The organism is Pseudovibrio sp. Ad26 (assembly GCF_001623285.1).
In the GTDB taxonomy this organism is placed as follows: domain Bacteria; phylum Pseudomonadota; class Alphaproteobacteria; order Rhizobiales; family Stappiaceae; genus Pseudovibrio; species Pseudovibrio ascidiaceicola.
In genome coordinates this window covers 1-44,104 of record NZ_LMCE01000007.1, presented here as the reverse complement: position 1 = coordinate 44,104, position 44,104 = coordinate 1, and the positions used below count along the sequence as shown (strand labels likewise).

At 51.4% G+C, this 44,104-nt stretch carries 41 protein-coding genes; 37 read left to right on the top strand and 4 right to left on the bottom strand.

Going from position 1 to position 44,104, the window contains the following annotated elements:
* The 8 genes from PsAD26_RS01590 to PsAD26_RS01545 all read left to right on the top strand — a co-directional run.
* On the top strand, positions 1–633 hold a 633-nt coding region (locus tag PsAD26_RS01590), incomplete at its 5' end, for a hypothetical protein (RefSeq protein WP_206599981.1).
* A 15-nt stretch (positions 634–648) separates the two neighbouring features.
* Positions 649–1,113: a hypothetical protein gene (locus PsAD26_RS01585; RefSeq protein WP_063309016.1), complete on the top strand. Its 465-nt coding sequence runs from the start codon at positions 649–651 to the stop codon at positions 1,111–1,113.
* 77 nt (positions 1,114–1,190) lie between these two features.
* Entirely contained in the window at positions 1,191–1,706 is a 516-nt protein-coding gene (locus tag PsAD26_RS01580) for a hypothetical protein (RefSeq protein WP_063309015.1), read from the top strand.
* A 256-nt stretch (positions 1,707–1,962) separates the two neighbouring features.
* Complete coding sequence (locus PsAD26_RS01570) at positions 1,963–2,463, top strand: DnaJ domain-containing protein (RefSeq protein WP_063287064.1); 501 nt, start codon at positions 1,963–1,965, stop codon at positions 2,461–2,463.
* Positions 2,460–3,050, top strand: a complete 591-nt coding sequence (locus tag PsAD26_RS01565; protein WP_063309013.1) for a hypothetical protein — start codon at positions 2,460–2,462, stop codon at positions 3,048–3,050. Before PsAD26_RS01570 ends, PsAD26_RS01565 begins: the two co-directional genes overlap by 4 nt.
* A 544-nt stretch (positions 3,051–3,594) precedes the next feature.
* Positions 3,595–3,984, top strand: coding sequence for a hypothetical protein (locus PsAD26_RS01560; RefSeq protein ID WP_153041437.1), 390 nt, complete (start codon positions 3,595–3,597; stop codon positions 3,982–3,984).
* Between the two features lie 584 nt (positions 3,985–4,568).
* Positions 4,569–5,804, top strand: a complete 1,236-nt coding sequence (locus PsAD26_RS01550; protein WP_063309010.1) for a YcaO-like family protein — start codon at positions 4,569–4,571, stop codon at positions 5,802–5,804.
* Entirely contained in the window at positions 5,801–7,363 is a 1,563-nt protein-coding gene (locus PsAD26_RS01545; RefSeq protein WP_063309009.1) for a TfuA-like protein, read from the top strand. The genes PsAD26_RS01550 and PsAD26_RS01545 overlap by 4 nt, the downstream gene beginning before the upstream one ends.
* A 910-nt stretch (positions 7,364–8,273) precedes the next feature.
* Here PsAD26_RS01545 and PsAD26_RS29600 read toward each other — a convergent pair.
* On the bottom strand, positions 8,274–8,471 hold the full coding sequence (locus PsAD26_RS29600) for a hypothetical protein (protein ID WP_193758233.1): 198 nt from the start codon (positions 8,469–8,471) through the stop codon (positions 8,274–8,276).
* 146 nt (positions 8,472–8,617) lie between these two features.
* On the opposite strand from PsAD26_RS29600, the gene PsAD26_RS01530 reads away from it, so the two are divergent.
* From PsAD26_RS01530 to PsAD26_RS01500, 7 genes are all read left to right on the top strand, one after another.
* Positions 8,618–9,829, top strand: coding sequence for a serine hydrolase (locus PsAD26_RS01530; protein ID WP_063309006.1), 1,212 nt, complete (start codon positions 8,618–8,620; stop codon positions 9,827–9,829).
* Between the two features lie 468 nt (positions 9,830–10,297).
* The gene (locus PsAD26_RS01525; RefSeq protein ID WP_084403533.1) at positions 10,298–10,912 is read left to right on the top strand and encodes a recombinase family protein; all 615 of its coding nucleotides are present in this window, start codon (positions 10,298–10,300) and stop codon (positions 10,910–10,912) included.
* A 514-nt stretch (positions 10,913–11,426) separates the two neighbouring features.
* A complete protein-coding gene (locus tag PsAD26_RS01520) occupies positions 11,427–12,296 on the top strand; it encodes a hypothetical protein (protein WP_063309004.1) in 870 nt (289 codons plus the stop codon).
* A gap of 39 nt (positions 12,297–12,335) precedes the next feature.
* Complete coding sequence (locus tag PsAD26_RS01515; protein ID WP_063309003.1) at positions 12,336–12,791, top strand: hypothetical protein; 456 nt, start codon at positions 12,336–12,338, stop codon at positions 12,789–12,791.
* Positions 12,792–12,813: 22 nt separating this feature from the next.
* Complete coding sequence (locus PsAD26_RS01510; RefSeq protein WP_063309002.1) at positions 12,814–13,362, top strand: hypothetical protein; 549 nt, start codon at positions 12,814–12,816, stop codon at positions 13,360–13,362.
* Positions 13,363–13,809: 447 nt separating this feature from the next.
* Positions 13,810–14,199, top strand: coding sequence for a hypothetical protein (locus tag PsAD26_RS01505; RefSeq protein ID WP_063309001.1), 390 nt, complete (start codon positions 13,810–13,812; stop codon positions 14,197–14,199).
* Positions 14,200–14,324: 125 nt separating this feature from the next.
* A complete protein-coding gene (locus PsAD26_RS01500) occupies positions 14,325–14,750 on the top strand; it encodes a hypothetical protein (RefSeq protein ID WP_063309000.1) in 426 nt (141 codons plus the stop codon).
* A 154-nt stretch (positions 14,751–14,904) separates the two neighbouring features.
* Here the strand turns inward: PsAD26_RS01500 and PsAD26_RS29595 are convergent, their stop codons facing one another.
* Positions 14,905–15,063 carry a hypothetical protein gene (locus PsAD26_RS29595; RefSeq protein ID WP_193758232.1) on the bottom strand — a complete coding sequence of 53 codons (159 nt, stop codon included), beginning with the start codon at positions 15,061–15,063 and terminating at the stop codon, positions 14,905–14,907.
* 207 nt (positions 15,064–15,270) lie between these two features.
* On the opposite strand from PsAD26_RS29595, the gene PsAD26_RS01495 reads away from it, so the two are divergent.
* From PsAD26_RS01495 to PsAD26_RS01445, 10 genes are all read left to right on the top strand, one after another.
* A complete protein-coding gene (locus PsAD26_RS01495) occupies positions 15,271–16,677 on the top strand; it encodes a DUF3560 domain-containing protein (RefSeq protein ID WP_244278123.1) in 1,407 nt (468 codons plus the stop codon).
* Between the two features lie 91 nt (positions 16,678–16,768).
* The gene (locus tag PsAD26_RS01490) at positions 16,769–17,368 is read left to right on the top strand and encodes a hypothetical protein (protein ID WP_063308999.1); all 600 of its coding nucleotides are present in this window, start codon (positions 16,769–16,771) and stop codon (positions 17,366–17,368) included.
* A gap of 663 nt (positions 17,369–18,031) precedes the next feature.
* Positions 18,032–18,730: a hypothetical protein gene (locus tag PsAD26_RS01485; protein ID WP_063308998.1), complete on the top strand. Its 699-nt coding sequence runs from the start codon at positions 18,032–18,034 to the stop codon at positions 18,728–18,730.
* Positions 18,731–20,575: 1,845 nt separating this feature from the next.
* Positions 20,576–21,301: a hypothetical protein gene (locus PsAD26_RS01475; protein ID WP_084403532.1), complete on the top strand. Its 726-nt coding sequence runs from the start codon at positions 20,576–20,578 to the stop codon at positions 21,299–21,301.
* Positions 21,302–21,381: 80 nt separating this feature from the next.
* Positions 21,382–21,840, top strand: a complete 459-nt coding sequence (locus tag PsAD26_RS01470) for a hypothetical protein (protein WP_153041435.1) — start codon at positions 21,382–21,384, stop codon at positions 21,838–21,840.
* 7 nt (positions 21,841–21,847) lie between these two features.
* Entirely contained in the window at positions 21,848–22,165 is a 318-nt protein-coding gene (locus tag PsAD26_RS01465) for a TrbC/VirB2 family protein (protein ID WP_063308994.1), read from the top strand.
* A gap of 10 nt (positions 22,166–22,175) precedes the next feature.
* Positions 22,176–22,499 carry a hypothetical protein gene (locus tag PsAD26_RS01460; RefSeq protein WP_063308993.1) on the top strand — a complete coding sequence of 108 codons (324 nt, stop codon included), beginning with the start codon at positions 22,176–22,178 and terminating at the stop codon, positions 22,497–22,499.
* Positions 22,496–24,853, top strand: coding sequence for a VirB4 family type IV secretion system protein (locus PsAD26_RS29585; RefSeq protein WP_063308992.1), 2,358 nt, complete (start codon positions 22,496–22,498; stop codon positions 24,851–24,853). The genes PsAD26_RS01460 and PsAD26_RS29585 overlap by 4 nt, the downstream gene beginning before the upstream one ends.
* 46 nt (positions 24,854–24,899) lie before the next feature.
* Entirely contained in the window at positions 24,900–25,439 is a 540-nt protein-coding gene (locus PsAD26_RS01450) for a hypothetical protein (RefSeq protein WP_063308991.1), read from the top strand.
* Positions 25,439–26,218 carry a hypothetical protein gene (locus PsAD26_RS01445; RefSeq protein ID WP_063308990.1) on the top strand — a complete coding sequence of 260 codons (780 nt, stop codon included), beginning with the start codon at positions 25,439–25,441 and terminating at the stop codon, positions 26,216–26,218. Before PsAD26_RS01450 ends, PsAD26_RS01445 begins: the two co-directional genes overlap by 1 nt.
* A gap of 23 nt (positions 26,219–26,241) precedes the next feature.
* Here the strand turns inward: PsAD26_RS01445 and PsAD26_RS01440 are convergent, their stop codons facing one another.
* Positions 26,242–26,871 (bottom strand): hypothetical protein, encoded by a 630-nt coding sequence (locus PsAD26_RS01440; protein WP_063308989.1) that lies wholly within the window; start codon positions 26,869–26,871, stop codon positions 26,242–26,244.
* Between PsAD26_RS01440 and PsAD26_RS01435 the strand changes: the two genes are divergently transcribed.
* From PsAD26_RS01435 to traI, 11 genes are all read left to right on the top strand, one after another.
* A complete protein-coding gene (locus PsAD26_RS01435; protein WP_063308988.1) occupies positions 26,870–27,919 on the top strand; it encodes a hypothetical protein in 1,050 nt (349 codons plus the stop codon). The two genes, PsAD26_RS01440 and PsAD26_RS01435, sit on opposite strands and share 2 nt — an antisense overlap.
* A 5-nt stretch (positions 27,920–27,924) precedes the next feature.
* The gene (locus PsAD26_RS01430; protein WP_063302839.1) at positions 27,925–28,116 is read left to right on the top strand and encodes a hypothetical protein; all 192 of its coding nucleotides are present in this window, start codon (positions 27,925–27,927) and stop codon (positions 28,114–28,116) included.
* A complete protein-coding gene (locus PsAD26_RS01425; protein ID WP_063308987.1) occupies positions 28,109–28,900 on the top strand; it encodes a VirB8/TrbF family protein in 792 nt (263 codons plus the stop codon). Before PsAD26_RS01430 ends, PsAD26_RS01425 begins: the two co-directional genes overlap by 8 nt.
* Positions 28,897–29,883, top strand: coding sequence for a TrbG/VirB9 family P-type conjugative transfer protein (locus PsAD26_RS01420; protein ID WP_063308986.1), 987 nt, complete (start codon positions 28,897–28,899; stop codon positions 29,881–29,883). Before PsAD26_RS01425 ends, PsAD26_RS01420 begins: the two co-directional genes overlap by 4 nt.
* 1 nt (position 29,884) lies before the next feature.
* Positions 29,885–31,024: a TrbI/VirB10 family protein gene (locus PsAD26_RS01415; protein WP_063308985.1), complete on the top strand. Its 1,140-nt coding sequence runs from the start codon at positions 29,885–29,887 to the stop codon at positions 31,022–31,024.
* 51 nt (positions 31,025–31,075) lie between these two features.
* Positions 31,076–33,841 carry a hypothetical protein gene (locus PsAD26_RS01410; protein ID WP_153041433.1) on the top strand — a complete coding sequence of 922 codons (2,766 nt, stop codon included), beginning with the start codon at positions 31,076–31,078 and terminating at the stop codon, positions 33,839–33,841.
* A gap of 150 nt (positions 33,842–33,991) precedes the next feature.
* Positions 33,992–34,927, top strand: a complete 936-nt coding sequence (locus tag PsAD26_RS01405; protein ID WP_063308983.1) for an ATPase, T2SS/T4P/T4SS family — start codon at positions 33,992–33,994, stop codon at positions 34,925–34,927.
* Positions 34,927–36,984, top strand: a complete 2,058-nt coding sequence (locus PsAD26_RS01400; RefSeq protein WP_063308982.1) for a type IV secretory system conjugative DNA transfer family protein — start codon at positions 34,927–34,929, stop codon at positions 36,982–36,984. The genes PsAD26_RS01405 and PsAD26_RS01400 overlap by 1 nt, the downstream gene beginning before the upstream one ends.
* Positions 36,985–37,035: 51 nt before the next feature.
* Positions 37,036–38,349, top strand: a complete 1,314-nt coding sequence (locus tag PsAD26_RS01395) for a DUF5710 domain-containing protein (protein ID WP_063308981.1) — start codon at positions 37,036–37,038, stop codon at positions 38,347–38,349.
* Complete coding sequence (locus PsAD26_RS01390; RefSeq protein ID WP_063308980.1) at positions 38,346–38,708, top strand: hypothetical protein; 363 nt, start codon at positions 38,346–38,348, stop codon at positions 38,706–38,708. The genes PsAD26_RS01395 and PsAD26_RS01390 overlap by 4 nt, the downstream gene beginning before the upstream one ends.
* Before the next feature lie 3 nt (positions 38,709–38,711).
* A complete protein-coding gene (gene traI, locus PsAD26_RS01385) occupies positions 38,712–40,928 on the top strand; it encodes a TraI/MobA(P) family conjugative relaxase (RefSeq protein WP_063308979.1) in 2,217 nt (738 codons plus the stop codon).
* 94 nt (positions 40,929–41,022) lie between these two features.
* On the opposite strand, the gene PsAD26_RS01380 is transcribed toward traI, so the two are convergent.
* Entirely contained in the window at positions 41,023–41,949 is a 927-nt protein-coding gene (locus PsAD26_RS01380; protein ID WP_063308978.1) for a M48 family metalloprotease, read from the bottom strand.
* Between the two features lie 570 nt (positions 41,950–42,519).
* On the opposite strand from PsAD26_RS01380, the gene repC reads away from it, so the two are divergent.
* Positions 42,520–43,932: a plasmid replication protein RepC gene (gene repC / locus PsAD26_RS01375; RefSeq protein ID WP_063308977.1), complete on the top strand. Its 1,413-nt coding sequence runs from the start codon at positions 42,520–42,522 to the stop codon at positions 43,930–43,932.
* Positions 43,933–44,104 lie beyond the last annotated feature (172 nt).

Below are 44,104 nucleotides of genomic sequence, written 5' to 3'. Positions count from 1 at the left end.
GTCCGCCCCCGGCGCAATTGCTGTGAGCCGCATAAGTTCCCTCTCTGGGCCGTGGAACTGCCGAATAGAGTCACTGATGGGAGAATGAGGCCGGATCTTCCTTGGGTAGATCGTGATGCAAAAATGAGGGGGTGGGGGTATCAATACTGCATTTTTCAAACTCGCAGCGAGTTCCATTGCAGCGGCGGGAAAGAGGAAATTGATGCTGATATGAGCTACCCGGATCGTTGCTGGCTCGGTGACGCAAAATATGCCAAAAACGCTAGCAGATCTCCAAAAGTCAGAAAATCAAATGGTGAGTATTCACAATTCTGGATGCACGTTGATATTCGGAAACAAGATGAAGATGAATATACACGATATGGCATAATAACAAAAAATCCTGATGCACCTGGAAAACCTTGTTGGAACATCGGACTTTATACAGCGATTAGTCATCCTGCGTTACTTCCATTTTATATGGAACTATACGAGTCGAAAGATATTGAGGGAATGATTGAGCATGTGCCGATGCGAAATGCTTGCAAGGCGCAAAACGAATTTGGGAATGATGACCCTGCTCGTCCTCCAAGGATTAATCCTGAAGACGATTGGTGGAATTACGATCCATCAGAATATGGCGATATAGCATAAGTAAAGGATTGATTAGTGTTGCATTTTGAAAATTACGACAAGCTTTATGACCCAAGCATGCTATCTGTTATTCGAGATGGAATAGTAATTTTTAGTGATAGCACCTCGTTATCAAGTTGGTTGAGTAAGAAGTGGAACATTTCATCGTCAAAAAAACAACAGTACAATGACGGAAGTGTAGATGACGAAATTAAGATGGAGAGCATAAAGAAACCAAATGTGCGAATGAATATTATGTATAGAAGTAATCGCACAATTTCGTTTTCTCGTCCTCCAACGACAATCGAAGCTGCATATATGTTCTGCGATCAACTCCGAAAAGACTTTCCAGAGCTAAATGGAAAACTGATATTCGTGAATGAGTATGGAGAAATCGTCCGCTTTCCATTTGATTGTAGTGATGATGAACTGTGTAGACGTATTGGATTGGATGGCGAGTTCCATGATCACGATCTTATGCAAGAAATGGGGCTAGAGTAGTTCCAGAATAAACAGCTGGCCGCACGAATGCCAATCCCTATCCCTATGTTTAATACCTCCTGTCAAGTGATCTAGTAATGCATAAAGATCAAGCTTTTACGCCAATTGAGATCTGGACAGGGCTACATGTCGAGCTGGAGAACTGGCGCTTGAAATGTAGCCATGTGAACGAAGACCTGCACCCACTAAGAGATACAGAAAACTCAGTATATCTGAAAGAGCTGCAAGCATTTCCCGCCAGAAAGTGGGCGCTGATTGGCGATGGTGCTGGCTGGACACCGGTTTCAGCCATGGCACTCTCATGGTGTGAGGGCACAACATGGAAAGGCGTGCTGAAGGCGTGGGAAGCCATCAATAATCTTGATCTGGAATCTGATGTGACCAGCCTGTCTGCCCAAATGACCAATCCAAAATTATTACCAAACCCAGACTTGCTGACAGTGCTGAAGCTCGGGCAGTCACCGGGAGGAGCATGGGTCTTGCTATCTGCCTTGCGCCTTCATGACAAACCAGTGCGATTTGATGAGACGCAGGTTTCTCGCAATTCCGTGCACTCCGTGCACTCCGTGCTCTGGCCGCTCATAGAGCAATGAGTGTCGCTGGGTACTCTTCCCTGACGTTTTGAGCGCAATCAGCTAATTCCTCCCATCCTTTCTGTCGTTTTGATCTGAGACGCTTCAGCAGGGCTTGCGCCCTCACGCGAACTAGATCGTCTCTCTCCTGACCACAATCTTCCTCACCTTGCGGCTCCGGGAGATCATGGACAGCCTCCCTCCTCACCAGCTCCCGCTCACCCGTTTTATTGGCAAGGAAAGTAGAAACGGACCTTCCAGAGACGGAGCAAACATCATGAAAATCTCAGACGCCCTTTCCATCCTCGGACTTTCTTCAGGTGCATCACAGGATGAAATCAAATCCGCCTACAAGGGTGCTGCCAAGAAATACCATCCAGACCTGAATCCGGCTGGGGCTGAGATGATGAAGCTTGTTAACGCTGCCTTTGATGTGCTGCGCGATGCGACCAGCACACAGACCCAAGAGGGCAGCGATTGTAATTACGGCGAAGAACTCAACGCGGCGATCAACGCCATTATTGATCTGGATGGGCTGGAAATTGAAATCTGTGGTGCATGGGTGTGGGTTGGTGGAAATACCCGAGAACATAAAGAGACCCTGAAACAGGCAGGCTTCAAATATGCCAAGAAAAAGCAGAAGTGGAATTATCGCCCGTCCGGATGGAAGTCTCGCAGCCGTGGCACCTATTCAATGGATGATATCAGGGACGCACATGGCAGTACGCGCCCGTCTCGTCCTAGTCGCCGTAACTATGCACTTGGAGCGGCGGCATGACACTGGAAGAAACGGTTTTACCGGTCGCGAGAATGCTGTTTGAGGGGGAGGGGACAATCCTCTCCCAAGGCCACCTTGTCACGGTTGAGGCTCCCATGGGAGCCTTGGTGATCAGCTTTATGAATGAGCGCGGCCGCATTCGGGCCAATGCCAGCCTGCGGCATGATTTGGGAGACAGTCACTATTGGCGCAATCTGAAAGAATATGCTCCCTGGGGAGAGCAGCCAGCCTTACGGCGAACGTTTGCGCCTGACCGGTTTGCATCCCATCCTGAGCAAATCCTGAAGGAGATCAACCGTCACATCACAGAGCCAGCGTTCCCGCTGGCCTTTAAGGCACTGGCGGCGATTGCTGATCATCACGATAAAAAGCGCAAGGTTGCAGAAGCGATCAAGCGGGCAGCTCCATCAGAAGCGCATGTAAATATTCACGGCAGGTACAGTTTGCGCAAGGCTATTCAAAGCTTTGATTGCAGTGCTCGCGGTGCTTTCGAGATCCGGCCTGACAGCGCTTATTGTGATCTGGAGATTCAACATCTGTCTTTGGAGAAGATGGAGCAGCTCATCGCCTTCCTGAATACCTCCTGAAGCGGGGAGGGCAGGGAGGCTTCTACCAGCCTTATTGCCTGATTTGGAATTAAGCCGTGCGCAGGCCGGTGCTCTGCGGGATCTGCCGATCCCACGACGCACACTCTCTCCAAAGTCTTCATCTGGGGAAGTGTGAAAGCGGCGTGCCCTGGCTTGCAAGCCCTTCGCGGGATCAACAGATCCCACTTCGAACTTACAAACCAGCTCACTCATGTTTGTTGATGGGCTGGAAGCTGGCAAGCGATGGCCGCACCCAACACATGCCAGCTTCCAGCAAGCCGAAGTTCTGATCATTTTTTTCTGTCGTTTTGGCCTGAGGGACAGTTTTAAGGGCTCACGCCCTCACGTGACCTAGATCGTCGCTCTCCTGACCACAATCTTCCTCGCCCTTAGGGCTGCGGGAGACTATGGACAGCCTCTCTTCTCACTAGCTCCCGCACACCCGTTTGTTTGGCAAGGGAAATGAAACGGACCTCATTGAGACGGAATGAACATCATGGTTTTTGCAAGCCGTTCAAGTCTCTTGATCACAAGGGAGCACAACATGAATGCCAAGATCCTCACATTTCCAACAAAGCAGTCAGCAATTAACCGCGCTGAAGTCATCTCATTTTCTGAGGTGCTGGAGGCAGCTTGGGATGCTTCATTGGAAGCCACGTTGGAGTTTGTCGAACAGAACGGCGATTATTTTGAGGAAGGTGGAGCCCATGTTGTTTTTGCTGATCTCAATGCCCCGTTTGTGCGCCTTTTAAAAGTCAAAGGCGTAGGGGAGGCCATGAGTACAGGAGAATGGAAAGTCTCGCTGTTGCTGGGACTGCCTTACAAATCGCAATGTGTCTATGAAGCGGGTTGCAAGGCGTTTGTCGAAGAGTTGAAGCTTCGCAATATCTCAGCTCGTGTTGTCACGTTTGCTAAGGATGAAGAGCGGTTTTAAGTGGAATCGTGCTGCTTGAGAATGCCATATTAGCGTCTCTGATTAGGGGCCTGCCTGACGAGTGCCCACAAGAAAAGACCAGAGGCATGAAGCAACCTTGCGATGCTTTTCGCAACGGGTTTTCTTATGTTCAACCCGCACTGTTCAGGCTTGCTCTTGGGCTACAAGAAAAACGTAGGATTTTCTTGTTCAGCGCTGCTGTGAGCCTACAGTCGAACCGTAATTTTTGACCATTTGCGGACATTCAACTCAAATCTAGGCACATCCGGCTAGGAAGTGACTTCAACTATAGGTCGATTTTGGACAGCCTGTTGCTGAGTGACCAGAGCCGTCGTTCGTACGTTCGGCTGTCAACCAAATTGTTGCGACGTATGCAACTTCAAGTTAGTTTCATCCACGTTGTTTGTTGTCGTGATCATGGCCAAAACACTCCTTTACTCAAATCAACAGATCTGTCCGCCTAGTGTCGACGACAAACAGGGCGAATGTAACAATACTAAGGGCCAATAAGGTGTCAGGTATTTTGTAGATTTCACCTGTGATATATCTAGGTAGAATCACAGTTGGACCTATGTCGGAAGCACATGACAGATAAATCTTACCGCGAGGGAATGCATCGGACAGTTGCACCGTCAGTCACGTTAGAACGTGTTTTACCTCACTTGGATAGTTTTGGGATTACCCGGGTCGCCAATATCACTGGACTTGACCGCATAGGCGTGCCTGTTTTTGCAGTATACCGCCCCAACGCCCGTTCTGTTTCAGTATCTCAGGGTAAGGGAATGAATGATTTAGCCGCCAAGGTCTCAGGAATCATGGAGGGCGTCGAGATTTGGCACGCGGAACACATAAAAAAGCCTCTGCGCCTCGCAAGTTATAGTGAAATTTCCGAGGAGGTAGCTGTAATCAATGTTGAAAGCCTCCCTGCCAAGAGCAGTAGCCGGTTTCATGATCATATGCCAATTCTTTGGATAGCTGGCAAGGATCTCTCAGGTGACGACGAAAAATGGGTACCTTATGAATCCGTACATTCGAACTTCACATTGCCGTTGCCCAGTGGAAGCGGAAACTTCCAAATAAGCACAAACGGCCTGGCGAGTGGCAACACGTGGTTCGAAGCGGTAAGTCATGCGATTTCCGAGGTTGTCGAGCGAGATTGCATGGCCCTCTGGGCGTTGCGAGGCGGTCCATCGAATCCTAATAACCGTCTTGATCTGACAACAGTTCGGGATCCGGACTGTTGTCGGATCATTGAAATGTTAGAAGCCGGAGGACAGGCGGTTGGTGTCTGGTCAGTTACGAGTGATATAGGTTTGCCCACGTTCGCTTGTGTTATGGCGGACCGTACCCTCAACCATCTTGGACGGCACTATTATAGTGAAGGTAGCGGTTGTCATGTTAATCGCGAGATTGCATTACTCAGGGCTCTAACCGAGGCGGCGCAAACTCGCCTGACATTTATTTCGGGTGCTCGTGATGATGCGCATCGCGACGTGTATCTTTCCATGCGAGAGCCTGAAAGGGTAAATAAATATCTCACGTGGATCGATAAACCTACGACAGCCCCATCTATTAATTTTGGGAATGTCCCGACCTTTGAGACAGATTCCTTTGAAGCGGATGTTGAACTACAAATTGATCTGTTGCGTGCAGTTGGTTTGAGAGAGGTTGTCACCGTTGATCTGGATGGGCGGATACCAAGCATCGAGGTGGTGAAGGTAATTATACCAGGACTGGAAGGTATTCATGATGCACCCGGTTATGTTGTTGGCCGTAGGGCACAAGCCCAGCAAAAAACTCTGACGGGAGAAGCTGCATGAAGACGGTTGTTTTTCTAGGTCCAACACTTCCTATTTCTACAGCAAGAGGAATACTTGAATCGGAGTATAGAGCACCTGCTTCTCAGGGAGATATATATCGAGCAGTCGCAAATGGCGCCCGCCTGATCGGTATCATTGACGGTTATTTCGAGCGTATACCTGCAGTCTGGCACAAAGAAATACTTTATGCGATGAGCCAAGGTGTGCGCGTGTTTGGCGCATCGAGCATGGGTGCGCTGCGTGCTGCCGAGTTACACAAATTCGGAATGGTGGGTGTGGGTTCCGTGTTTGAAGCCTACAGAGATGGTCAAATTGAAGATGATGATGAAGTCGCCATCGTACATGGGCCGGCAGAAATCGGTTACCCTCCCCTTTCGAATGCTATGGTCGATATTCGCGCCACTTTGAAAAAAGCCGAAGATGAAGGGGTGGTTAATGGTGAATTCGCGGAGGCGTTTCTAGTAGCGGCAAAATCCCTACATTTTTCGCAACGGTCATATGATCTTGTTTTTCAGGATACCAAGTTAACCGCAAAAGAATGCGATCCCTTTCGTCTTTGGTTACGAACAGGGCGTGTTGAAGCGAAACGTGAAGATGCGCTTCAGATGCTTCACGATATAGCGGAATGTGCCAGTCAGGAACCGGATAACTACCAAGCCCAGTTTGCATTTGCTCATACAGACACCTGGGAACGTATGGTACGTCAGATTGAGCCCGCAGCTGATGCGTTGTCCTATGAAGAGCTTCTAGAAGAGCTTAGGTTAGAGCCGAATACGTACAAGACTGCTGTTGAAATGACTATGGCCCAAGTTCTGGGGGAACGTGAAGCCGCAAGGGCACATGTAACAGCGAAACCGGATGAGTTTGAGCGCAAATTTGCCGAATATCTTGTGTGCCGCAATATTGTTCAGCCGCAAGATATTATTAACTGGATGTCGGAACAGGGACTGAACGAAGACACTTTCCAGACATTTATAGAAAAGCACCAACGACTTGATACGGTAAGGGGACTGTTGCGTGCTGACATAGTCCGAGCGCTGCCTGATACGTTGCGTGACATGGGAATCTTTGGGAAGCTTAAAATGCGTGCCGAGGACAAGCGTGAATATCTGGCGAAGAATGGTCTGTCGGAGGCAGAAGCTGCAACCTCAGGCCTATCTTCTGACGATCTGTTAGAGTGGTATTTCACAAAACATCTTGGTACCAGCATGCCGCTTCATCTTAACGCCCATATTCGTTCGCTCGATCTCGATCACCGTCAAGCATTCATTGCATCTATATTTAGGGAATACAAATATCAACGGAAAGAAGAGGAAAAAGCGATAGAATCCGATTTTGTATTTGATGATTACGATCGAGATATGTTGATCGCTTTGGATGGGGAATACTATCATATCTCAGAAGAAGATTGGAAATCCCTCCCTTCCAGTCCGATTATAGAAAACGAGAGTATTGCAAGTCTCATCACGAATGGCGCGACAATTGCTAAGATAGACCATCCCACTCGAGTAAATGAGCAGGCCATATTGCTGAATATTGATCTGGTTAAAGGGATTTAATGAACATGGATGCCTGTACAATTAAAGTAAATAAGGAAATTTCACATGAGTCGAGACATCATCATTGCACATCAAGGTCATTGCTACGAACTTTCTGCCGCGAAGATTAAGTCCTTGCATAAACATGGGGTCAAGCAGAACAGTCGTGTAGCCGACCTCGTATCGGCAGGAGTACCGCTCGCTAGCATCCCCAACCTACCAGGTGATGGTGTTTGCAACTCAATGATGGCTACTTGCTTTCTATTGAACATGGACGCTTTGGACGATTAAGGGAGATTTCACATGAGCCGAGATATCATCATTGCACATCAAGGTCATTGCTACGAACTTTCTGCCGCGAAGATTAAGTCCTTGCATAAACGTGGGGTCAAGCAGAACAGTCGTGTAGCCGACCTTGTATCGGCAGGAGTACCACTCGCTAGCATCCCCAACCTACCAGGTGATGGTGTTTGCAACTCAATGATGGGTACTTGCTTTCTATTGAACATGGACGCTTTGGACGATTAAGGGAGATTTCACATGAGCCGAGACATTCTCATTGTACCTTAAGGCCATTGCTACAAACTTTCTGCCGCGAAGATTAAGTCCTTGCATAAACGTGGGGTCAAGCAGAATAGTCGTGTGGCTGACCTTGTTTCAGCAGGCATACCACACGCTAACATCTCCAACCTGGCAGGTTTGGGAAACATTGCCCAGCTATTCAGCCAGATTCAACAATCCGGTTTTGTGTTTGATGATCTTGTCAGTAGTATTCAACATTGTGGTTTGCCTTCGTTTTAGGGTTGGTTTGCAACACCAATAAAACCGAGAACCACACTCTCTTGCAAGAGTTGCACCGCTGCTGATCCAGTTCTCTGGAAAAGCAGCGGTGTCAGATAAGTTGAGTCTTCTATACATACTCTGCGAAAGCCTACAATCGAGCAAGTTCAGCTTTTGATTGAACCATCCAAAGGTCCGCAGTTGGCCCGACACTCCAGTTATGGGCTGTTGGCCCCAGATCATCGCGCCTGCCACGGATCACGGCAAAATCTGTGCCTTTCCAGTTCATATGTCCACATTGCCAACGGTACTTCTTGTTCCTAGCAGTGCTATCAACCAAGGAAAGCATGTTACACTCGCTACTGTGACTAGTGCCACCCTAAGTGATTTCATCGCAACGTCGGCATCATTTACAGGCCTTGGAGCACGGGGACATGTCTTGTAGGTGGCTGGAATTTGAATTTCAAGGACTGAATTTTTGGGAGTGTACTTAGCATGAATCGCCGTTATCTGTTAATTGTGCTAGCCTTCGTACTGATTGCTGCATCCGTGCTGACTTATCTCATACAGACCGGAGAACGTGGACTAGGACGTCAAGCGCGGCCCACCCGAAGTTTGGACGTGACTCAACTTGACGCAACTAAAATCAAGAATTTGGGTTGGGATGCAAAAGGGCTGGATGTAGTTTTCAAATACGCTGCTAGTTTAAGCACAGATTCCTTCATGATCATCACCGATGGTCAAAGAGTTGGTGCCTTCGGTGATCTTTCAAAACCCTACAGTATTCATTCTATAAGAAAATCTCTTCTAAGCGCTCTATTCGGCCAGCAACTGGCTTCGCCTAAAAACGAACTGCGCCTTGATGCCACACTTCTGGAGCTGGGAATTGATGACGCCCCGGTTTCGCTGACGGAGTTGCAGCGACAGACAACCGTGCGTCATTTGCTGCAAAGTGTTTCAGGTATTAACCACCCGGCTGCCGCATCGGGTAGTCTGCAAGCAGATATCGACAGGCGTTTGGGACACACAGAAAACCAGCCAGGTACTATCTGGGCTTACAACAACTGGGATTATAACGCGCTGACTACTGTTTTTGAGAATACAACAGGCTCCGAGGTTGCAGAGGCGTTTGATATCGGGATAGCACAACCAGTCGGAATGCAAGATTTTGAACGCTCCGCCGTGTTTTATACCTTTGATCCTCAGCAGTCTGAGCATAGGGCGGCGATGTTCAAAATGTCTTCGCGTGACCTTGCAAGAGTTGGAAATCTCTATCTCAATCGCGGACTTGCTGGCAGACAACACATTCTTGCAGAAAACTGGATAGACCTCATTACAGCCGATTTCACTGAAACAGGCTTTGGTGGGCTGCGAAACGGGCATGGATATCTGTGGTGGATACCCGAAGAAGAGACTGGTCTGCCTGAGGGGACTTTCTGGGCATGGGGGCTGGGAAATCAGGCGCTCATAGTGATCCCAAAATGGAATACGGTCATCATCCACCAGTCAGACACCACCGATTTCCTGAAGCGATTTATACCCCTGACCCGTAGTGAAAAAATGACCGGAGAAGAGGCGATAATGCAGCTTATTCTCTCATGCCGCGAACCCGCTGCCCGTGAAACCGAGTATTGCATCGAGCATCGCTTTATCTCGCGGCGCGAGTTCAAACAGCTAATATCGTTAGTCGTTGCCGCACGAGAATAGAGTAGCTTATCGGTGTGAGACTTATTCGCTCTCCGAGAATAGTCCCAAGGTGCTGATGACTTATCAAAACCAATCTCTAGTATCTCTCAGCAGTGCTCGTAATCCCCCGTTGCGAACGATCTCAACCGTTGATGGAAACGCTCCAATGTCCGGTGTTGGCCCGACGCATCTTGACGTAGCCATACTCACTTCCAGTTCTCTACGCCGCAGCGAACGTCAGCAAAGTCCAGACTTCAAATATGAAATCGAACCGCGTTGACAGGCAACTTCGGATCATTGGGCGTCATTTCAGTATGAGGCTCTATTACTCACAGAGCATACCCCTTTTGGCTCTATAGTGCCGCAAACGCACTCAGGCGTTTAAAATGGAGAACGTCGGAAAATATGTAATTGCAATCTTTTAATACGCACTAATGAAGTGTAGTAAAATATTTGAAATTGATTTTTTCCTACACCTGGGTATTCGAAATGATACATGGCTATATAAGAACCGACAAAAACGAACACACCAGAGATGACCAGATGGAAGAGTTGCGAGCCGCAAACTGCGAAACCTTCCGCGTTGATGAGGGAATTTCGCGGCGCTCCTTCCTGAAGCCTGAGCTTGATAGGCTGATGCAAGAGGCTGTTGCGGGTGATGTGTTGGTATTTTGCTCTTTGGACCGTATCGCGGAATATCAACGGGATTTAGCTGAATTCTTCGTTAAATGTCAAGTGCTCGGCGTTGATGTGGTGGTTCTTCGTGAGGGACTAAACACACTGGAAAACCCAGGTGTGTTTCAGGTTATGGCGGCGTTTGTTGGCTTTGGTCGCGGGCTGGATGATGAGCGGCGGGCATTGGCGATTGAGAAGGCGAAGAGGAAGCAGGGGCGACCGTCTAAGCTGAGCGAAGAGCAGCAGCTTGAAGCTGTTGAAATGAAGGCTTCAGGCAAGACCATCTCACAGATAGCGGCCACCTTCAGCGTTTCACGTGCCACGATTTACAGTTTGTTAGAACCGAAGACATCGAAACTCGATGCCTTCGCCAATATCCCCCGTGATGAGTTGCGGGAAATTATGTTTGGGAAGAGGGAGCAAAATTAAGCCCTCCATTCAAATCAGATCAACCCATGATGGAAACGCCCGAAAGTTCGGGGTTGTTTGGGTTTCTATGGTCCTCAGTGTCAGCATTGGCACTATCGCTTTGGTTTGATTGGTAATTGGACACGCCCCTGACGGGTCAGGCCGGTCAACGCGCCTCTCGGCGCTTACAGAGCCAAACTACCACACCACTAAGCGCGGCAAAGGAGCCGCGTTGTCTCTTCCTGAGCCACCACAGCGCCAAGCCTTGCTAAGTGCCTTAGGCAGTCTGTCTCTGCCATACGGTGACTGTCCTTCGTGCTGGGTTGCACTTTCTTCTTTCTTTTCTGTCGTTTTGACCTGAGGACCAGCTACAAGGGCTTACGCCCTCACGAAAGCTAGTTCGTCACTCGCCTGACCACAATCTTCCTCACCTGGCGGCTCCGGGAGATCATGGACAGCCTCTCTCCTCACCAGCTCCCGCACACCCGTTTTAAAGACAAGGGAAATGAAACGGACCTCACAGGGAGCAAGAACAATGGCTAAACTCACCAAAGCAGAAGCAAAGCGCCACGCACAAGCAGTGGAACTCCTTAACAAAGACGTGCTCAACGAGAACGACAAGGATTTTGTTTTTCAAAACTGGCATGAAGGCGCTGAGTTTGAAAACGGCTCCCGTGGTGCGTTTTTCACCCCTTGGGATCTGGCTTTTGATTTCTCATTTGACTGTGGCGGCCACCGGATCATTGATCTTTGTGCCGGCATTGGAATGCTGTCCTTTGCAGTCTACCACCGCTTGAAGGAGCACAACGGCAGAGCGCCGGAAATCGTGTGCATTGAACGCAACCCCGCTTATGTGGCCGTTGGAAAGAAACTGCTTCCTGAGGCGACCTGGATTTGTGCTGATGTGTTTGAGTGGGAAGAGCTCAACCTTGGCCGGTTTGATCAGGCGATCAGCAACCCGCCCTTTGGCAAGGTGCCGCGCTCAGGCAATGGCCCAAGCTATAAAGGCGGGCTGTTTGAACATCATGTTATAGATATTGCCTCAAAACTTGCAGATGAGGGGACATTTATCATTCCCCAGAATTCCGCCAGCTTTGCTTATTCTGGTGTGCAGTGCCATCGCCAGACACCAACCAGCGCAGGCGGCAAGTTTGCAGCTAAACAGGGTTTTGAAATGACGGCAGGCGTGGGGATTGATACCGCCGTCTACCGCAAAAGCTGGAAAGGTGTTTCCCCGCTGTGTGAGGTGGCCCTGATCGACTTTTCACCGTGTCCGGTAGAGGAAGTCCAGCTTACTACCACACCAGTTCCAGCACCTCCTGTTGTGCCCGTGGAGCCGGTTTGCCTTCCTCCTCTTGCCGCACTCTCCAACGTAGCCCCAACCGCTCAACTCTCCCTCTTTTGAGGGGGATACGGGGCCAGTTTGAACAGGAGATCTGAGAATATGAAAACGAAGCAAGATGCACCAAACTGGTATTGCGAGGGATGCAAGACGTTTCATGGGCCAGCCAATGAGCGGAAGGTTGATGATATGGGCGATTATTACTGTGCCAGGGCTTGGAAGCGCCTGACCAACCCGCAAAACACGACCTTTAAGCAGCGGGTGAATTATGCGCGGGAAGGGTTCTGCCTTGGAGAAGACAGCCGCGCCTTTGATAACTGCTTTGAAATGTATGATGGAGCTTTTGTCGTTGCAGCTCTCATGCGCCTCAGTGAAACCGATCATGAGTTAAAGCAGGCCATTTTGCGCCATATGAGCAAGGCAGGGCTTGCCGAGTGGCAGCAGACAACGGCCAGTCTTGCTCACATCCCAACACACAAGCTCTCCAGTAAGGCAGCGGCCCATCGGCAGCAAGTTGAAGCGAGCCCGATCGGCTACCAGCAGCCAAGCCTTTTCTAACGCACAGATCCAGAGACACCCCATGTACAACTTCACAAAGCCGACTTGCTCCCTAACCGCAATCACCTTTCTGATTGAACTGCATAAAGCAGACTTGATGTTTCACCCGGACGACAGCCCTCAAGGGTGTGATTTTGGCAGAGAGCTTCCATCTTTGATGCTTGAGATGATGGATCAGCACATGGAAGCCACTCATCACTATCTTGAAGATCCAAGTGCGATTGTCTGTGAAATTGATAAGGCCCCAGGTCAGCCGCAGGAGCAGCCGTTGAGCCGGACTTCGAACGTCTTATCTGTTCTCGATCTATCGACCGCTCACCTATCCCCCAAAACGCTTGCAATGCTTGGCGAGAAGACGCCTGAGACATTCCCGCTCTATGGCGGCAACCTCATGAACGGTTTGTTTGTCTCTGCCAGTAAGGATTACGACTACAGCGGCGAGAAGCTTCCCATTGATTTGCTTAGCTGCCTCACGGCTGCATGGGCGCAGGACTGCTCCCACATTCTCTTTGATTGTGATGGACCGATTGATGAGAGCTTGTATGCCTACTCTCATGACGATCCCGAGTAGGTGTGAGGAAAGCGGCAGAGGAGGGGAGCGCAAGCTCCCTTTTTCGTTTTGGCTAGGTTTCCAGTTTCAGTGATCTGAGAGCGGGGCGATCTGGCTTGCAAGCGCACAGCGGGATCGGCTGATCCCACAGTGCCCTCACAATCCAGCTCACTCATGTCTACTGAAGGGCTGGAAGCAGGCAAGCGGTGGCCGCACCCCCCACATGCCAGCCTCCAGCAAGCCGCACGTCTGATCATTCTTTTCTGTCGTTTTGACCTGAGGGCCAGCTGCAAGGGCTTGCGCCCTCACGAAAGCTAGATCGTCACTCGCCTGACCACAATCTTTCCTCGCCTTTCAGGCTGCGGGAGAATGTGGACAGCCTCTCTCCTCACTAGCTCCCGCTCACCCGTTTGCTTGGCAAGGGAAATGAAAACGGACCTCTTGTGAGGCAGCTAAGGAGAAAGAGAAATGGTTGCAGTCGAAGAAGCTACCAATGTTTTGTATACGCAGCTTATCTGCAAGAAGTCTGGAAAGGTGCTGGGACAAGTAAGTGGGCCAACAGAGCAAACTGCGCACTGCAACAAAGTTTGGGCCGTACAACCAGATCAAGAGTTGGTTGTCACAAGCAAAACCGATGTGGCTGAACCATCTAACTTTTTTGGTCCAGTTCCGAAGAACTCCAACGTCTATGTTTACGGTGATTTTCTTGAAGAGGAGAAACCCACTGACATAGAACCAACTTGGGTAGGTGCAGCGCTTGTACTGGAGCAGATGAAAAACTCAGCGTTTGATGTTGCCGGAAACACATGGACCGCATTTAACGAAAGTGGCGAGGTGCTTGGTTCCTCTGAGTTCTAATACTCAAGGGCTATGATTAAGCGCTGCGGCTTGCCCGTAAGTCTCAGCGCAACTCTTTCATCAACGCGGCTTGTTAGAAGGCAAACGGCCTTCTTTACCTCCCTTTTTCAAAGGCTCTTCTTGCCATGACTGCAACATTTGAAAGCATGGGCTATGCTCCTTCTCATCCTTGGTTTTATCACACCGGAGGAAAGCCGCTTTACCCAAAGCAGATTAAACGGTGCGTGATGGCCTCAGGTTATCGTGGGTATCTGGCAGGAGAAATTGAACGCATTGACCAGAGCGCAGAGCCCAAGCGCACACATGAGCTTAGAGCGATCAAGGCCACTGCTTTAACTGAGTTAAAACGTGATTTGAGCCGATACCGCGAAGCGGTGTGTGAATTGCGCCAAGGAGCGGTCTTTTATGATAGGCGCGATCCATACCGATCTATTGGTGATTACTGCGTGAGTGCCAGTTTGAAGCACAATCATATCTATAATGGCTTTGCGATCCTCAACTACGTTGATGAGTTGCTTACACACCAGAAAGACTTGTTTGATTTGCTGTAGTGCTAACTTTTGGCATGCAAAAGACCCGTAAGAGATTGCTAGTTACGTGGTCGGACTTGTTACAAATATCCCGTTGGATAGGACTGGGGGCGAAAGCTCCCCTTTTCTTTTTCAAATGTGTCCTCTAGACCTCAAGAACAACTGGCCTTTAGAGTTACAAGAAGCGGAGCGCCCTGGTTCGCAAGCTCTGCGCGGGATCTGCTGATCCCACTTTGAACTTGCAACCCAGAACACCCATGTTTGCTTTAGGCTTACGGCTGGCAAGCGCCCCGCGCACGGACCACATGCCAGCTTCCAGCAAGCCGCACTTCATTCATTCCTCAATGCCGTTTTAACCTGAGGGACAGCTTTAAGGGCTTACGCCCTCACGAAAGCTAGATCGTCACTCGCCTGACCACAATCTTCCTCGCCACCTGGGCTGCGGGAGATCATGGACAGCCTCTCTCCTCACTAGCTCCCGCTCACCCGTTTTATTGGCAAGGAAGATAGAAACGGACCTCATAGATGCGGAGACAACATCATGACCAAGACCCATTTTGAACTCATGGCTGAGCTTGAACAGGTTGACGGCGTAGAGGCGACCTACAGCCCGGAAGACAACAAACTTCGCCTTTATGCAGCGACCCGCTTTGACGACGAAACCTATGTCCTCGTGAAACAATACGGCTTCAAATGGGCACCTAAACAAGACCTTTTTGTAGCTCCTATATGGACCCCAGAGCGTGAAGATTTTTGCGTTGCGATTGCTGGCGATATTGAAGCGGAAGGCACCACGCTTGCAGAACGCGCAGAAGCGAAGGCCGAGCGGCTGGAAGGGTACGCAGCGAACAAAGAGCGCAAAGCGGACGAGCTGTTTTCTAGCGCTAATGAGCTGTCAAGAATGTTTGAGCATGGTCAGCCGATCCTTGCGGGCCATCACTCAGAGCGCAAGGCCCTGAAGACCAAAGACCGCATGGATAACAACATGCGTCTTGGTGTTGAGAGCCAAAAGGCAGCAAGGCACTATCTTTACAAGTCCGTAAGTGTTCAGCACCACGCCAATTTTAAGAACAACCCGAAAGTGAGAGCTAACCGCATCAAAACGCTGCTTGTTGATTTGCGCAAATATCAAAGCGACCTCAATCACTATGCGCTTTCTTTGAAGATCTGGGAGAAAATGACCAGTGACGAAGAAATTACCAAGTTTTCTAAATGGGGGCTTATCAGAACGGGCTCGACAGTGAGTGATAAAGCCCGTCAGAGCCTTGAAAACGGCGAAATCACCCCGCAACAATTACGCTCACAGCGTATCGCAGCATTCAAGCGTGCTTTAGAGATCACCAACCGCCACCGCTGGATTGACCACCTTCTCAACCGACTGGCCTTTGAGAGTGAGATGCTTGGTGGGGTAAGCCGCTTTGAGGGCGAGATTACAGCAACCTTGCTTCAGACCTTCGCCCGCGCCCATGGAGCCGACAAGCCCAAAGCCACCAAAACACAGAGCGGAAACTTTCAGCTTAAGAGCCTTGCGCCACTCCCAAAGCAGTTTGTAAACGGCGCGAGCTGTGACACGCTTGAACTGACGAACAGCGAGTGGGCCGAGCTGATGAGCGATGTTTGTTATGAGGTGCCAGTCAAGAAGGATGCAAAGCCGTCCATTTTGAACTTCAAGGCGAAGCACTTGCAGTCCCCCAGCCGTTACCATTCCGGCGAAATCAACACCTTAGAGCAGATCGAATTGACCAAGGCGGACTACGCAAAGGTTCATGATGAGGAGCGCGGCACCCGCCTTTCTCTTTGTGGCAAATTCCGCTTCAAGGTCTGTCTGGACCCAAACTACAAAGGCCCTCGCTATCAAGCCCCTCGGGTTGCTGTGTTCCTGACAGACAGCAAGGCCCACCCCGTTCCTGAAAGCTTCGTGCCGGTCGTGGAAGCCAAAGCGGCATAAGCGCCACTTCCTTTCCAGTGATCACAGCTAAAGGGCTGTGATCACGTCCCCCAGGCCGAACCAGCACCAAGCAACTCAAGGGCATAGAGAAATGAAAAAATCAGTCTACCGCCGACCAGATAAACCGATGATGATTGACGTTAAAAGACCGGCAGAAATTAACGTGAAACAGCCTGTTGTGAGCGCTCCTGTCATTGTTGATAGTGCAACGGAGTGCCATGTAACACCGGCTGACGTTGCAGCTCGCATGGTGGAGTATTTAGGGCCAGTTGGAGACTATTTGACGTTGGAGCCAAGCGCAGGAACCGGAGCCCTCATTAAGGCCCTGCTTGCCTCAGGTCATAGCCCCTATGAGCTGGTCGCGATTGAGCGCCATATCAAGCTTGCCGCTTCGCTAAATATTGACGGTGTGAACGTCTCAAACAGATGCTTTTTAGACTATGCGCAAGAGGCTCAGGGCAGGGCGGAGTTTGCGCGGATCATCATGAACCCGCCATTTTCCAAAGTACGCCAGCACATCAAGGCCGCGCTGGATCTGCTTGGACGGCACGGCCACGACCGACCGGCAACTCTTGTTGCTCTTGTTCCAATTACTTTCAAACATGACGAGGCCGAGACAATGGAAACCTTAGGCCCTGACACCTTCAGCGCGGCCAGGGTGAACACCAAAATCATTCGTATAGAACGGTAGCTTGATGATGAAACCGATATGGGCAGAGGGTCAGAAAAAACGCCTGCAGCGAGACTGGACAAGGGCTGCAGGGGAACACGTCGAGTTAGAGAAGGATGAGCGGAAGATACTGGGATACTGCTCACAAACAGGATGCCAGCGCCTTGTGAGCTACTATCACAACAGCCCGAAAGTCAGCATGTTATATTGTTCGAGGCACCGGAGCTGGTGTGTTTCGCTAGAGATTAGTTTTTAAGCCCGCTTTTAGCGGGCTTTTTGCTGCACAAAATCTGATCCTAATGCCTGGTGTTCATGTCTCTTGAAGCGGGGCGATCTGGCTTGCAAGCGCACAGCGGGATCGGCTGATCCCACAGTGCCCTCACAATCCAGCTCACGCATGTTCTTAGAAGGGCTGGAAGCTGGCAAGCGCCCCGCGCACGGACCACATGCCAGCTTCCAGCAAGCCGCACTTCTGATCATTCTTTTCTGTCGTTTTGACCTGAGGGGCAGCTTTAAGGGCTCGCGCCCTCACGAAAGCTAGATCGTCACTCGCCTGACCACAATCTTTCCTCGCCCTTTGGGCTGCGGGAGATCATGGACAGCCTCTCTCCTCACTAGCTCCCGCTCACCCGTTTTATTGGCAAGGAAAATAGAAACGGACCATCACCAAGACGGAGACAAATCATGTTGCATCTTCCAAGCCTGACGACCCTTAAAGAGTTCTTTTCTGACTTGTTTGTCAGCTCCGCTGATCACCAGCGCGAAGAGCTGGAGTTCAAAAATCGCCAGCATGACCCTGAAGCAGAGTTGTACTTTCAGATGTTGGATGATGAGGCGCAGCAGGAAGATGATTTGGATGATGAGTTCGAGGTGTTCCAACGGCTGGAAGCGGACCTGTCACAGGGTGAGTTTGCCTGCACCATCAGCGGAACGCATTGTGAGGGCTGGAACGCGGAAGCTGATATTGACTATCAGGAGATCATCGAGGCGGGCACCTTTGAAGAGGTGATTGCGATCCTCTCTGAGCGTTACCATTCCGATTACTCATGGTCGGTCAGTGCACGGGACTGGAACGACAACACCTACAAGCACCGGTGTGAAGCTGAAGGCAACGAGCACGATTATTTCCATGAGTTCGACATTGATCCAGGCATGGGAGAATTTGCCTGCCTCATCAGCCCGGTATGTGAAGAGATTGCCTCAACCGGATACGCTGGCAATCTTGTCTTCATTCAAGCTGAAGAGTTTTCGCAGGTGATAAAGGAGCTTTCCACCCGCCTTGCGAAGGAAGGGGCGTGGAGCGTGCAGGCCATGGACTGTATGGGACAGCGGTACAAGTACGAGTACATTGAATGCAAAGACGTTGAATGGGCGGTGTACTGAAGAAAGATAAAAAGCACGGGATCACTCAGCCCTTGAGTGATCACCCATAGCAACCAAGGGGTGCATCTGCTACAAGCAGTTGAGACTTTTGGGGCAAAAGCAGCGGCGCTGAGCCAACCAGCGCATCGGGAAAGATAGGCTCTCCCGACTGAGGCAACAGCCTTGTCCCAAACCGGAGGGTGAGCAGATGTGGTTTTTACCAATTTCTGTCACGCTGAAACTAAAAAAGACACGGAACAGTTGGCTACTGAGTCTCCGTGTCTCTTTTAGATAGAAAGCAAACAGGCAGGGGGAATTTTCTCCCTGCCACTCCGGTATACTACTCCGAAATTCCCTAAAAATCAAATAGGATCGCTGTTCAGAGTGGCTGTGATTTTGGGCTTGCGCCAAACCTTCCAGGCTCTGCGGGATCTGCCGATCCCACTGCGCCTTCCAGCTTTGGCGCTGCGCTCATTTTTCTTGCCAACCGTCTGACAAGGCGAGCACTCGGCATCGGCACCCTTGCAGGGCACACGATGCCTCGCACTCGCCTTGTCAGATCGGGGCGTGCGGCGCTTTGCGATCGCTCGTTGCACTCACAGATCACAAAGCGCCTTGTCGCGCGAAGCACGCGCAAGCTTTGCAAGCTCGCACATGCTCCGCGCTCTGGTGATTGTTGCTGCTGTAACGGATTTTTCGTTTTCATTTCCATGTCGCCTTGACAGAAAATCCATACATCAGCTGATCAACTATTCAGTTTTCATCAAGCAATGTGCTATTTTGGTGATTTCTCCGAATTTCTCCGAGTATCTCTGACATTCCCCAAGTTAGCGGGGAGAATTCTCCAAGTTTCTCCGATATTCTCTGAGTTTCTCCGTTTGGCTAACTGGTTCTCCGAGTTTCTCCAAATATCTCTAACATTCTCTAAGGTTCCCCCGAGTGAAAGTTAGCAAGATATGCTAACCGGAGCCGGTTAGCGGAAATTCCACGAGTTGAGCCCAACCCGTACAATTGAGCTTATTCGCACTGTCGTGCTCAACGCTTTTTGCTGCGCAAATTTAAAGGAACTTGTGGTTGAGTTTATCTGTGGAAAACACGCTGGGGGAATTCCCTCAACTTTGAGTCAAAACTCTAAGATTTCAGCCGTTTTATGTTATGGGTAAAAGTTTAAGTAAAAACAAAGGCTTTACTTTGGGAAATCGTGACCAAAAAAGGACTAGATAAAGTTGTAAGGATGCGTTATGCACGTCATTACTTGCTGCCATAGCAAAATGGCATGCGGCTCTGACGATTAGGAATTGGACCCCCATAACCGTCAGAGCCTAGCAAGTACCAAAGATGACTTGGCACTCGCATAGGGAGAACCCACAACTCATAATTCAGTCGCAGCTCATCTCATGTCCGCTAATGGATGTGAGGCTTAGCGTGTTTCGTCTCGAAACGCGATGGGCAGAGATGAGTCTTATTCCTTTATCCAAACATTAAACATCAGGGATACCCGTTTTACAGGCGGGTAGTCAAACAATGGCGCTTCCATGGGGAGATGCCCGAGCTCAATTTCAACTTGTGCGTGCGCATGTTGAGGCTGAGATCGGGAGAGGTGTGTCTACTCGTACGATCTTCGAGGCCCTTCGTGATGAAGGGAAGATCGATATGGCAAAGAAAACCTTTTATAAGTATGCGGCTAAGGCTTTGAACCCTAAGCCTGAATTGGCTCCAGGAAGTGCCATTGTACCACCACCCAAAACAGGAGGGAGCGGGTCCAATACCCCCCAGGATTCGCCCCCTCCATCTCAACCTAAGGGTACAAACCGGTTCACCATGGCCGATTCCATTAAAGATTACGACTGATAGGTTTAAGCAAACATGAGATACGTAAACTTTGTAATGCAAGGAAAAGGCGGGGCCGGTAAGAGTTTTATTTCCATTTTGCTTTGTGAGTATTTTCGGCAAGAAGGGCGGAACCTTGTTGCCATCGATACCGATCCAGTAAACCCCACTCTTTCATCTTATAAAGCACTCAACTGTAACCTTATAAAGATGATGGATAACGCAGAGATCGATCATCGCAGCTTTGACGCCATTGTTGAGGGCATAATCGAATCAGATGATGAGACACATTTCGTCATTGATACGGGTGCAACCACCTTCTTACCGCTGGTCAAATACCTGGCTGAGAACGATGTGCTGGACCTCCTGCATGATCATGAGTGCGAGATTGCCATCCATTCCGTGGTTAGCGGGGGAGGGGCGATTGATGCCACATTGTCCTGCATTGAGAAACTGTTTGAAGTATTCCCAAAGCAAAAGATCGTGCTTTGGAAGAACGAATACTCAGGACGGGCGGAGAAAAACGGTAAGCCATTCGAAGAACTGAAGTTGTTTAAGGAAAATCAGGACCGTATTTACGCTGTACCTACTTTAGCACAGCGCACCGGCTCTTCCTTCAACCACGACATTCAGGCCATGATTGAGCGCCGAAAGACCTTCTCAGAGGCCATTTTGGACGAGAATTTCGGTCTTATGACCCGTCAAAGGCTCAAAAAGGTCTGGTCTGACGTCTCCACGCAACTCGAAAACATGGCCTTGTAAGCGTGGGTGAGGATGTGATGGCGGCGATAGTACCCGATTCGGAGCAAAATCAGGCAAATTTCGACTTTATAGATTCGGAAGTGTCAACCCCTCTGGGCGGCGCTCAGATCTCCTCGCTTGAGGATGTTCGCGCTTTGATCGCCAAAAAACATGGTGGTCAAACCATGGGATCAGACGATCCGATCTGGATGCTCTATTCGCTGTTTGAGGTCTTTACCTCCGATTTGTCGGTGCTCCTGAGCGAAGTTGAAACCCGACAATCCGGCGAACGAGACAAGCTCAAAGCACTGGTTGGGGAGAGCGCAAAGATCCTTTCTGAGCAGATGCAGGGCGAATTATCGCGTTTGAGCGACACGCTCGGACAAATCCGCCAGAACGTTGAGGCAAGCTCAATTGAGGGCCTTTTGAAGCAGCAGGCTCAATTCTCGAACGAGCTTGGCGATCTCACATCCAAAATCAAACGCTTTTCATCGCCTCTGTATTTTTTCACCGCTCTGAACTGGATGTCAGTTGGAGCCCTTTATCTGATCATGAAGTAGGTTTGTCATGTCCTCATCTAAGAATTCAAAGTCGTTTCTCTCCCGCGAGGTCAAACTCGTTGTCTTTGCTGTTCTGCTTTTAAATCCGACGCTCGCCTTTGCCGGCGCGGACTGGGCAAGCCCAGTTGTTACAACATTCGGCTTCCTTGAAAGCGGCATGGTTCAGATCGGTGCTGTTGTCGTTGGCCTTGGTGTGGTGGCCTTCGGTGCTTGGTCGGCCATGTCTGGCAGCATGCGCTGGGAGAGACTGGTCAACTACGTCATCGCAGCTATCATCATTGTAGCCGCCCCAACGGCTATCCGCGCCCTTGTTAATCTAGCCTAAGGGGGCGGGTATGCGAGTGCAGAACGGCGTTTATCGGCACCTTCAGTCACCCTCGACCATCTTTGGCATGCCGCCATTGTTTGCAGCTCTTGCGTTGGGTGGAGTGTTCTTTGTGGGCGCAATCTTAACCCTGGTGATTGATCCGCCGCTCGTCATGCTTCTCTGCATTTTCTCCATTCCCCCAGCCCTTGCCTTCACCATCGCCTTGCGCCGCAAGGATGCACATTGTGAGGCAACACTGTTGCTGCCTCACACCTTCTTCAAAGGCAATCAAGCCCGCAGCCTCATCGTCGGCGGGTCTTCAAAGACAACGACAAAGGGCAAGACAAAATGAGCCTCCTTCTTTCAACAGCAGCGACCCTGGGATTTGCAGGCGGCGCGGCCATGCTCGCCAATAAGGTATTGCGTCAGGATGGGGAGGGCAGTTTTGAGCAGGACTGGCTTGCAGATGAGCTGGACTTTGACGTTCTCTTTGAAGACCGCACCACCATTGCCCTTAAAGATGGAACCTTGTTCCGGGTGTTCAGGCTGAAAGGCGTTTCCTACGACACTATGAGTTTTGCGCAGCAGGAAACGCTTGCCCGCCAGCGCAGCAACATCCTGCACCAGCTTGGATCAAGCGGATCAGCGTTTCGCCTGATGGCCGTCAAACGGCTCAAGGACATTTCCTTTGAGGCGGACTGGCCCTCTCCGGCCTTAGCTGAAATCGGCAAAGCAGAGCAGGAGCTTTACAAGCATGCCTACTCCATGAGCTGGTATATCCTGCTGGAAGCAACCACCTTTGAAACTTTGAACAAGCATTGCAAGGCGCTTCTTAACGGGTTTGAGAACTACCAGGTCACGCCGGTTGAGGCGGCAAAGGATCTTGAGGAACCGTGCGAATTAACCGCGTTCCTAACCTATCTGGTGTGCGGACATATGCCGGACAATGCAAAGCGCGTCAGCCGGTCTATTAACGCCAACCTGCCCGCCTGTGATCTGATCATCAACAAAGACGGGACGATCCTCACCCAGACCCCGCTCAAACACATTCATAAAACCATTGGCGTGAGTGAGTATCCAGATAGTGTATCGGGCCTGATGATCTCCAAAGTGCTGGCCTTGTCTGCAGAGCTGGAAGTCATGCAGGTCTGTGTACCGCTCAGTTCAGAAAAGACCATTTTAGAATACACCCGCAAGAAGGCAGAACAGCTCAACAGCTTCTTAACCTCCGGGGCCATGGTCACAGAGCTTTCTCATGCAACAGAAGCGCTCACCAACAGCACGAACACCATGTTCCAGACCCAGCTTCAGTTCACAGTCAGAGCGCGCACACAAGAAGAGCTGGATGAGGTGCTCGACCAGATCTCGGCGATTTTGAACACGCGCCGCGTCAAACATACGATCGAGACGGCACCAGCTGCCAATTGCTGGTTTAACCGCCTGCCCGGACGAGACAAGCTGGTGCGCAAACTGCGGTTGATGGACTATAACGTGGCCGCGCTCTGGCCGCTGCAATATTCCCCCGAAGGCATGTATTCCTCCCCGTTCGGGAACCGTCCTTTGCGTCTGTTCAAGACGCCAACAGGCCAGAACTATTCCTTCCAGTTCCATATTGCAGATAAGCCTCAAGCTGCAGGGCACTACCTGATCTTTGCCCCGACCGGCACGGGTAAATCCACCCTGATCATGCATCTGCTTGGTGGGATCGCCAAGTTTGCAGGCGTGCGCAACTACGTCTTTGACAGTCTGGAGGGTGCGCGGTTCATGAGTGAGGTCATGGGCGGACAGTACCAGTCCTTTGACCAGCTCTCCCTTAACCCGCTTGATTGTGATCTTGACAATAAGAGCGCTCGCCAGCGGGCCGCGACCATGATGCGGATCATGCTGGGCGACCAGTATGTGCAGGAGATGGACGACCAGATCAATGACGTGCTCGACTTTGCAAGTGTCATGGATAGGGGTGAACGCACGTTCGACAGCATTTTCAAGACGGCATTCCCTCCAGATACAGATATCAAACGAGCTTTTACCAGGTGGGTTCATGACGAACGGCAAGGAGAGGGGGCTTATAGCCACATCTTCAACGCCCCTCATGACAGCATTCGCACCTTTTTGGAGCAAAGCCATCTGGTCGGCATTGATATGACCGAGCCGCTTAAAGACCCGCTGCTTGGTCCTGCGCTTGTGACGCATATTGCCAGTGCCATTTATGAAGCCGCCAAGGTCAACCACAAAGGCTTTTCTATCTTTGTCGATGAAGCGGCCAATCTGCTCCGCAATGAAGGCTTCCGTCATCTCGTCGGGCAGATGTTCATGGAATACCGCAAACTAGGCGGTGTTGTCGGGCTGGCCTTCCAGAACCCGGAAGCGTTGGTGGAGTTTGAAGGCTCAGCCAAGATCGTCAACAACGCCCCGAACCTTATGTTCATGGCTGGCTGTGGTGGCAGCGATAAAGCCCTTGAGCCGTTCAATCTGAGCGAGGATCAGATCGCCTTCATTCGCGGTGAGGTGGATCTGGCAGGAGGCCGTCAGGTTCTTCTGGTCAAGCGTGATCTGGCCTCCGGCTTCAACGAGAGCACCATCATTGATGTGGATCTCTCTGGCCTGGGTGATGCCTTGCGGTTTTATCGCTCAGGCACCGGGCCAATGGCTGAACTTCGCAAAATTCAGGACGTGTGGGGCGAGCAATGGCTCGCTCATGTCTAACGGCACATGCAGGACTTAATCATCAAAGCGGCGGGAACAAAGTAAAATGAATGCATCTAACGGGACAGGTTCAAAACACTCCTATGACCATCAGGCTGATCGGTTGGACGATCACTATTCTTTTGGTGATTATTATGAGGGTGAGAACCTTTGTGACGACAACGGCTTAGACGAGGAAGGCTTAGACGAGGAAGGATCTGCTGATGAAGATCTTGTAGACGAAGATCTCCATCAGTACCGGCCTTCGTGGGGTGCTGTCATGGCGGCCTGCCTGACCTGCTTTGCTCTGGGATCATTCCTCTTTAGTGGGTCCGATGAAAGCGAGCTTGAAAACAGACTGTCCCGGTTGGAGGGAGCTGTTCATCTGGTTGCATCTGTGACGCCTATGCCTTTGTCTGCGACCTCGTTGACTGCGCAGCCTGTCATTATAGACCCTCCTGTCATCATTGATCGAGAGGCAAACCGGTTGGTCGCGCCTGAAACGATCTTCAAAAGAGAGGCGTTGGCTTCTGAGACAGTTGCTACGCCGTTAAAACCAATCGGGCAGACCAATTTGGGATTGGACGCAGACGGGGAGGCGAGCTGATGAGAGCCAACCGGTTTGTTGCCGCCTCCATGCTTGTCCTCTCGCTGGCCCTGATGAGCGCTCCTGGTTTTGCTGCCCGGCCCGTCATTGACATCAAGGCCATCGCAGAAGCCAAGAAGCAGATTGCGCAGATGAAAGAGCAGATCAAGACGCTCAAAGAGCAGCTTGATGTGGTCAAGGATGTGCGCGCTGGCATTGATGATACGCTTAAAAGCATTGGCGAGGTCACCAAGATCTCGATCCCCTCCATCAACTTCAGTGACATTACCGGTCAGATCATGTCTGACAATTCCTGCCTGGTTCCCGACTTTGAAAGTCTGATGCCGGATGTGAGTTTTGATGAGATGGATATGGGCTCGCTGTGCTCACGTTCTGATGCCTATCAAAACGGTCTGGTGGCTGATCCCAAAGACATAGAGAGCATGCCTTGGTCGGAAAAAGAAAAAGCCCAGAACAGTGTTAAAAAGGCCCGCCTCAGTACGGTGGCCGATGCCTCGTTTAAAGGGCTGGCGCAGGCTGATATGGCGCAGGAAAACGCGGTTAAAACTCTGGAGGCGGCGCAAGAGCTCAAAAGCGAAGGGGCAAAGGCACAAACGGTCAATGAACGTCTGCAGGTGCTGATTGAAGTTAATTCCGCCCTGCTGCAAAGCCAATCTCAAACCAATCAGCTGCTAGCACAACTGCTTAAAGTGTCTTCGGCGCAATCCATTGTTCAGGGCGTTCCATTAGAGAGCGAGCTGGCAAAAGACGACATGAAGAAAAAGGGAGGTGCCTCATGACCTCCCAGACCTTCACACTTAGCTCAACCACCTTGCAGGAATTCAAGCCTGCCTTCGCGTTTCAGTCGCTCATAACCAACCTTTTTCCACGCGCCGGGATCGGGCCTGTGCCAATTGGGAATAGCGCAGCCGTCCATGACGAAGCCAAGAACGCGGGTGTGCCTGTCGCAGTAAAAGCTCTCAAAGGCTTCCCAGTCCTCTGCATGCCACGGGGCTCTACGCGAAACATATCCATCCCATGCCATTTCCAGCAAAGTCAGATCACGGTACCGGGCAATGGCGTCCTGATCCGGGCTTTGCAAGAACAGCTCCCGGTCCACATGAGCGCGAAGTTCTCGTCCGGCCTTAGTCCACTGATTGTCTGGAATACTCATGTACTTGACCTTCCAGCGAGGTTTGAACTCGGCCTTCGCCGCCTGTTCAAAGGTTTTGTAGGCGCCCTTGTATTTGGCAAGCTCGGCCGCAACATCGGTTGGGCTCTTCAGGTTGCTCCAGGCCCATTGGGCGTAAGCCAGATCAAGGAAGCGGGTGTCTTTTATCCCATCAAAAATATTGGTGGAGCCCTCACCTTTAAGAACAATGGAGCCCTTCAAATGATCGGTATCGGGCGCTGCCTGGGCCGCACTTATAAATCCGACGAGGGAGAGGGTCATGAATAGCGGTTGTATCAGCTGTCCCTTGATTGAGCAGTATGTCTTAAGCGGCAGTAAGTTTGTCAATAAATACATGGATGTGGCCTATGAACCGATGCTGGTAATATTTGCCAGCCTAGCATGTTTATGGGCGATTTGGCAGGGCTTTAAACTTGCCACAGCCACCACGGATTTAACCTGGGTCGCCTCCCAGTTTGTGTTCTTGTTCTTTGGTTTTGGCGTGCTCACGGCCCTCAAATTCGGCCTTGCCGGAATGATCTATGAAGCGACCACGACCTTAATGTTCGGTATCCCAGGTGCGCTCATGGGGGCTGGCAGTGGCGCGGATGCCATCACCGGCCTTGTCACCGAGCTGGAAGCAGCCTTTACCCAGCCCTTTGCAATGGCAAAAACCATGATGAATGGGGCAGGGTGGTTAGAAAAATTCGGGATCGTGCTGTTTGTCGCCGCGCTGATGCTGCCCTTTATCATCATGATGATTGTGTTCGTGGTCCATGTGGCAATCGGCCTGTTCCGCATCATGATGGTGTGCCTGCTGGCCCCTTATGTGATCTCCATGGCTGCATTTCCCTTTGGCCGTGAGAAAATCGGCTCCGGGGTCTCCACTCTTTTGACCTCAATCCTGACGCTGGTTGCAGTCACGCTGGTGTTCAAGCTGATTATTACTGGCATCGGCAATCTTATGCCGGGTGGTGAGCAAATCAGCTCTGATGTTTTAGATGATACCGCCTGGAAGGCTTACATCCTTGTGATCCTGACCGCGTGGTCGGGTGTGGCGCTGGTGCAGGAAGCAACCTCACTGGCCGGCACACTGGCACAAGTGACGCTCAATGCCGCCACTCCGGGTGCGATGATGAGCGGGGCAGCTCAAACAGCCGGGGCTTACGGCAAAGGCATTGCTGCTGGAGCCAAAGGCGGCTGGAGCGCTGGTAAGGCAGCGCTTGGCGTGAGTAATGCCACGCTCAGTGACAAAGCCGCTGACATGAGCCTGCAATCTGGCGGCAATCCCAATTCCAAAGCAACCGATGCCCTGAAATCAGAGAAGTAATTATCATGAGCAAACCGTTCCTCTTCACGCTTTCCCCTGGCCTGTTTCTGGCTCTGTTTCTGGCTGGCTGCGCCTCCAACGCAGAAATGCCCTACGCCCCGGTTGATACCGATGAAATGCGTCCCTCTCCTTGTGCCTGCGTAGATCTGGACTACCAGCCGCAAAGCTTTGAGTGGGTGGAGGCGGCCCATGTTTAAAAGAAGGCGGCAAGACAAAGGAAAGGGCAAGCCTGAAGAGGCACTGCAAAAAGGGCTTGCGGTCCCTGTTCAGGACAACGCTCCGGACATAAGCCTTGACGACACATCGCAGGATGCACCGGCAGTACAGCGCAAGGCAGTGCTGGATGCAGATCCGTTCGCCTATAAAAGCGCCCATCGGCGCATGGTGACATTGTTCAGGATCTCAGCCGGTCTCAATGTTGTTTTGGGCGTGTGTCTGGCGTTGGCCTTGCAGGCCATTGCGGTTGCCCTGCCCCTTAAGACGACGGAAATCGCGCTGCTACGTGTCGATCCGGCAGATGAGCGGATTTACCGGGTCGAGCCGATCACGAAAGAGGTTGATGGCTTTGAGTTGATGTTAGAGAAAATGGCACGGCGCTATGTGGCGCAGATCCTCGCCGTTGACCCGATCTCTCAAAGTTCGAGATTTCAGGAAGTCGCCACGTATTCCGATCAGGACTTTTATCGTCAGTTTTTGAAAGAAAACGAAGGCCGCATCGATGAAGCGATTGAAGATGGTTTGAACCGCTCAATCACCGTTGAAAGCGCCAACCAGGTCGATGCCTATGGCGGGATCTACCAATACGCCGTTGACTTCATCCAGACAGACAGGATCGGCAGGGCAAAGCCTGAGCAATCCAGACTTCGCGCCTATGTGGAAATGACCACACGCCCGCAAGAAGTCACCAGCGTGGAGCGGTTTGAGAACCCCCTCGGCATTCGCATTTTAAAATTGGCTGTTCAGGAAAGACCGACCACATGAGCCCCCGTATTTCTTTTTTTCTTGTCACATTACTTGTTTCAAACACCGCTCTTGCCCAGACCTCATTGGACCGCGGTCCTCAAACACCAAACCAGCGGGTAGCGCAGGGTCAGCAGGTAGCCTCAAATGTTGCTGCCAGTGTTCCGCAGGATGCGCTCAAACAAGCAGCTGCACAGCGGCGCGGCCAGTTCGGTCCCCTGAACCGCACGACCGTGCCATTGGGCCAGATCCAGAAGGCCTGGGATAAGGCTGGTAAGGATGGCGGCGTTCACACGCAGGTTGAATGCGGAACCTGCGTTTACCGGGTCCGTCTTCGTGAGTTCATGCTCACCGTGATCCAGCTGCCTGAAGACGTTAAGATCAAAAACGCGGATGTGGCGGATGTGAACTTGTTTGACACCAAAGTGCGCAATGACACCACGTTGGTCATCAAGCCTTTGGCCGCAGGCGTTGACAGCTCCCTGCAGGTCTATGCTGAAGATGGCAGAGTGTTCAGTTTTTACCTGCGCGCAGAAACCGTCAATTCAAAGCATATTCCGGATCTGCAATTCAAGATCGAAAAACCTCGATTGGTGCAATCGGCTTTGATCGAAGTTGCAGCAGGGGGAGCGCCAGTGCCCTTGATGAATATGCCTGCTTATACTCCCAAGGGCGGCGAGACACAGAAGGTGCCGGGCGATTATGTCAAACGCGCCAACATCGACCCGTCCAAACTGCGCGGCTGGGGAGAATACAAGCTTTGGGGATCTGACAACTCGTTAAAGCCTGAACTGGTGCTGCGCGATGATCACTTCACCTACATTTTTTACGGCGACAAATGGAATGATCTGGAGTTGCCGACCGCCTATGTGGTGGTTGATGGCATTGATGAACTGGTCAATACCCGCGTGTCTGGCAAGGCATACATCATTGAAAACACAGCAAATCTTATCACCTTAAAATCCGGTCAGTCCTACATGTGTATCCAGTACAAGGGTAACTAACATGAGTGTATGTGAGTTATTCCTTGCGGTGGGATTGAGTTTCGGCGGGGCGTGTGTCCCTGAGCCGGTTCTCTCGCGTGGTTTGCCGCCAAATGATGATGGTGTGTTTGAGTATAAGCGGCCACCGGCTCCCAAACCGGTGATACCGCCAGCACCGCCGCCGCCGCGCATCATCATGGCTCCTCCCATCGTGGTTGAAAAGGAAGTCAGTAAGGACGCACCGCCCAGGACGATCATCAAGAAAGAATACATCACCGTTGAGAAGATTGTTGAGCCGCCAAAACCAATCGATCCAAGCCCGTTCGAACTGGAGCTGCAGGCAGCTCGTGCCGCCCGCTTTGGAACGCAAGGCTACATCACCTCGCAAGGTGTGTTGGCAAATGGTCTTGAGGGCAATGTTCCAGGTCTTGATGAAGGTCTAACGCACACAGCGGCGCTCAATGTACCTCCTGCAGGTGGACTATCCGGTTCCTTCAGTCCCCCTGAGGGGATCGACCCGCAAAACAGCACTTACAAGGCATCTGGCCGGATCTCCACCAGTGCGGTTGATAACAGCCGGATTGTGACGGCCGATCGCTACATCACCGGCATCATGGAAACCGGCATTAACAGCCAGCTTGCTGATGAGGGCACGGTCGTCATTCAGGTGAGCAGGGATGTTTACGGCTATCACGGGGCCAATCTACTGGTTCCAAAGGGAAGCCGGATGATCTGCCGCTATGAGAGTGCCAAGAAGGTTGGACAGAGCCGTATCGGGTTCCAATGCGAGCGTGTTCTCATGGCTGAGAGCCGCGCTGAAATCTATCAGCTCAAAGCCAAGGTGGGTGATGCGCAAGGCTATGGCGGCATGTCCGGCCACGTCGATAATCGCTGGTGGGAGAAGTACGGCACCGCTGTGACCACCGTTGCCATTGGCGCGGGCGTTGAATCTGCCGTCACCATGGCCTCTGCCTATGGCTTAGAGGGTTCCGACACGATCGCGTCTGCCCTGACAGGCATTTCGGAGAACGTTGGCGAGTTGTCGGCAAAGTTTATGGAAGACACGGTCAATTTGAGACCGGTCATCCGTATTTCCCAGGGCACCAGAGTTCAGATCAGACCTGAATATGACTGGTACCTGGCTCCACCTACCCAGCAGTAATGTGAGGTTATTTAGATGCGGAATATTTTAAGACTTTCAATGGTGGGGGCCATGTTGCTGACAAGTACAGCAGCCGGGTTCTCCCAAACAGGGGCCCCTCCCACACCCGCCGCTCAGGCGGCCGGGGCAGGCAAGCAAGGCCAGATCGGACAGCAAGCAACGAGTGCGGCGCAGGCCACCGCTGCCCTTCGTGAAAAGCTGTTTGCCGTTGCCGTGAAGCAGACCACACCCATTTTTGAAGGCAAAGCGGTTGAGCTTGCCTTGCAGATTAAAAAGGCACCGCAGTTCACCGCAGGGGTCAACAAGGATGAGGTTTCCGTTGCCGGTGTGAGCGCAGAGGGCTTCTCCCAATATGTCATGCATGATGGGAAGAAGATCGGGCAAGCTGTGCTCACACGTCTGACAAAGGGCGAGCGTTTTGTTGAACTCAATGCAGAAAACTTTTCTTCTCAGTTCGACGTTGAAGAGGATGTAATCGATCCGGAAGAAACGCTTGATGTATCGGGCAATGAAGAAGAGCTGATTGCAGCGCTTAAAAAACTCAATGCGCAAGAAGAGCCTGAGGACGACAAAGATAAGGACAAGGAAGAGGACGAGGAGAAATACGAGGACGTTGAGCGCGATGAGAACGGCGGGTCCGGTGCTGGGTCAGGCTCATCAGATGGCGGGGAGACGCCAGGACAAGGCGGCTATGAGACACCTGATCGCAAAGAGGTGGAAGAAAAAGACGCTCCTGAGGAAGACCTGGAAGAAATCCGTGTGACCTTTGAGGGTTGCTCGCCGGTCATTGACCGCAATCAGGGCCAGGTACGGGTTCAATCCAAGACGCAGACGCTCAAAAAAGGCATTGTGGTTGAGGAAAGCGCGTGTTCAGACAGCGGGACCAATTTCACGATCCAGAAGAGCGGGGCAACCTGTGACGATAAGATCGATGTGACTGCCCGGATCGCAAAGCCGCAATATCTGGAATATTACGTCAACAGCCAGCAGGAGCGCATCCAGCTTTCTGATTGTCAGCCTGATCCAGATACAACATTCTCCATTACCGAGGATGACAGCTGCCCGATTGATATCGATCTGCAAAATGGCATGGCCTACATTGAGACCCAAATGGTCTACACCGATGGCAACAACAATCTGCAGACAGTACGCACCTGTGAACGCTCCCAGTTCTACCAGCCAATCAAGATGGCGCAGGTCACAGACGGCTGTAACATCCGTCATGATTTTGGCAATTCCCTTTCTACTGAAATGGCGATGTGGATCTATCAAAAGGACGATCAGTTCTTCCAGGCCTCTCCTTGCAGTGTGACAGAAAACACCTATCCGCATGAGAAGGTGTTCAAGAAGAATGGCGTTGATATCTGTCAGACTATGGTGGATTTGAGCGGGCGCAGAGCGATCCCGCAGTACCGCACGCAAATTACAGTGGGCGGCGCGTCTCAGTATATTGATCAGTGCACACCAGATTCAAATGCCTCGATTGAGATCAAATCCACCACAGAAGGCTGCATCAATCCGGCCGAGTTCAATCACGACATTGCAGCTGGTGTCTCTTATGGCCTGGAGCGGCACTATTTTGAGAACCCGACCCGTGAATATGTAAGTTCCTGTCAGCAGGGCGGGACAACATACGTTCACAATGTGGATGTGTCATCGTGGAAGCACAATGACGAGAAAAAAGTGGCCCAGCCTCTTTCTGATGTGTCGATCAATGTGGCCGGTCAGGTCTACCCGATTGCTTCAAACATGATGCTGCCTGGGGCACCTGAAGTTGCCTACACCAAGCTGGAAACGGAAGCCGAGCAGGTTGCTTCAGGGCGCTACTTTGAGGGCTGTTATGCCTTTGTGCCAACCAGGCTGACAGATGTTTTTGAGCGTCCGGACAGCACCCGCTTGGAGGTCCCATTGGGGGATGGGGAAGTCTTTGAGGAAGGCTATCAGTGCAAGCCAACCATTGAAGGGTGTATCAGTCCAGCAGACTTTACGCATGATTTCACAGCTGGCGTGTCTACTGGATTGGAGCGCTTCTACTACACCAACCCAGACAGAGTTTATGTAGGTAATTGTCAGAAGGGCGATACGAACTATACGCACATTGCGCAAACATCAGCCTGGAAGTACGACGACCCTAAACGCAAAGCACGGCCACTGTCAGATGTTTCGATCAAAATTGAAGGTCTGAGCTACACCATTGCAACTAAGAAGCTTCTGCCAAATGCGCAATATGTTGCTTACACAAAAAAGAATATCGAAGAGGTAGAGGCTCCATCAGAGCGTTACTATGAGGGCTGTAATGCCATGGTTCCTGTTCAGCGCAACCAGGTCTATGAGCGGCCAGATGGCAGCAAGCATTCAGTCACGATCAGTAATGGCACTCCGGTAAATGAAGGTGACAAGTGCGAGCGCTCAAAAGAGCAGCGGAAACGTTATATCCGTACGAAATTCGAGGCCAAGGGGTATGGCACTTTGTACTCATATAATCCTTCGGGCAAGGTGCGGAGTATGGATGTTTCTCAGAGTTGGGGTTGGAATGGGAACGGCCATCAATGGCAGTCGTTTAGCGACAGAACGGATGGAGAGTACCAATCTACCGGGTGCCGTGTTGTGCAACAAAATTGTACCGGTCGTAAGGTTCAGGGGCGCGTGACAAATGTTTTTGCGAACGAAGAGCGCGATGTTCTCACCTTACCCGATGGCAAGGTTGAGTACTCTGAGTGGAAAGAGGTATCTCGCTCGGAGCCAGTTCAGTCCTGTCAAGCTTCACAACCATCCCGATATAGCGACAGCTATTGTGACAACGGAAGTGACCACTGATCATCTCTGACAAGAGCTCTTAACAGAGCTTATTGAAAATGTCAGCCGACAGGGCGCTCTTGTCGGCTGACTGAGAACCGAAATTTGTAAGCAATAACAACTGCTAAGTTTTAAAGTCCTGACATTCATATCAGGGCCAACGGGTGAGCCATGTCTGATCGACTGATAATGAAGCTTATGGAACCTTTATCGCAAATCTACCATGATCCGAACGTGGTAGAGCTGCGTCAGACGCGGCCAGAAACGTTTGTTCTGGAGCATCGCAAAGCTGATCTGCAACAGCTTGATGCCCCAGGTATTGGCTTCACGCAGGTTCGCCGGATCTGTCAGGCGCTTGCCAACTACAACGGCCTGAAGTTTTCTGAAGGTACGCACCCAAAGCTCTCTGTGTCGCTTCCTGAGCGCCATCGTTTTGAATGCTTGATTGGGCCAAGCACGCTCACCGGCCTGTCTATGGCCGTGCGCTGCAAGCACCCCTATGAGGTCAAATTTGAGGACATGGGGCTTCGCCAAAAGATGATCGATTACATCAGTGAAGCTATGCATAAGCGCTGGAATATTGCGATTTCCGGCTCGACAAACACGGGTAAGACCACACTCTTGAACAAGCTGCTTGGCTTGTTGCCCGTTGATGAGCGCGTTGTGTCTTGTGAGGACACACCAGAACTGGAGATTGAGCGCTTCTGGAATGGGTCAGCGCTGTTTGCATCGCGTGAGGCTTCACAAGGAGCTGGTTTGCAAACCTGGCCGCAGCTGTTCGATCACAAAATGCGTATCTCTCCCGACCGCATCATCTTCTCCGAGATCTCCGTTCAAAATGCGTACTCAGCTTTGAATGTTTTGAACACCGGCGCAAAGGGCTGGATGTGCACCATTCACGCCGACCGTGCCGAGATGGTCGTAGATCGATTTCAATCCAATATTGACCTGTCCGGAGGCGTTGCCACGCCCATACGCGGCTACTTCAATTCACTGGTGGATGTGGTCTTCCATATCACTCGTTTTGAGCGCGGTGTGCGCCAGATCACTGACATTTATGAGGTCAAGAACGAGCGCTACATCCTCAAAGACGGGAAGCTTCAGTGATGCATATTTTCCCTCGGGTGGTCGCGCTTGTCTCCATTCTTGCCTTTGTCTGCGTCACCCTCGCAGGCTGGTACTATACGCTGGAATTTGACCCCACCCAGCCTGAGTGGTGGAAATGGCTTTATGCCTTTTACATTGAGACCAATGAACTCCCCCATGAGATCCTGATCCCGTTTGGCGGCGGGTTTGTCGCCATGATCATCATCATGATTGCCGGTCGCATCCTCATGGAACAGGCGGGTAACAAGACGGTCTCTGGTGAGCGCGATTCAGGTTCCCTGCATGGCACGGCCCGTTTTGCTGAAGATGCTGAGATCAAGGGCATGGGCTATCTGCGCAGCAAAGGCGTTGTGGTCGGCGGTCTTGAAGACAAGTTCAAAAACGCTGCCATGCTGCGCCATGACGGACCTGAGCATGTGCTTGCCTTTGCCCCGACCCGTTCCGGTAAAGGTATCAGCGTGGTCATCCCGACGCTGCTGACCTGGCCTGGAAGCACCATCATCCTTGATATCAAGGGTGAGAACTACGCGAAGACTTCGGGTTGGAGAGCGGCGCAAGGCCAGAACGTGTTTTACTTTGAGCCAACTGCACCTGAAGGCTCTGCCCGTTACAACCCCTTAGAAGAGATCCGCATCGACACCGATTTCCAGATTGGTGACTGCATGAACGTTGCCAAGATGATCATCGACACCTCCGGCAAGGGTCTTCAGAATTTTTGGGAACAGGAAGGGTTTTCGTGGCTGTCCACCGCCATTTTGCATGTGCTTTACCGGGTGCGCAATGAGGAAAAGCGCAAGGCAAATCTGGCCGATGTACTGCACTTCCTGTCCGTTGGCGATGATGAAGCCGGTGATGATGAGCAAAAGCTTGATGCGCTGGTCAAAGCCAAAGCGGATGGCAAGAAAAAGGATGAGGACGGGTTCGAAAAACTGCTGCTCGATATGGAGGGTTATGAGCATGGCAATGAGGGCGCTGACAAGGAAGTCCGGCGCGGAGCATCGCGTATGCGCAAGCGGGCAGCCAATGAACGCTCGGGTGTCTCTTCCACGGCCACGGCTCAACTTGCGATCTTTGCAGATCCGATCATAGCGCGCAACACATCGGCCTGTGATTTTACTATTCATGATCTGATGAACGCGGATCAGCCGACCAATGTCTATCTGGTCCTCTCGCCTGCCGAGATCGGGCGCATGAAGGCGCTTATCCGCATCATCCTCAATCAGATGCTCACGCGCCTGACAGCTAAAATGTCCCATAATGAGGGTGAGACGCTTTACAAGCACCGCATGCTTTTGATGCTGGATGAGTTTCCGCAGCTCGGCAAGCTGGACATCTTTGAAAGCTCGCTTGCCTTCATGGCAGGTTATGGCCTCAAAGCTTTCCTGATCACGCAGGATATCACCCAGCTTCAAAGCGCCTATACCCGTGATGAGAGCATCATCTCCAACTGCCATGTGCGTATTGCCTATGCACCCAACAAGATCGAGACGGCTCGTGTTCTGTCTGACATGACCGGCAAGACAACGGTGGTGCAGCGCAAGCGCTCGGTATCAAAGAATCTGGAACGGGGCGGCGCCAGTCTTTCTGAAAGTGTTTCTGAGACCTCACGGCCTTTGATGACACCCGATGAATGCATGCTGCTCCCCGGCCTCAAATACGATGAGGACGGCAGGGTTACTGCCCCAGGCGAGGTGCTGGTGTTCACCGCCGGTAAACCCACCATCAAGGGCCAGCAATACCTTTATTTCTTTGATGAGGTGATGAATGCCCGCTCTAAACTGAAACCTTCTGGCAACGTCAAAGCAGGGGTTCAGATTGAGAGCGGCAACAGTGCTCACCCTGCTGAAGATGGACCGACTTCGCCTGCGCAAGTTGGAACGCCAGAGCCCTCACCCAAGCCAGATATGGATAAACAGGTCGCGCCAGAGGTGATCCAGGAAGCTTTTGAGGCTGAGACTTGCAAATCCGAGACTGCAACTCAGAGCAATCCTTTTCTTGCCCCCCTCAGCCGAGTTGCTGAAGGCGTGCCCTTTGACAGCAAGGCAGGCGGGTCATGAGTCCAAATATTCCCTTTCTTTCTGTCGTTTTAAACCCTGAGGAGATCCACCATGGCACAAACTGAAACCAAGGCCCCTGCCCGCCAGAATGCCCACCCGCATGCTCGCCAAGCAGATGAAGGAACGCCGAGTGAGCCTGCAAACTCAAACAAGCCGGAGCGGACCTATCTGGCCGTTCCGTTTGATGAGCGCGAGCCTGCTAAGAAACTTGGTGCCAGGTTTGATCGCAAAGCCAAGAGCTGGTTTGCGCCAAACGCCAAAGTCGCGAAGGCAACGATGAAATGGTCGGTGGAAGGCAAAGCGCCTGCTGCTGAACAAAACCGCGATCCGCAAGGGGAATTCAGCGATTGGCTCCGGGCACAAGGCATGGATCTGCAGGGCTTGGCGCAGATGGATGGTAAATGGCACCGCATTGCCATTGCTGGCGAGAAGAAGGTCAAGAACGCCTCTTATCGTGGCTTTCTCGATGGCGCTGTTCCAAATGGCATGCTGCATAATTTTAAAGGAACTCAGGAGAGCTGGACGTTTGACGGGCAGCAGCTTTCAAAGGATGAAGTTGGGCGGGCCATTGAAGCGGGGAAAAAGGCTTCAATCGAGCGGGCAGATGAGCGGAAACTGGATCAGGAGAAAGCTGCGAAGTCAGCCTATGGGATCTGGGCCAACCTTAAGGACTGGGCCAATCCGGAAAACTGCGAGTATTTGAGCCGAAAAAACGTTCGTGGCTATGGTGTGAAGCTGGATAAAGATGCGCGCATGGTCGTGCCTTTGCGCGATACGGATCTTAAAATCCACTCGCTGCAGTTCGTAGGCGAAGACAAACACTATCTCAAACATGGCCGCAAAGAAGGGCTGTTCCATGCCATTGATCCAGGGCGTTACTTAAACGATGCGGACAAGCTGGGACAGGGAGATACGCTCGTCTTTGCAGAAGGCTATGCGACCGGTGCGTCCGTTCACAAACTCACAAACAAGCCAGTCATCGTGACGTTTGATGGTGACAATCTGGTCAAGGTTGCCACAGCGCTGCGTGAGAAATACCCCAACGTGACCATGCTGTTTGCAGCAGATGATGACCATCATTTGCCCCTTCGCGAAAATCCATTGCCCAACAAGGGACTGGAGAAGGCAAGCGAGGCAGCAAAGGCCGTTGGCGGGTATGTGGTGGCCCCTCCCCTTACCAGCTCTGAAAAAGCAAAAGGTCTGACGGACTGGAATGATCTGTGTGTGGTGCGCGGACACGACAAAGCAGTCTTCCAGTTCCTCACACGCACTCGGGCAGCGTTAAGCCTGGGAAACGCGCAGGAGCTTCAGATCGATACCACAAAATCTAAACAGCAAGGCCGCGAGATGGAGATGAGCTTATGAAAATCGACAAGACAGGTTTTAAGTTCGGAAGAGGAAAGAATGAGAAAACGGCAGCGTTCAACCTGTACATGCCGCTCAGCGTGATTGCTGATATCAAAGTGCGGGCCAAAAAGCTGAACTGGAAATACGGTCATTACGTTGCCTACGTTTATGAAAACGTTGCCCATCCGGACCCGGTAAAACTAACCGCCATTGATGAGCTGAAAAAGGTCAATCATGACCAGGCGCGGTTGGGTAACCTTTTGAACGCAGGTCTGGCAGATATGGCGCTCAGGGCCAATCACGGCGAGATGGAAAAGCTCTTGCACGACATTCGCGACACGCAAACACAGATCAAAGCAAAAGTAATGGCGCTCTGAACCATGATTGCACACAAGATAGACCGCAAATCCGGACAGAACTCTTTCAAGGCGCTGGCGCGTTATGTGGCCGCCGCCAGGGAAGACAATGAGAAGCTGGGCGATCTTTGGATTGAGAATTGTGAGCTGGCAAGCACCAAGGACGAACTGGAGCTTGCCATTGTCGAGATTGAAAACACGCAAAAGCACAACACCCGTGTGAAGGGCGACCGCTCTTATCACCTGGTGATCTCGTTCGCGGAAGGAGAAGTGCCCGAGCTGGTGGCCATGAAGGACATCGAAAAGTCCTTTGCCAAGGCGCTTGGCTTTGAAGAGCATGAGCGCATCATCGGCACGCACACCAACACAGACAACTACCACATGCACGTGGCGATCAATCGGATTCACCCCAAAACCTACAAGGTCCACACGCCGTATATGGATTTTGACGCTCTGGAGCGCACCCGTCTTGAGATGGAAGTGAAATACGGCCTGACCCGCACCAACGCCAGGGGCGAAGTGCTGGAGAAGACCAATCCAAAGGCAAGGGACTATGAGGCCAACACCTATGAGGTCTCCTTCTCCACCTATGTAAAGGACTACAAGCCTGAACTCTTGAAGATCCGGGAGAACACTAAGACATGGGCTGAGTTCCATGAGGGCATCGCGGCGTATTCGCTGGAGCTGAAGCAGCGTGGCAATGGTCTGGTGTTCAAGGAGCTGGACGGCCCGCGCTTGGAAAAGGCCAGCACGGTTCACCGTGACTTTTCTAAAAAGGCATTGGAAGACAAGTTCGGTCCCTATCAGGCACCGGAGAAAGATCTCTCTCAAGCTAAGCGCAAAGATCGCTATGAGCGCAGGCCGCTTTATGACCGGCACCGGGAGAGTGATTTGTGGGAGAAGTTCACCGATCAACTCAGTAAATCCAAGCGTAAACGCAAACACAGCTGGAAGTCGTTTCTAACGGATTACGCTCAGCTCAATCATGCAGCCATCGAGATGCTCAAGGGCGAGGAAGCCATGTTGTCCCTGATGGGACTTGGGTCAAGACGGCAACCAGGACTGTTGGAGAAACATTTTGGGAAAGGGCGGCAATCAAAGTCGAACCGTTTTCCTTTGTCTGTCGCCCGTATTGAGCGCGAGGAAGTTAAAGCGGCCGGGGCATGGTGGGACAAGAAGAACAAACAGTGGTTTGCGCCCACGCGGGAGGTTTACCGAACCTGCGCAAAGTGGCAGCAAAGACTGGACACCGTGGAGGCCATGAGCGCGGCAGAGTTTGAAGGAAACGCATCTACCTTCATCAAAGAACAAGGCGGCGAGCTGAAGCAGCCAATCATCATGGATGGTCTGTGGCACAGCACCCGGTTTGAAGATGCTGATGTTGGCTTTTACCGTGCCATTGCGGAGGGGGTGCCTTGCGTTGAGGTTGCAAAGGCGGATCTTGATCCTGAGGAGACGCGGGATATTCTGGATGTAAAGGTCAATGATATTCTGTCTCCCGAAAGCCGCGAAGGACTTGTGTGGCGGGACCGCCGACTTGATCAGGGCGAGCTTGAAACCGTCAATGCTACTACTCTTGAGCGTGTGAAGGACATGCGGGCGCGGCAGGCTTATGTTGTGTGGTCACAACTCGAAGAGCCCGCCACTCCCTCTTCTTGCCCTTACCTGGAGCAAACTGGCATCCGCAGCCATGGGCTTCCCGTGGATGGTATGGGGCGCATGGTCGTGCCACTGCGTGATGTGGAGGGCAATCTGCACTCGCTGCGCTTTATCAGCACAACTCAGGAAACATCGATGCGCGGGGCACGAGAGGATGGCTTGTTCCATCTTCTTGAACCAGAGCAGACCAGCAAACAGGCGGGCTCTTTAAAGGGCAAAGATACGCTGATCATCGCCAACGGGTTCGCAAACGCTGCCACCTTGAGCGAGGTGTCCAACCTGCCGGTCGCTGCTGTGTTTTCAAAGGACGATCTGAAGCAGGTTTATTTGGATGTGCGCAGCACATACCCGGATATGAATATCGTGATTGCAACGGCTCGCAGCGGCGAGTTGAAGCTCACAAACGAACAACAGGCAGGGGCCGAGTTTATCAGCCCGCCTCTTGGTACCAATTGGAAAGATTGGCGAGCGGGTAAACAGGCTGGCTCAGTGCAGCAAGAATTTGCGAGCCTTTTCCCTCATATCACCGGCTCAAAACGGCAGGAACGACACAGCATGAAGGAAATGGATATGGGGCTTTGACAACAATGATGGCGTAGGCGAGATGCCCTGCCCGTCTTGCTGGTGGTGCTAGCGGCAAGAGGGACAGGGTGAAGACTATGTTTGGCAAGGCATCTTAATGCTTGCGGAAGCGGGCGAGGAGATCTTCAGATGGAGGAGCATTGAATTGAGCACGATAATCAGATCGCAGCTGCAGATTGTTATGACGCAGTTCAGTCGGGGGATGAGAGGTCAGGTAGTGAGCCATGATGTTCGTACCACCACGTTCATCACCGATGCTGCTGAGAACCTGACACATGCAGTCTTTTCCAAGCAGCATTTGAGCAAACTCATCAGCGCGATACTCAGCCATGCGAGAAGTCAGGGCCGGGATACGATTTCCGATCCCGATAATCAGGCTGCAAGGAAAGAAGAAGAACATCACGACCAGATTGAGGATTGGTACACTTTTGAAGAGGTTTGCAAAAAACAAAAGCACATTGAACGGTGTGAAGATTGCAGCCGATATTACCGCGTGTTTTGTGTCCCAATACCGCAAATGAGCTATCTCGTGTGCCAGAAGCCCAGCCAGTTCTTCAAGGCCGTGCTCGCGAAATTTGGTATCAAAAAGAGCGCCCCTATGGATGGCAATCCGGTTGCGGCCATAAGCGCAGGCATTGTAGTTTTTGTCGTCAACCACACGCCACACAATGTGAGGCAGTTTGATGTTCTTGGTATCGGCGCTGTGTTGCAGATATGCAAAAGCGGGTTCGATCTGATCAAGCTCGCGCTGCGAGCAGCGCCGCGCACCCAACCTGATATCATCAAAGAATTCAGAGATGCCCGGTATCGAAGCCAGGAACAGGATGAGCGTGAATTGAACGCAAAGAACAAACAGCTCGTTGACGTGAGGGACATGGAACGGCAGCAAGTCATAATTGTTAATGACAGAAGTCACCGGGATCATAGCATAAAACAAGATTACAAAAGCTGGAGCCGAAATCACAGCCCACGAAATAAACCAACTCAAATCAATAGCTATGTGTCTGAATACTCTGCGCATTTGAATGTACCTCCATTGGTTTTATTTTACAAAACTCTTAGAGAAGGTTCAATGAAACCTGGCAATGTTCTATCTTTGTTCACAACTAACTCAAGTATAGTTAATGCGTCCAAGTAACGTGGTCCATTATCAATAATGTAGGTGGGTCCAATTGATAAGTAATACTAAAGTTAGCTCACTTGAAGACTTAGGGAAATCCATAGATCTATTCGAAAGTCCTATGAATAAATGAACAGAATCTAATCTTTACATGTGTGTAACACGCAAGTTGATTAAACTTGTACTTTTTAAATCGAAAAGGGATTTGTAACAATTGCATGAAATCTAACGAAAATCTCAAGGACTAAAGCAATCAGGGCACTGCCCTATAAAAAAGTAAACCCTGGAAGCCAGAGGCCGCCAGGGAGAACAACATAGAATTCATGATTAGCACCTGAATTTCTATGTTGTCCTCCCCAAAATTGCAAGAGTGAAGAACGCAATAATTTTTGCGAACAGGAAAACTCACTCTGAATTTGGCTCAACGCTTCCGGTGAAGACGGAATATTTGGAAAGTTTATTGATGCCAATATGCCAGATAGGGCAGAAGCAGTGTTTGAAAGCGGCAACAGGACTTGGGAGCGGAATGAGAAGACAGAAGTCGCGGCCAGAGGTTTTACTGGCCTGCCGGTCGGCGTGAGCCGATGGGATGTGCTCTCGCAGGTGAAGAGGTTGCAACGCGAGCTTGGCTTGACCGCAACACAAGTTGCGCACCTGGAATTCCTCGTGGGCTATACCCGCGATCAGGATTGGCAAAGTGGCAGCAATCCGATTGTCTATCTGACGGTAAGCGCGACCGCCAACAAGCGTTCAATCTGCGAGCGCCAGGTGCTCAACATCGAGCGGGCCTTAAACCGTGCCGGTCTTGTGTGCTGGCATGACAGCGGCAACCTGCGCCGGTTCGGCCATCGCTCAGCTAATGGAGAGCTCCTGCAGGCGTTTGGTGTCAATCTTGCCCCTCTGGCCGAAAGTTACAAGCGGCTTTACTGCATGGCGCAAGAACTGGAACAACGTGCCTGTGTTTGGAAACAGCAAAAGACAACGCTGCTGCTTCACAAAAAGGTCTTAAGACAGCAGCTGACCTTGCATCCGGACCATCCAGCTGTAGGGGATGCGCAAAAGCTGTTGCTGTCATTGCCGCGCCGCATCGAGGCACGCTTGACCATCACCCAGCTGTTGCAGTGGAGTAAGCAAATGTTGCAGCTGATAGCAGCGTTTCATGAGGTGCGTGACCCCTCTTCCACTGACCAGATCGAGGTCGATCCAGCAGTGGATTCCGGTCCCCAAGATAGGTCTTGTCGGAAGAAAACTTCCGACAGGTCGGAAATCCAGTTCCGACACATAAATACAAACAATACAAAACAAACACTTTCTAACGAAAGAAGTAGTGAGCGGACATTGCCAGTCGGCAATGACTTGAAGATTGCTTTGACCGCTGACGCGGAAAGGGCTCTTGAAAAGATCAAGCATGAAAGCGCCGTTCCGGCCCGTCAACACCCGATTGCACATGAGGACAGGTCCACTTCGCCTCCCCTGCCCGGTCTTGAACCGCCTTCAGCACAAGCCGTGCTCCTGAGCTCCGGCATTGAGCACATCACGCTCAAACAGGTTTTAACCTGTGCCAGTCCCATGCTGCGTGACATGATCCGCAATACTTCAAAGAGCGCTGGTGCCGATTGGGAGGCTGTCATCGAGGCCGCAACACTGGCCGCAGGATATCTTGGGATCTCAAAACCAGCATGGCAGGAGGCGAACTGCAAACTTGGGAGCAGCGCGGCCGCAACGCTGATTGTAATCACTGAGCGCCGCAGCACCGATCCGGCCACCACCATCAACTCCTATGGTGGGTTTGTGCGCGGCTGTCTGGCAAAAGCTAAAGCCGGGGATCTGCACCTTCAAAAGTCTGTTTTTGGCCTGCTCAGCAAGGCAAACCTGGATGAATAAGCACCTTTCAAAAAAATGGGACTTCGCCCCCGATCGCTGTCAAGGACAAGGGAGCTACCGCTCCCCGACCCTGAGGCTTCCCCATCCTTCCTGCATGAGTTTTGTGCCGGCACATCCGGCCCAAAACTCACGCAGGAAGGACACGAGCTGCAATCGCTGGACGCTCCTGCAG

Excerpts from the sequence above, each read along its gene's own strand:
- repC (WP_063308977.1), top strand. The coding sequence starts at position 42,520 with ATGCCAGATAGGGCAGAAGCAGTGTTTGAAAGCGGCAACAGGACTTGG.
- PsAD26_RS01395 (WP_063308981.1), top strand. The coding sequence starts at position 37,036 with ATGGCACAAACTGAAACCAAGGCCCCTGCCCGCCAGAATGCCCACCCG.
- PsAD26_RS29585 (WP_063308992.1), top strand. The coding sequence starts at position 22,496 with ATGAGCCTCCTTCTTTCAACAGCAGCGACCCTGGGATTTGCAGGCGGC.
- PsAD26_RS01505 (WP_063309001.1), top strand. The coding sequence starts at position 13,810 with ATGGTTGCAGTCGAAGAAGCTACCAATGTTTTGTATACGCAGCTTATC.
- PsAD26_RS01490 (WP_063308999.1), top strand. The coding sequence starts at position 16,769 with ATGAAAAAATCAGTCTACCGCCGACCAGATAAACCGATGATGATTGAC.
- PsAD26_RS01530 (WP_063309006.1), top strand. The coding sequence starts at position 8,618 with ATGAATCGCCGTTATCTGTTAATTGTGCTAGCCTTCGTACTGATTGCT.
- traI (WP_063308979.1), top strand. The coding sequence starts at position 38,712 with ATGATTGCACACAAGATAGACCGCAAATCCGGACAGAACTCTTTCAAG.
- PsAD26_RS01520 (WP_063309004.1), top strand. The coding sequence starts at position 11,427 with ATGGCTAAACTCACCAAAGCAGAAGCAAAGCGCCACGCACAAGCAGTG.
- PsAD26_RS01545 (WP_063309009.1), top strand. The coding sequence starts at position 5,801 with ATGAAGACGGTTGTTTTTCTAGGTCCAACACTTCCTATTTCTACAGCA.
- PsAD26_RS01445 (WP_063308990.1), top strand. The coding sequence starts at position 25,439 with ATGAGAGCCAACCGGTTTGTTGCCGCCTCCATGCTTGTCCTCTCGCTG.
- PsAD26_RS01440 (WP_063308989.1), bottom strand. The coding sequence starts at position 26,871 with ATGACCCTCTCCCTCGTCGGATTTATAAGTGCGGCCCAGGCAGCGCCC.
- PsAD26_RS01465 (WP_063308994.1), top strand. The coding sequence starts at position 21,848 with ATGTCCTCATCTAAGAATTCAAAGTCGTTTCTCTCCCGCGAGGTCAAA.
- PsAD26_RS01560 (WP_153041437.1), top strand. The coding sequence starts at position 3,595 with ATGAATGCCAAGATCCTCACATTTCCAACAAAGCAGTCAGCAATTAAC.
- PsAD26_RS01460 (WP_063308993.1), top strand. The coding sequence starts at position 22,176 with ATGCGAGTGCAGAACGGCGTTTATCGGCACCTTCAGTCACCCTCGACC.
- PsAD26_RS01420 (WP_063308986.1), top strand. The coding sequence starts at position 28,897 with ATGAGCCCCCGTATTTCTTTTTTTCTTGTCACATTACTTGTTTCAAAC.
- PsAD26_RS01425 (WP_063308987.1), top strand. The coding sequence starts at position 28,109 with ATGTTTAAAAGAAGGCGGCAAGACAAAGGAAAGGGCAAGCCTGAAGAG.
- PsAD26_RS01550 (WP_063309010.1), top strand. The coding sequence starts at position 4,569 with ATGACAGATAAATCTTACCGCGAGGGAATGCATCGGACAGTTGCACCG.
- PsAD26_RS01475 (WP_084403532.1), top strand. The coding sequence starts at position 20,576 with ATGAGATACGTAAACTTTGTAATGCAAGGAAAAGGCGGGGCCGGTAAG.
- PsAD26_RS01525 (WP_084403533.1), top strand. The coding sequence starts at position 10,298 with ATGATACATGGCTATATAAGAACCGACAAAAACGAACACACCAGAGAT.
- PsAD26_RS01515 (WP_063309003.1), top strand. The coding sequence starts at position 12,336 with ATGAAAACGAAGCAAGATGCACCAAACTGGTATTGCGAGGGATGCAAG.
- PsAD26_RS29595 (WP_193758232.1), bottom strand. The coding sequence starts at position 15,063 with ATGAAGTGCGGCTTGCTGGAAGCTGGCATGTGGTCCGTGCGCGGGGCG.
- PsAD26_RS01405 (WP_063308983.1), top strand. The coding sequence starts at position 33,992 with ATGTCTGATCGACTGATAATGAAGCTTATGGAACCTTTATCGCAAATC.
- PsAD26_RS01510 (WP_063309002.1), top strand. The coding sequence starts at position 12,814 with ATGTACAACTTCACAAAGCCGACTTGCTCCCTAACCGCAATCACCTTT.
- PsAD26_RS01450 (WP_063308991.1), top strand. The coding sequence starts at position 24,900 with ATGAATGCATCTAACGGGACAGGTTCAAAACACTCCTATGACCATCAG.
- PsAD26_RS29600 (WP_193758233.1), bottom strand. The coding sequence starts at position 8,471 with ATGCTTTCCTTGGTTGATAGCACTGCTAGGAACAAGAAGTACCGTTGG.
- PsAD26_RS01570 (WP_063287064.1), top strand. The coding sequence starts at position 1,963 with ATGAAAATCTCAGACGCCCTTTCCATCCTCGGACTTTCTTCAGGTGCA.
- PsAD26_RS01410 (WP_153041433.1), top strand. The coding sequence starts at position 31,076 with ATGTTGCTGACAAGTACAGCAGCCGGGTTCTCCCAAACAGGGGCCCCT.
- PsAD26_RS01430 (WP_063302839.1), top strand. The coding sequence starts at position 27,925 with ATGAGCAAACCGTTCCTCTTCACGCTTTCCCCTGGCCTGTTTCTGGCT.
- PsAD26_RS01495 (WP_244278123.1), top strand. The coding sequence starts at position 15,271 with ATGACCAAGACCCATTTTGAACTCATGGCTGAGCTTGAACAGGTTGAC.
- PsAD26_RS01400 (WP_063308982.1), top strand. The coding sequence starts at position 34,927 with ATGCATATTTTCCCTCGGGTGGTCGCGCTTGTCTCCATTCTTGCCTTT.
- PsAD26_RS01415 (WP_063308985.1), top strand. The coding sequence starts at position 29,885 with ATGAGTGTATGTGAGTTATTCCTTGCGGTGGGATTGAGTTTCGGCGGG.
- PsAD26_RS01435 (WP_063308988.1), top strand. The coding sequence starts at position 26,870 with ATGAATAGCGGTTGTATCAGCTGTCCCTTGATTGAGCAGTATGTCTTA.
- PsAD26_RS01580 (WP_063309015.1), top strand. The coding sequence starts at position 1,191 with ATGCATAAAGATCAAGCTTTTACGCCAATTGAGATCTGGACAGGGCTA.
- PsAD26_RS01565 (WP_063309013.1), top strand. The coding sequence starts at position 2,460 with ATGACACTGGAAGAAACGGTTTTACCGGTCGCGAGAATGCTGTTTGAG.
- PsAD26_RS01485 (WP_063308998.1), top strand. The coding sequence starts at position 18,032 with ATGTTGCATCTTCCAAGCCTGACGACCCTTAAAGAGTTCTTTTCTGAC.
- PsAD26_RS01390 (WP_063308980.1), top strand. The coding sequence starts at position 38,346 with ATGAAAATCGACAAGACAGGTTTTAAGTTCGGAAGAGGAAAGAATGAG.
- PsAD26_RS01380 (WP_063308978.1), bottom strand. The coding sequence starts at position 41,949 with ATGCGCAGAGTATTCAGACACATAGCTATTGATTTGAGTTGGTTTATT.
- PsAD26_RS01500 (WP_063309000.1), top strand. The coding sequence starts at position 14,325 with ATGACTGCAACATTTGAAAGCATGGGCTATGCTCCTTCTCATCCTTGG.